This window comes from Rhizobium fabae (genome assembly GCF_003985135.1).
GTDB lineage: Bacteria > Pseudomonadota > Alphaproteobacteria > Rhizobiales > Rhizobiaceae > Rhizobium > Rhizobium pisi.
In genome coordinates this window covers 515,016-567,417 of record NZ_ML133647.1, presented here as the reverse complement: position 1 = coordinate 567,417, position 52,402 = coordinate 515,016, and the positions used below count along the sequence as shown (strand labels likewise).

The 52,402-nt window shown below is 62.5% G+C and carries 46 protein-coding genes and 2 pseudogenes (1 of these 48 running past the window's edge); 29 read left to right on the top strand and 19 right to left on the bottom strand.

Annotated elements, in window-relative coordinates; all coding sequences use genetic code 11:
* Positions 1-340: pseudogene (locus tag EFB14_RS08570) on the top strand (cobalamin biosynthesis bifunctional protein CbiET); the annotation flags it as partial.
* Positions 341-344: 4 nt separating this feature from the next.
* Positions 345-1,103: a precorrin-4 C(11)-methyltransferase gene (gene cobM / locus EFB14_RS08565; RefSeq protein WP_126823667.1), complete on the top strand. Its 759-nt coding sequence runs from the start codon at positions 345-347 to the stop codon at positions 1,101-1,103.
* Between the two features lie 69 nt (positions 1,104-1,172).
* Here the strand turns inward: cobM and EFB14_RS08560 are convergent, their stop codons facing one another.
* Complete coding sequence (locus EFB14_RS08560) at positions 1,173-1,985, bottom strand: TIM barrel protein (RefSeq protein ID WP_126823665.1); 813 nt, start codon at positions 1,983-1,985, stop codon at positions 1,173-1,175.
* Positions 1,986-2,146: 161 nt separating this feature from the next.
* The gene (locus tag EFB14_RS08555) at positions 2,147-3,175 is read right to left on the bottom strand and encodes a LacI family DNA-binding transcriptional regulator (protein WP_126823663.1); all 1,029 of its coding nucleotides are present in this window, start codon (positions 3,173-3,175) and stop codon (positions 2,147-2,149) included.
* 134 nt (positions 3,176-3,309) lie between these two features.
* Between EFB14_RS08555 and EFB14_RS08550 the strand changes: the two genes are divergently transcribed.
* The 13 genes from EFB14_RS08550 to EFB14_RS08495 all read left to right on the top strand — a co-directional run bounded on the left by EFB14_RS08550 (position 3,310) and on the right by EFB14_RS08495 (position 16,205).
* Positions 3,310-4,398, top strand: coding sequence for a fatty acid desaturase family protein (locus tag EFB14_RS08550; protein WP_126823661.1), 1,089 nt, complete (start codon positions 3,310-3,312; stop codon positions 4,396-4,398).
* 21 nt (positions 4,399-4,419) lie between these two features.
* A complete protein-coding gene (locus EFB14_RS08545) occupies positions 4,420-4,734 on the top strand; it encodes a MocE family 2Fe-2S type ferredoxin (protein WP_126823660.1) in 315 nt (104 codons plus the stop codon).
* Between the two features lie 12 nt (positions 4,735-4,746).
* Complete coding sequence (locus EFB14_RS08540; RefSeq protein ID WP_126823658.1) at positions 4,747-5,973, top strand: NAD(P)/FAD-dependent oxidoreductase; 1,227 nt, start codon at positions 4,747-4,749, stop codon at positions 5,971-5,973.
* A 31-nt stretch (positions 5,974-6,004) separates the two neighbouring features.
* Positions 6,005-6,811, top strand: coding sequence for a 3-methyl-2-oxobutanoate hydroxymethyltransferase (locus EFB14_RS08535; protein WP_126823656.1), 807 nt, complete (start codon positions 6,005-6,007; stop codon positions 6,809-6,811).
* 130 nt (positions 6,812-6,941) lie between these two features.
* Positions 6,942-7,838 carry an NUDIX hydrolase gene (locus EFB14_RS08530; RefSeq protein WP_126823654.1) on the top strand — a complete coding sequence of 299 codons (897 nt, stop codon included), beginning with the start codon at positions 6,942-6,944 and terminating at the stop codon, positions 7,836-7,838.
* Between the two features lie 69 nt (positions 7,839-7,907).
* Positions 7,908-8,879, top strand: coding sequence for a quinolinate synthase NadA (gene nadA, locus EFB14_RS08525; protein ID WP_126823652.1), 972 nt, complete (start codon positions 7,908-7,910; stop codon positions 8,877-8,879).
* The gene (locus tag EFB14_RS08520; RefSeq protein WP_126823650.1) at positions 8,876-10,417 is read left to right on the top strand and encodes an L-aspartate oxidase; all 1,542 of its coding nucleotides are present in this window, start codon (positions 8,876-8,878) and stop codon (positions 10,415-10,417) included. The genes nadA and EFB14_RS08520 overlap by 4 nt, the downstream gene beginning before the upstream one ends.
* A complete protein-coding gene (gene nadC, locus EFB14_RS08515) occupies positions 10,395-11,312 on the top strand; it encodes a carboxylating nicotinate-nucleotide diphosphorylase (RefSeq protein WP_126823648.1) in 918 nt (305 codons plus the stop codon). The genes EFB14_RS08520 and nadC overlap by 23 nt, the downstream gene beginning before the upstream one ends.
* 338 nt (positions 11,313-11,650) lie before the next feature.
* Positions 11,651-13,603, top strand: a complete 1,953-nt coding sequence (locus EFB14_RS08510) for a BTAD domain-containing putative transcriptional regulator (RefSeq protein ID WP_126823646.1) — start codon at positions 11,651-11,653, stop codon at positions 13,601-13,603.
* 107 nt (positions 13,604-13,710) lie between these two features.
* Positions 13,711-13,854, top strand: a complete 144-nt coding sequence (locus tag EFB14_RS32830) for a hypothetical protein (protein ID WP_164737489.1) — start codon at positions 13,711-13,713, stop codon at positions 13,852-13,854.
* Between the two features lie 13 nt (positions 13,855-13,867).
* A complete protein-coding gene (locus EFB14_RS08505) occupies positions 13,868-15,130 on the top strand; it encodes a YcaO-like family protein (protein ID WP_126823644.1) in 1,263 nt (420 codons plus the stop codon).
* On the top strand, positions 15,127-15,873 hold the full coding sequence (locus EFB14_RS08500; protein WP_126823642.1) for a TfuA-like protein: 747 nt from the start codon (positions 15,127-15,129) through the stop codon (positions 15,871-15,873). The genes EFB14_RS08505 and EFB14_RS08500 overlap by 4 nt, the downstream gene beginning before the upstream one ends.
* Before the next feature lie 65 nt (positions 15,874-15,938).
* Positions 15,939-16,205: a hypothetical protein gene (locus EFB14_RS08495; protein ID WP_125845475.1), complete on the top strand. Its 267-nt coding sequence runs from the start codon at positions 15,939-15,941 to the stop codon at positions 16,203-16,205.
* A gap of 81 nt (positions 16,206-16,286) precedes the next feature.
* On the opposite strand, the gene EFB14_RS08490 is transcribed toward EFB14_RS08495, so the two are convergent.
* From EFB14_RS08490 to EFB14_RS08480, 3 genes are all read right to left on the bottom strand, one after another.
* Entirely contained in the window at positions 16,287-16,691 is a 405-nt protein-coding gene (locus tag EFB14_RS08490) for a helix-turn-helix domain-containing protein (RefSeq protein ID WP_008531490.1), read from the bottom strand.
* Positions 16,692-16,952: 261 nt separating this feature from the next.
* A complete protein-coding gene (locus tag EFB14_RS08485; RefSeq protein WP_126823640.1) occupies positions 16,953-17,789 on the bottom strand; it encodes an amidohydrolase family protein in 837 nt (278 codons plus the stop codon).
* 70 nt (positions 17,790-17,859) lie between these two features.
* Entirely contained in the window at positions 17,860-18,651 is a 792-nt protein-coding gene (locus EFB14_RS08480) for an IclR family transcriptional regulator (protein WP_126823638.1), read from the bottom strand.
* A 471-nt stretch (positions 18,652-19,122) separates the two neighbouring features.
* Between EFB14_RS08480 and EFB14_RS08475 the strand changes: the two genes are divergently transcribed.
* The 4 genes from EFB14_RS08475 (at position 19,123) to EFB14_RS08460 (ending at position 24,747) form a co-directional block, all read left to right on the top strand.
* Positions 19,123-19,857, top strand: a complete 735-nt coding sequence (locus EFB14_RS08475; protein ID WP_126823636.1) for an SDR family oxidoreductase — start codon at positions 19,123-19,125, stop codon at positions 19,855-19,857.
* A 95-nt stretch (positions 19,858-19,952) separates the two neighbouring features.
* A complete protein-coding gene (locus EFB14_RS08470; RefSeq protein WP_126823634.1) occupies positions 19,953-21,230 on the top strand; it encodes an L-fuconate dehydratase in 1,278 nt (425 codons plus the stop codon).
* 244 nt (positions 21,231-21,474) lie between these two features.
* Complete coding sequence (locus tag EFB14_RS08465; protein WP_126823632.1) at positions 21,475-24,054, top strand: caspase family protein; 2,580 nt, start codon at positions 21,475-21,477, stop codon at positions 24,052-24,054.
* A gap of 24 nt (positions 24,055-24,078) precedes the next feature.
* Entirely contained in the window at positions 24,079-24,747 is a 669-nt protein-coding gene (locus EFB14_RS08460) for a tail fiber domain-containing protein (RefSeq protein WP_126823630.1), read from the top strand.
* Between the two features lie 70 nt (positions 24,748-24,817).
* Here the strand turns inward: EFB14_RS08460 and EFB14_RS08455 are convergent, their stop codons facing one another.
* Complete coding sequence (locus EFB14_RS08455; protein ID WP_126823628.1) at positions 24,818-26,422, bottom strand: NHL repeat-containing protein; 1,605 nt, start codon at positions 26,420-26,422, stop codon at positions 24,818-24,820.
* A gap of 151 nt (positions 26,423-26,573) precedes the next feature.
* Between EFB14_RS08455 and EFB14_RS08450 the strand changes: the two genes are divergently transcribed.
* From EFB14_RS08450 to EFB14_RS08415, 8 genes are all read left to right on the top strand, one after another.
* Positions 26,574-27,164, top strand: coding sequence for a hypothetical protein (locus EFB14_RS08450; protein ID WP_126823626.1), 591 nt, complete (start codon positions 26,574-26,576; stop codon positions 27,162-27,164).
* A 189-nt stretch (positions 27,165-27,353) separates the two neighbouring features.
* A complete protein-coding gene (locus EFB14_RS08445; protein WP_126823624.1) occupies positions 27,354-27,731 on the top strand; it encodes a hypothetical protein in 378 nt (125 codons plus the stop codon).
* 214 nt (positions 27,732-27,945) lie between these two features.
* Positions 27,946-29,886 carry a DUF4384 domain-containing protein gene (locus EFB14_RS08440; RefSeq protein WP_126823622.1) on the top strand — a complete coding sequence of 647 codons (1,941 nt, stop codon included), beginning with the start codon at positions 27,946-27,948 and terminating at the stop codon, positions 29,884-29,886.
* A gap of 22 nt (positions 29,887-29,908) precedes the next feature.
* Positions 29,909-31,528 carry a caspase family protein gene (locus tag EFB14_RS08435; RefSeq protein ID WP_126823620.1) on the top strand — a complete coding sequence of 540 codons (1,620 nt, stop codon included), beginning with the start codon at positions 29,909-29,911 and terminating at the stop codon, positions 31,526-31,528.
* Complete coding sequence (locus tag EFB14_RS08430) at positions 31,525-34,044, top strand: trypsin-like serine protease (protein WP_126823618.1); 2,520 nt, start codon at positions 31,525-31,527, stop codon at positions 34,042-34,044. Before EFB14_RS08435 ends, EFB14_RS08430 begins: the two co-directional genes overlap by 4 nt.
* A gap of 13 nt (positions 34,045-34,057) precedes the next feature.
* Positions 34,058-35,239 (top strand): serpin family protein, encoded by a 1,182-nt coding sequence (locus EFB14_RS08425; protein ID WP_126823617.1) that lies wholly within the window; start codon positions 34,058-34,060, stop codon positions 35,237-35,239.
* Positions 35,240-35,282: 43 nt separating this feature from the next.
* A complete protein-coding gene (locus tag EFB14_RS08420; RefSeq protein ID WP_126823615.1) occupies positions 35,283-37,688 on the top strand; it encodes a protein kinase domain-containing protein in 2,406 nt (801 codons plus the stop codon).
* A gap of 274 nt (positions 37,689-37,962) precedes the next feature.
* Positions 37,963-38,277 (top strand): DUF982 domain-containing protein, encoded by a 315-nt coding sequence (locus EFB14_RS08415; RefSeq protein WP_125845489.1) that lies wholly within the window; start codon positions 37,963-37,965, stop codon positions 38,275-38,277.
* Between the two features lie 69 nt (positions 38,278-38,346).
* Here EFB14_RS08415 and EFB14_RS08410 read toward each other — a convergent pair whose 3' ends face one another.
* Together EFB14_RS08410 and EFB14_RS08405 are read right to left on the bottom strand one after the other, a co-directional pair.
* Positions 38,347-38,973 carry a LysE family translocator gene (locus EFB14_RS08410; RefSeq protein WP_125845490.1) on the bottom strand — a complete coding sequence of 209 codons (627 nt, stop codon included), beginning with the start codon at positions 38,971-38,973 and terminating at the stop codon, positions 38,347-38,349.
* A 323-nt stretch (positions 38,974-39,296) separates the two neighbouring features.
* Positions 39,297-39,482, bottom strand: a complete 186-nt coding sequence (locus EFB14_RS08405) for a 4-oxalocrotonate tautomerase (protein WP_003594927.1) — start codon at positions 39,480-39,482, stop codon at positions 39,297-39,299.
* A 125-nt stretch (positions 39,483-39,607) separates the two neighbouring features.
* Here EFB14_RS08405 and EFB14_RS08400 point away from each other — a divergent pair, with 125 nt between their 5' ends.
* Entirely contained in the window at positions 39,608-40,492 is an 885-nt protein-coding gene (locus tag EFB14_RS08400; protein WP_126823613.1) for a LysR family transcriptional regulator, read from the top strand.
* Between the two features lie 74 nt (positions 40,493-40,566).
* On the opposite strand, the gene EFB14_RS08395 is transcribed toward EFB14_RS08400, so the two are convergent.
* From EFB14_RS08395 to EFB14_RS08345, 11 genes are read right to left on the bottom strand one after another with little or no spacing between them, the layout of a single operon-like run.
* Positions 40,567-41,442 (bottom strand): FHA domain-containing protein, encoded by an 876-nt coding sequence (locus tag EFB14_RS08395; RefSeq protein ID WP_126823611.1) that lies wholly within the window; start codon positions 41,440-41,442, stop codon positions 40,567-40,569.
* 2 nt (positions 41,443-41,444) lie between these two features.
* Positions 41,445-42,350: a type II secretion system F family protein gene (locus EFB14_RS08390; protein ID WP_126823609.1), complete on the bottom strand. Its 906-nt coding sequence runs from the start codon at positions 42,348-42,350 to the stop codon at positions 41,445-41,447.
* On the bottom strand, positions 42,347-43,210 hold the full coding sequence (locus EFB14_RS08385; protein ID WP_126823607.1) for a type II secretion system F family protein: 864 nt from the start codon (positions 43,208-43,210) through the stop codon (positions 42,347-42,349). The genes EFB14_RS08390 and EFB14_RS08385 overlap by 4 nt, the downstream gene beginning before the upstream one ends.
* A gap of 10 nt (positions 43,211-43,220) precedes the next feature.
* Positions 43,221-45,119 (bottom strand): TadA family conjugal transfer-associated ATPase, encoded by a 1,899-nt coding sequence (locus EFB14_RS08380; RefSeq protein WP_126823605.1) that lies wholly within the window; start codon positions 45,117-45,119, stop codon positions 43,221-43,223.
* A 21-nt stretch (positions 45,120-45,140) separates the two neighbouring features.
* Positions 45,141-46,076: a Flp pilus assembly protein CpaB gene (gene cpaB / locus EFB14_RS08375; RefSeq protein WP_126823603.1), complete on the bottom strand. Its 936-nt coding sequence runs from the start codon at positions 46,074-46,076 to the stop codon at positions 45,141-45,143.
* Positions 46,073-46,987 carry a hypothetical protein gene (locus tag EFB14_RS08370; protein WP_126823601.1) on the bottom strand — a complete coding sequence of 305 codons (915 nt, stop codon included), beginning with the start codon at positions 46,985-46,987 and terminating at the stop codon, positions 46,073-46,075. The genes cpaB and EFB14_RS08370 overlap by 4 nt, the downstream gene beginning before the upstream one ends.
* A gap of 1 nt (position 46,988) precedes the next feature.
* A complete protein-coding gene (locus EFB14_RS08365; protein ID WP_126823599.1) occupies positions 46,989-47,657 on the bottom strand; it encodes a TadE/TadG family type IV pilus assembly protein in 669 nt (222 codons plus the stop codon).
* Complete coding sequence (locus tag EFB14_RS08360) at positions 47,629-49,272, bottom strand: Tad domain-containing protein (RefSeq protein ID WP_126823597.1); 1,644 nt, start codon at positions 49,270-49,272, stop codon at positions 47,629-47,631. The genes EFB14_RS08365 and EFB14_RS08360 overlap by 29 nt, the downstream gene beginning before the upstream one ends.
* Positions 49,269-50,066 carry a TadE/TadG family type IV pilus assembly protein gene (locus EFB14_RS08355; RefSeq protein ID WP_126823595.1) on the bottom strand — a complete coding sequence of 266 codons (798 nt, stop codon included), beginning with the start codon at positions 50,064-50,066 and terminating at the stop codon, positions 49,269-49,271. Before EFB14_RS08355 ends, EFB14_RS08360 begins: the two co-directional genes overlap by 4 nt.
* 5 nt (positions 50,067-50,071) lie before the next feature.
* Entirely contained in the window at positions 50,072-50,635 is a 564-nt protein-coding gene (locus EFB14_RS08350) for an A24 family peptidase (RefSeq protein ID WP_126823593.1), read from the bottom strand.
* Between the two features lie 13 nt (positions 50,636-50,648).
* A complete protein-coding gene (locus EFB14_RS08345) occupies positions 50,649-50,852 on the bottom strand; it encodes a hypothetical protein (RefSeq protein ID WP_018246152.1) in 204 nt (67 codons plus the stop codon).
* 477 nt (positions 50,853-51,329) lie between these two features.
* Between EFB14_RS08345 and EFB14_RS08335 the strand changes: the two are divergent.
* A pseudogene (locus tag EFB14_RS08335) lies at positions 51,330-52,402 on the top strand (TadA family conjugal transfer-associated ATPase) (it continues 239 nt past the right edge of the window).

Sequence of the window (52,402 nt, the reverse complement as noted above, 5' to 3'; positions counted from 1 at the left end):
TGCTCGCAATGCATCCGCCTTCGGCGTGCCGCATCTCGCCATCGTCGAGGGTTCAGCGCCCGATGTACTGAAAGGCCTGCCGGAACCGGATGTGATCTTCCTCGGTGGCGGCGGCAGCGAAGCGGGTGTTATCGACGCTGCGATTGCCGCGCTGAAGCGGGGAGGGCGGCTCGTTGCCAACGCCGTGACACTGGAGATGGAAGCAATGCTGCTCGGCGAACATGCAAAACGCGGCGGCTTCCTCACGCGGATCGAAATATCGCGCGCACAACCCGTCGGCGGCATGAGCGGCTGGCGGCCGGCCATGCCCGTGACGCAGTGGCGCTGGACGAAAGGATAACGAGATGACTGTGCATTTCATCGGCGCAGGGCCAGGTGCTGCGGATCTGATCACCGTGCGCGGCCGCGATCTCATCGCCCAATGCCCGGTCTGTCTCTACGCCGGCTCGATCGTCTCGCCCGAACTGCTGCAATATTGCCCGCCGGGCGCGCGCATCGTCGATACCGCATCGATGTCGCTTGACGAGATAGAGGCGGAATATCTGAACGCCGCTGCAGCCGGCCAGGATGTCGCGCGGCTGCATTCCGGCGATCTCTCCGTCTGGAGTGCCGTGGCCGAGCAGGTCCGCCGTCTTCAGAAACACGGCATCGCCTATACGATGACGCCGGGCGTTCCGGCCTTTGCTGCTGCTGCCTCAGCCCTCGGGCGCGAGCTGACGATCCCCGCGGTAGCACAGAGCCTGGTTCTGACCCGCGTTTCCGGCCGCGCGTCACCGATGCCGAACGACGAGACGCTCGCCAAATTCGGTGCGACGGGGGCCACGCTGGCAATCCATCTGGCGATCCATGCGCTGAAGCAGGTGGTCGAGGAACTGACGCCCCTTTACGGCGCTGACTGCCCCGTCGCGATCGTCGTCAAGGCCTCCTGGCCGGACGAGCGCGTCCTGCGCGCCACGCTTGCCGATATCGAGGCAAAGGTTGCGGCCGAGCCGATCGAACGCACGGCAATCATCTTCGTCGGCCCTTCGCTCGCTGCGGAGGATTTCCGCGAGAGCTCGCTCTATGATCCGGCCTATCAGCGGCGGTTCAGAGGCCGGGAATAACTTCCGATGATTGGCCGCCGCGGGCGGCCAATCATCGCGACAATCGCTAAGCGGCGCTCCGCCCGGTTCTCAAACCCGCGCTGACAGGTAATCCATGCTGGTACGAAGCGCACCGGCAGGGTCCTTGACCGCATGCACTTCCGCTGCAAAGGGTTCGAAGGAGAACGGACCCTGATAGCCCGCCTGCAGCAACGCCCTGATCTGTCCAGCATTGTCGAGCCGGTCGTCGCCGTCCACGAGCACGCGATGGGAATCGCGCATATCGGCAACGGAGACGGAAGGATCGCTGACGCCGGAGATGTGCACGAGGCCGGCCAGCTCAGGGAAGGTCGCGGCTTCGCCGGCAAGGTGATGGTGGAAGGTGTCGTGAACGAGCTTGAAGGTCGATTGCGCGCCGAGCTCCCTGATTGCCTCGGCCGCCTCGGTCTTCGAGCGCAGCGAGCAGATTTCGAAACCGAGAGGCTCGACGAGACCGATAATGCCGGCTTCATCCAGCATTGGCTTCAGTGCCGACAGGGCTTGGCGCAGATTAGCCTGCCGTTCGCCATCGGCGCGGCCGGTGCCATCGTTCTTCGGAACGAGGACGAGCGCCTTGGCGCCAGATGCGCTGGCATAGTCGATCAGTTCCTGCGCTTCTCGTGCGCGGGTTTCATTCCATTCGTTGAAACGCTGCAAGGCGTTGATCGAAATGATCGTCAGGCCGTGACGGGATGCGGCGTCCTTGATCGTTTCCGGCTTGGTGCCGTCGACAATCGCATTACCGGAAAGATCGTTGCGGATCTCGACGGCGTCGATGCCGAGCGACTTTGCCAGTTTGAAGAAATCATCGATAGTAAGCGACGGGGCGGCCATATGGTTGAGCGCAAAGCGGATCGAAGTCATGACGGAAATATCCTCCTCGTCTCCGCGCCACGGCGGAGCGGTTCCTCGTGAATGGGCAAGCGAATCTCTATCCGAATTCGCCCGGCAAACCATCCGTCATCGCCGGCGCCTGCTTTCATTGCTGAGAGAATTTCAATCGAGATGATGGAATTCTATCATTCTCAGATGTTCTCGGAGATATAGATATCGAATGGCAGGAAGGACTGACCGGGAACGGCAGCCTCACCATGCTCGATCGCACCGACCATCAGCGATAAAAGCTCCTTGCAGAGAGCGGGCAGCGGAGTGGCGACCACCATGGTGACGATATCGTCGGCAAGGCCGGCCTTGCTCTCCGGCGTCAGCTCGTTGACCACGAGCACGATCCGACCGGCGACACCCTCTTCGCGGAAGGCGGAAATCGCCCCCTCCATGCCGCCGCCGCAGACATAGAGGCCAACGAGATCGGAATGTTTCTGCAGAAGCGTCAGCGTCGCCTCGTGGGTGATTTCGGCAGTCTCGAGGTTGATCAGCGTATCGACGACATCGAATTCCGGGGCATTCTCGCGAAAATAGGAGCGGAAGCCGATCTCCCGCAGCTCATGGCCGTGGAAGCGGTGGCTGCCGACGAAACACGCGACCTTGCCGGGCTTTTTCGCCGTCCGCGCAATCGTCCATGCGGCGGTGCGTCCGGCCTTGCGGTTGTTGACGCCGACATAGGCGTCGCGCACCCCTGTGGCGAGATCGGAGAGCAGCGAGAAGACCGGGATGCTGCGCTCCTTCAGCTCCTCGACCGCGGTCGTCACCGCCGGATAATCAGGACCGACGACAGCGACGGCCTGGTTGCGGGCGCCGAGTGCCTTGATCTTTTCGTTGATGGCGGCAGGCGTCGTCGCCGAGGGGTACTCGATCTGGATCTGGAGACGGGCGGTGGTGACCGCGCGCGCCGCCGCTTCGATTTCGCGAGCGAAGGTCTGGTAGAAGGATTGGGTCGGTTTCTGCAGTAAAAAGGCAAGCCGGTATTGCGGCAGATCCTCAAAGACCCGCTGCCTGATGAGGCCGACGGCATGATAGCCGATCGCCTGCGCCGCATCATAGACCCGTCGCGCCGTCTCCTCCCGCACGCGATGGCGAGCATTGAGAACGCGGTCGACGGTGGCGACGCTGACGCCGGAGGCACGGGCGAGATCGGATATGGTGGGGCGGCGCATGGACGTTCCTGATGGATTCAGTCATTGATGCAAGCCATTCATGATGGCTTTTGATAGATTATATCAAGCCTGCATTGAGCGCCTTTCAAAGTCAACCTATCCTCCTCGGCAATAGGCATAGCGGGAGGCGGATGATGGCGATCCAGACAAAGAAACGTGACTACGACCTGCTCGGCGAAAGCGGTCGCACCGCCGTCGAGACGGGGCTGGCGGCAGCCGAATGGTATCATACCGACATTCCGCGCAAGGAGATGAAGGCACTGATGCAGCGCTCCGATGCGCCGGCGATCCGGGACACGATCATCTGGCTCGGCAGCATGGCGGTGCTCGCCGGGCTCGGCATCTATTTCTGGGGCTCTTGGATCGCGATACCCTTCTTCCTCGCCTATGGCGTGCTCTACGGCTCAGCCTCCGACAGCCGCTGGCACGAATGCGGTCACGGCACCGCCTTCAAGACGCGCTGGTTGAACGATGTCGTCTACCAGATCGCCTGCTTCATGATCATGCGCAATCCGGTGACCTGGCGCTGGAGCCATGCCCGCCACCACACCGATACCGTCATCGTCGGCCGTGATCCCGAGATCGCCGTCATGCGGCCGCCGGATCTCTTCCGCCTGATCCTCAATTTCTTCGGCATCCTCGACGCCTGGCATGCGGTCATCGACATGCTGCGCAATGCCTTCGGCGGCGTCAGCGCGGCGGAAAAGACCTTCATTCCCGAGATGGAGCAGCCGAAGGCGATCCGTTTCGCCCGCATCTGGCTGGCGATCTATGTCGCGACGATTGCCACGGCGATCGCCATGGGCTCGATCCTGCCGCTGGTGCTGATCGGCCTGCCGCGCCTCTACGGCGCCTGGCACCATGTGCTGACCGGACTGCTGCAGCACGGCGGCCTTGCCGACAACGTCATCGACCACCGGCTGAACAGCCGCACCGTCTACATGAACCCGATCAGCCGCTTCATCTACTGGAACATGAACTACCACGTCGAACATCACATGTTTCCGATGGTGCCCTACCACGCGCTGCCCCAGTTGCACGAGATGATCAAGCATGACCTGCCGGCACCGAACCCGTCGATCTGGTCGGGCTATCGCGAGATGATTCCGGCCTTCCTGCGCCAGCTGCGCAACGAGGATTATTTCCTGAAGCGCGAGCTGCCGGCAACCGCGCGGCCTTATCGCGAGGAATTCCACAACGAACTGGCCCCGGCGGCACAATAATCACGATCAAGGGAGGACAAGATGAGCGGCAATTGGATTGAGGTTTGCGGCAAGGACGAAATCGACGAAGAGGATGTCATCCGCTTCGATCATGACGGGCGCACCTTCGCTGTCTATCGCAGCCCTGACGACGAATTCTTCGCCACCGACGGGCTCTGCACACATGAACATATCCACCTCGCCGACGGGCTTGTCATGGATGAGATCATCGAATGTCCGAAGCATAATGGCCGCTTCAACTACAAGACAGGCGAAGCCAAGGGTGCACCGGTCTGCGTCAATCTCAAGACCTATCCTGTGAAGGTCGAAGGCGACACCGTCTTCATCTCGGTCTGAAGGAGGCGGACGGTGGTTCATTTCGTCATCCTGGGTGCGGGCGAATGCGGTGCGCGCGCTGCTTTCGCCCTGCGCGAAAAAGGCTTTGCCAGCGAGATAACGCTTGTTGGAGCCGAACCCCTTCCGCCTTATGAGCGGCCACCTCTTTCGAAGGCCGGTCCCACCGATGCCGGCGATCCGAAATTCATCGCCGCGTTCGAAAAATATGCCGACAGCGGCATCCGGCTGCTGACCGGCCTGGAGGCGAGGGATCTCGATACCGTATCCAGGGCCATCACGCTTTCGGACGGTACCGTGCTCTCCTACGACAAGCTCCTGCTCGCAACGGGCGCAGCCGCGCGTTCGTTCCCTGGCGCTCCTTTGGGAAGCCCGCGTATTCGCGCGCTGAGAACGCATGACGATGCGGCGGCGCTGCGCGATGCCATGAAGCCGGGACGGCATATCGCCATCATCGGCGGCGGCTTTATCGGGCTGGAACTTGCGGCAACAGCTCGGCAGCTCGGCGCCGACGTCACCGTCATCGAGGGGCTGGAACGCGTATTGAAGCGCGGCGTGCCGGAGGCGATCGCCCATCTGCTCACGGAGCGTCATCGCGCCGAGGGCGTCGATATCCGGTGCGGAGTCTCCATCGAAGCGCTGACCGAGGAAAACGACAAAGCCCGGATCCGATTGTCGAGCGAAGAGGTCATAGAAGCCGATCTTGCCCTCGTCGGCATCGGCGCGCGGCCGAATGTCGAGATCGCCGAAAGGGCAGGGCTGACGATCGACAATGGCATTGCCGTCGACGCCTATCTGCAGACCTCCGCACCTGATGTCTTTGCCGCCGGCGACTGCTGCTCCTTTCCGCTGTCGATCTATGGCGGCCGCCGGGTGCGGCTCGAATCCTGGCGCAATGCTCAGGAACAGGGCACATTGGCCGCGGCCAATATGCTCGGCCTCGAGGAAGCCGCTTCATCAGTGCCGTGGTTCTGGTCCGATCAATACGACATGACGCTGCAGATATCAGGCCTTGCCGAAGGCGCCGTCACCCATCTGCGCCGTGATCTCGGCGCAGGCGCCTTCATTCTCTTCCATCTCGATGCAGACGGGCGTTTGATCGCCGCAAGCGGTATCGGTCCGGGCAATGCCGTGGCGCGCGACATCAGGCTCGCCGAAATGCTGATCGCGGCGCGCGCCCACCCAGACCCGGCCGCGCTGGCAGCCAGCGATATCAAACTGAAATCCCTGTTGGCCGCCTGAGCCACCCTCTATTTTTCAAAGGAATTTGACGATGAAGAAACATAAACGCGCGACGGTCGCCGATCTGCTTGCGGAAAAAGGCAAGCGCCAGCTCACCATGTTGCGCGTCACCACGCTGGAGGAGGCCGAAGCCGCCGAAAAAGCGGGGATCGACATGGTTTCCGTGCCGCCCTCGCTGCTTGGGCCGGTCTTTCGCGAGGTCGCCCCCACGCCTTTCGCCATTCCAGGGCTCGAATATGGCGACCATGTCTCGGCGGAAGACTATCTCCGCGCCGCCTTCGCGGCCTTGAAGGCGGGTGGCGATGCGGTCTATTGCGCCGCAAGCCTGCAGACGATCCGGCGCCTGCGGGACGAAGGCATTCCCGTCTGCGGTCATCTCGGGCTGATCCCTTCGAAGGCGACCTGGACGGGCGGCTTCCGCGCCGTCGGCAAGACGGCGGCGAGTTCGGCAGAGATCTGGCGCCAGACCAAGGCGCTGGAAGAGGCCGGCGCCTTCGCCGCCGAAATCGAAGTCGTGCCGGGAGAGGTCGCCGCCGCCATCAGCGCCAGCACCTCCATGCTGATGATCTCCATGGGAGCAGGCAGCGGCTGCGACGCCCAATATCTCTTCGCCGACGACGTGCTCGGTGCCAATCGCGACCACTATCCCCGCCATGCCAAGGTCTATCGCAACTTCGCCGCCGAACACGACCGGCTGCAGCGCGAGCGCATCGCCGCCTTTACGGAATTCGCCGACGACGTCAGAAGCGGCGCCTATCCGGAAAAGCGCCATCTCGTTGGCATCGATGAAGCGGAACTGAAAATTTTTCTGGACCAGTTGAAGACAGGCAATCGCTAAGCACAACCGCGTTCCGTGCCTGGATGATGTGGGAAGCGCCGCCAAGGCGCTTCTCCTCCATTGGCTTCGGCCATAGCCTGTGCCAGGAATGATCCGTTCGATTCATTCGGAACGGAGTATTCAGTCCCCTGTGACGATCGGCTTTGCGCATGCGGAATTGATTGCTGTGCTCGTCGCGGTGACGGGGGACGAGCCGCGCGTCATGACCATCCGCTCCGGCGACGCGCTGCCTTCAGGCCCCTTCGAGATGGGGCACCGCACCCTGCAATCCGGCCTGCGCGAATGGGTGCAGGAGCAGACGGCACACCCTGTCGGCTATCTCGAACAGCTCTATACCTTCGCCGATCGCGACCGGAACAACGACATCCCGGGCGGACGGACGATCTCGATCAGCTATCTCGGTCTCGTCAACGAGCAGTCGGGCGCCGGACGGCCGGGATGGCACGGCTGGTACGAATATTTCCCCTGGGAAGACCATCGGCACGGACGGCCGGCGGTGCTCGATGAGATCATGGGGCGCCTGAAGATCTGGGCCGATGCCGATCCGGCCAGACGCGACCATCGCCATCGCCGGGCGGATTTCACCTTCGGCCTCGACGGCGGCGGCTGGAACGAGGATCTGGCGTTGCAGCGCTATGAACTGCTTTACGAAGCAAGGCTCGTGGCGGAAGCCGGATGCGGGGCTGACGCTAATCTCGGCCGCGCGATGTTTGCCGATCACCGCCGCATTCTCGCGACCGGGATCGCCCGGCTGCGCGCCAAGATCAAATACCGCCCTGTCGTCTTCGAACTGATGCCTGACAGTTTCACACTGCTGAGGCTCCAGCGCACCATCGAGGCGCTCGCCGGGCTGACGCTGCACAAGCAGAACTTCCGCCGCCTCATCGAACAGCAGGAACTGGTCGAGGAAACCGGCGAGACGGAAAGCGAAACCGGCGGCCGGCCGGCCAAGCTTTTCCGCTTCCGCCACACGGTGCTCGAGGAACGGGCGCTGGCCGGAACGAAATTACCGCTCTCCCGCAATTGACATATGCTCACCGTGAGAATATCTCTTTGCCTATGATATGCTCAAAGAGAGCATAATTAGGAGCCGGTCATGAATCACCCTGTTTCCGCATCCTCGCTCTACGATCGCGTCAGCCGCGTCATTCCCAAAGCCGAATGGATGACGTTCGAAAACGACGTCGACGCGATCCTCGAGCTCAAGCGCCGCCGTAACGCCGTCATCCTCGCGCATAACTATCAGACGCCGGAGATCTTCCACGGCGTGGCCGATATCGTCGGCGACAGCCTGGCGCTCGCCCGCAAGGCGATCGAGGTCGATGCCGATATCATCGTGCTTGCCGGCGTGCATTTCATGGCCGAGACCGCCAAGCTCCTGAACCCAGAGAAAACCGTGCTGATCCCCGATCTCGGTGCCGGCTGTTCCCTAGCGGATTCGATCACGCCCGAGGATATCGCGCTGCTGCGCCATGCCCATCCCGGCGTGCCCATCGTCACCTATGTCAACACCTCGGCCGCGGTGAAGGCCGCCTCCGACATCTGCTGCACCTCGGGCAATGCAAGACAAGTGGTGGAATCGCTCGGCGTACCGAAGGTGCTGATGATCCCGGACGAATATCTGGCGCGCAACGTCGCCCGCGAGACGGATGTCGAGATCATCGCGTGGCACGGGCATTGCGAAGTGCATGAACTCTTCACCGCCGAGGATGTGCGCCAGCTGCGTGAAAACCATCCCGGCGTGACGGTGCTCGCACATCCTGAATGCCCGCCCGACGTGGTGGCGGAAGCCGATTTCGCCGGCTCGACCGCCGTGATGTCGGATTATGTCGGCAGGCAGAAGCCGGCGCGCGTCGTGCTGCTCACCGAATGCTCGATGAGCGACAATGTCGCCGTGCACCATCCCGACGTGGAGTTCATTCGCCCCTGCAATCTTTGCCCGCATATGAAGCGGATCACGCTCAGCAATATCCGTGCAGCACTGGAGGAAAACCGTCACGAAGTCACCGTCGATCCGGCGATTGCAGTGGCCGCGCGCCGTGCTGTCGAGAGGATGCTGGCGATATGACCGAGATCATCGAGCACCTTGCCGGGCGCACGGTCATCGTTGGCAGCGGGCTTGCGGGCTTGATGACCGCGCTGACGCTGGCGCCAGAACCCTCCGTCCTCGTCACCCGCGCATCCCTCGGTACCGAGACGTCAAGCGCCTGGGCACAGGGCGGCATTGCCGCCAGCATGGGCGCGGATGACAGCGCCGAACTACATCTTGCCGATACGCTTGCCGCCGGCGACGGCCTCTGCGATCCCGCGGTCGCCGGCGGCATTATTGCCGGGGCGCCGGCAGCGATTGCCGCGCTGGAACAAGCCGGCGTGCGCTTCGACAGGAATGCCGAGGGCGAGCTTTCGCTCGGGCTGGAGGCCGCGCATTGCCGCCGCCGCATCGTCCATGCCGAAGGCGACGGCTCCGGAGCGGCGATCATCGCCGCGCTGGTGCGGGCGGTGATGCAAACGCCTGCGATCACGGTGCTCGAGGGCTTCGAGGCTCGGCGGATATTGATGGACGGCGAGCGTGTGGCGGGCCTGCTCTGCGCCACCGCGAAAGGCGCCGCCATCCTGCCGACCTCCAAGGTGGTGCTCGCCACCGGCGGCATCGGCGGGCTTTATGACGCAACCACCAATCCGATGGGTAATTTCGGCCAGGGGATCGCGCTTGCGGCAAGAGCAGGCGCCGCGCTCGCCGATATGGAATTCGTCCAGTTCCACCCGACCGCGCTCGACTCGCGCCGCAGGCCACTGGCGCTCGTCAGCGAGGCGGTGCGCGGGGAGGGGGCCTTGCTCGTCAACGAACAAGGCGAACGTTTCATGGCCCGCACATCAGGCGCAGAGCTGGCGCCGCGCGATGTCGTCGCGCGCGCGATCAGCGCCGAAATCGCCCGCGGCGGCAGGGTCTTTCTCGATGCCCGCAATGCACTCGGCAGCCGGTTTGCCGCGCGCTTTCCCGTCATCGCAGCCCTTTGCGGCGAGGCCGGCATCGATCCGGCCAATGACCTTATTCCGGTGCGCCCGGCCGTTCACTATCACATGGGCGGCGTTGCAACGGATGCAAACGGCCGCAGCTCGGTTTCCGGTCTCTGGGTCGCCGGAGAGGCGGCTTCAACCGGCCTGCATGGCGCCAACCGGCTCGCCAGCAATTCGCTGCTGGAGGCTGTTGTCATGGGCATCCGGGTAGCACACGACATATCTGGCATGCCCGCAAGTGCCGCAGGCACCATCTTCGCCGAGAAACTGCCGGTGGCCGCCGATGCGTCGCTTATCCGGCCGATCGTCTCGCGCCATGTCGGCGTGCTGCGCAATGCCGGCGCCATTCAGGGAGCGATTGCAGCACTTCTGCCGCTTGCCGAAGGCAATGGCCCGGCCGCCGATCCAGCCACTGTCGCGTTGCTGATCGCCGTCTTCGCCAGCCTGCGGATGGAATCGCGCGGCGCCCATGCCCGCACCGATTTTCCGCTGAAGCTCGCCGACGCCAACCGGCGCCGCATGTGCCTTTTCGACGTTCTGGAGATCGCCCGCGCGACCCCGCCCTATGCCCTTGCAAGGAGTGCCTGAGATGAGCCTCGTTCCCCTTCCGCGCCTGATCGTCGAGCCGCTGGTGCGGACAGCCCTGCTCGAAGATCTCGGTCTTGCCGGCGATATCACCTCGGCATCGGTCATCCCCCAAGATCATCGCTCGACCGTGGTGATGGCCGCTCGCCAGCCGGGCGTCATCGCCGGCCTCGATGCTGCCGAACTCGCCTTCACCCTCGTCGATCCCGAGATCGTCATGCGGCGAAATCTCCGGGATGGCGACGCGGTCAAACCGGGCGACGTCATCGCCACCATCGAAGGCCCGTCGCGTGGCCTGCTGAGCGGTGAGCGCACCGCGCTGAATTTCCTCGGCCACCTCTCAGGCATTGCAACCGTCACGGCCGAGATTGCCGCCGCCATTCAGGACAGCAAGGCCTCCGTCGCCTGCACGCGCAAGACGACGCCGGGGCTGAGAGCGCTGGAGAAATATGCGGTGCGGGCGGGCGGCGGCATGAACCACCGTTTCGCGCTCTATGACGCGGTGCTGATCAAGGACAATCACGTCGCCATCGCCGGCGGCGTCACCGAGGCGATCCGCCGGGCGCGAGCCGGCGTCGGCCATATGGTGAAGATAGAGGTCGAGGTCGATACGCTCGATCAACTGCGTGAAGCGATGGAGACCGGCGTCGATGCCGTTCTGCTCGACAACATGACGCCGGATCAGCTGCGCGAAGCCGTCGCCATCGTCGACGGGCAGGCAATCACCGAGGCATCGGGCCGCGTCACGCCGGCAACGGCCGCAGCCATCGCGGCTTCCGGCGTCGATCTCATTTCTGTCGGCTGGCTGACACATAGCGCGCCGGTGCTCGATATCGGGCTCGATTTCGTCAAAGCGGCGACGGACGCGGTTCCGAGACGGATTGCGCAGGTACTCTGATCACTCTTCGCCGGACGAGGGTGCAATCCTCAGGCTTCACGGCAATCCTCCCGGCTGGCACTCTATCGACGGCCAGTAACTTAACGTCTCTATATGAACGATGACGTCCGCCTGGGGACCGCGGTGAGATAAATAGCGTGCCGAAATGGCACGCATTCGCATTCGACGGAAAGTGTCGGCAAAGCATTTCCTCGCAAGGCAGCTTGAGAATATGCAAATATTAGATGAAAATTCTTCTTTTTAAAGCAAAGCGGCTATGCGTAGCGGCATTATAGCTCTAACATGCTTTTGACCGCAGGTGCGTTCGCGCGCCTTGGCTTTCAGGGGTGAGAACCGAGATGCAACGGACATCCGGGCAAACGTCGACGAACAGGCTATGCCTGCTCGGAAGACCGCGATTGCTGGCAGCGGGGAGGGAACTTCCCTTGCCAGAGAAGTCGTATTTTCTCCTCGCCATGCTCGCCGCCGAAGCCAATCTCGAACTTGACCGCGAAACCATCAGGCGGCAGCTCTGGCAATCCGAATTGCCGGAAAAGCGGGCGGGCAGCCTGCGCCAGCTGCTCGCGCGCATCGAGCAGAGCATCCCAGCCGATCTTCCACCGCTGCTTGCCGCAACGCGAACCCATATCGGGCTTGCGGACGGCTGGGAGGTCGACGTCCATATTCTGAAACAGAAGGGGCCGCTTGCCCCTGGGGACAGCGAAATCCTCAACGGCGAGTTGCTCGAAGGCGCCAAATCGCCGACGCAGGGCGCCGAGGACTGGCTGACCTACGAACGCCAGCGTGTCGACGAACTGCGCTCTACCCACCTCACCCGGCTGGTCGAGGCCGCCGACGACAGATCTGACGAAGAGCAGGTCGCGCTTGCCAGGCGCCTCCTGGAACTCGACTCCGCCAGCGAGACGGCGTACCGCGCCTTGATGCGCCTCCACGTCGGGATGAACGATCCTGCGGCGGCGCGTCAGGCCTATCTCAAGTGCAAGAGCCAGCTGAAAGACGATTTCGATACCGAGCCGGAGGAGAGCACTACGGCGCTCGCTCGCGAGCTCGGCCTGATACCCCCAGCGCAGGCCGCCGCACCGGAGCGCCCGGCAGCGCCCGGCATGTTCGTCGATCCGGTCGGCCAACCGCGCATCATCATCCTGCCGCCGGAAAGCATCTTCACCGATCCGCTGATGGAGCGCGTCGGCAGGGCGCTTCTCGAAGACGTCACCATCGGCCTCAGCCAGCAGCGCGGCTTCAAGGTGATCGCCGCGCATACGAGCCTTGAGATCCTCAGCCGTGCGGTCGATCCTACGCGCGCCTTGCCCGGCCCGCTCGACCTCAGCTTCGACTACGCTGTTTACGTCAGCATCCAGGGCCGCGACGAGGATGTCTATGCCACTTGCCGCCTAACGCGGACGACGACATCGGAAGTGATCTGGGCCATCGAGCTGCCGCTCGTCATGCAGAAGATCAGCGAATCCTTCGCGCATCTGACGCGGAGGATCGTCTCTTCGCTTGCCGACACGATCGAGCGCCATGAACTGGCGATGCCGATCGGCGAGGCGCCGGCATCCGCTTACCGTCTCTACCTGGAAGGCAAGCGGCTGATCGCCCAGACCGACCTGCAGCATCTGCGCCAGGCTCGCAAATGGTTCAAATCCTCGCTCAACCGTTATGAACACTTCTCGGCCGCCCATGCCGGCGTCTCACGCGCGCTCGGCATGGAATGGCTGATCCGCGGCATGCAGGACACGGAACTGCTCGACGAGGCGAACAGTGCCGCCCGCCTCGCGCAGCAGTCCGACCCGAACAGCGGCCGGGCCTATCGCGAGCTCGGCTTCGTGGCGCTTTATCGTCGCCGGTTCGACGAAAGCCTGGAGCATTTCCAGCAGGCCCAGGATCTCAATCCCAACGACGCCGACATTCTTGCCGATTTCGCCGACGCGCTTTCTCATGACGGCGATTTCGATCGGGCGCTGGAACTCAGCCGCGCGGCCTTCAAGCTCAATCCGCTGCCGCCCGACTATTATTACTGGAACCTCGGCGGCATTCACTTCATGCGCGAAGAGTATGGAAAAGCGATCGAGGCGCTGGAACCGGTAAAGACGAAGCAGGCGACCGCCCGCCTGCTCGCCGCCTCGCATGCCATGGCGGGAGATACCGGCAAGGCTGGGAACTACGCCCGGGTGGTGCTGGAAAACTTCCCGGATTTCCGCAGCGAGGATATCCGCCATTTCGTTCCCGATCGCGATCCCGCCTATACGGAACCGTTGATAAAAGGCCTGCAACTTGCTGGTCTTCCCTAATTGCATGGCCTTTTAACGAAGCCTGTAACGCTTAAATGACGCAGGCAATGTTTCCCTCCGATGGTTAACGGCAGCAAGGCGCTGCCAGCACCAATCGGAGATGGACCATGAAGACGAATGCTGAAACCACCGCAGTTCAGACACAGTCGCTGCGCTTCTCTGCAGCTGCCAGGGCAGCCCTGAAACAGGACGAACTCAACGTTTCCGCCAATGCACTCGAGAGCCTGACGCATGCGCTAAGGTTCCGCTGAGGACCATATCAGCATGTCCGCTTTCACCGACCTTGAAACGCTTGCCGGTGACCTGGAACGATCATCGGCCGGTGTCAGCGACTATCACGACCGCGCGGTCACACCGGCCCAGACGCTCGCGGCGATCAGGCCGCACCTGCGCGAATTCGGCATCACGCGCGTCGGTCTCCTGACCGCGCTCGATGTCCTGAACATTCCCGTCGCCTTCGCGACGCGGCCGAACAGCCATACGCTCTCGGTCTTCCAGGGCAAGGGCATCGACAACGACGCCGCCATGACCTCAGCGGCCATGGAGGCCATCGAGACGCGGATCGCGGAAATTCCGCCGGCCGACCTGACGCAGGCGACGGTCGAGAGCATGCGGGCGGAGCGTGCCGCCATGATCGACCTCGACAATGTCGCCCGCTGCGCGCCCGACGAGATCGGCAGTCACCCCATTCCCTGGTGCTCCGGCCTCGATATCCTTTCGGGCAGCAGCGTTTTCGTGCCGTGGTGGCTAGTCGGCCTCGACCATCGCGGCGAAAGGCCGCCGGGCTTCGAGCAGTCGAGCGACGGGCTTGCCTCCGGCAACACGCCCGCAGAAGCGGTCCTTCACGGACTTTGCGAACTGGTGGAGCGCGACGCCTGGGCTCTGACCCAGCTCAAATCGCCGGAACGCCTGAAGGAGAGCCGCATCGACCCGGCCTCCTTCGGCGATGCGGTCATCGACATCATGACCGACCGGATCGCACGCGCCGGCATGCGGCTGCTGCTGCTCGACATGACGACCGATATCGGCGTTCCCGCCTTCCTGGCCGTCATCATGCCGGGCAATCTTTCCGACCGTGTCGATGCACGCTGGTCGCATGTCTGCGGCGGCTGCGGCTGCCATCCCGATCCCGTGCGCGCCGCGCTGCGCGCCATCACCGAAGCGGCGCAGAGCCGGCTGACCGCGATCGCCGGCAGCCGTGACGATTTCTCGCCCCGGATCTATCAAAGACTCGACCGCAGTGCAGCCATGCAGGAAGTGGTCGAACTCTGCGAGGGCGATGGCCGGATGCGCGCGTTCCAGACCCGTGATCGCCGCCCGGCAACGATCCAGGATACCATCCGCCATATCGCCGGCCGGCTGACGGCGACCGGCATCGAGCAGATCGTCGTCGTGCCATTTGCGCACCGGACCCTGCCGGTCTCGGTCGTCAGGGTGATCGTGCCCGGCCTGGAGGTCGATATTTCAGGCCAGTACATCCAGCTCGGGATGCGTGCGGTCAACACGTTGAGAGGAGCCCAATCATGAAGGTGATGTTCGTCGGTCCGAGCCTTGGCATCGATCTCGCCGCGGCAAGAGCGATGTCTCCCCGCATCGATTTCCGGCCGCCGGCCGCCTGCGGCGACATCCTGAAAGCGGTTGAAGATGGCGCGACCGCGATCGGCCTCGTCGACGGTTATTTCGGCGATCTGCCTTCGGTCTGGCACAAGGAAATCCTCTATGCCCTCGAACGCGACGTCGCGGTTGCCGGCGGCGCCAGCATGGGGGCGTTGCGGGCGGCCGAATGCGCTCCCTTCGGCATGGTCGGCCTCGGCGCGATCTTCGAGGATTACGAGGCCGGCCGGCTGATCGACGACGAGGCCGTCGCGCTGGTGCATGCGCCGCAGGAGCTCGGCTGGCTGCCGCTTTCCGTCCCCTGGGTCGATTTCGAGCCGACGATCGAAGCGCTTCACGCCCATGGCGAGATTTCGCCCGGCGAACGCAAGAAACTGCTGCTTGCCGGCCGTTTCCTGCATTTTTCGGAGCGAACCTATGCGAAGGTGGTCGACGAGTGCCACTTCGCCCGCAAACCACGCCGCGACCATATCCTCGCAGCCATCCGCAAGTACCGCGTCGAGCGTAAGCGCAACGACGCGCGGCTGGTGCTGGAGTGGCTACGCCGCGACGAATTCCTCCCCGTCAACCGTGACTGGCGCTTCGCCGCCACCTCCCACTGGGAGCTTCTGCACGCCGAAGTCACGCGCAGCGTGACTCCTGTAACGGTAGAATAACGGTCGCAGCGGAAAGATGCACTGATGATGGAATCGTAGGTTTCACGACCAAGAGGGCGGAAACGATGTTTGAACAATATGCCGAAGGTACAGGCAGTGAATACGCAAGGATCTTCCGGCTGCTGTCGGCAGCCAAGGAGGAGGCTGAAAAGCTTCAGCTGCGTAATCTGATGCACCTGACGAACATGGCGCTGCTGCAGGTCGTCATCGATTGGGACGGCATAGATCCCGACAGGGAGCTAGACGTCAATCTCGAGAAGCTGCTCGGCAGCAAGGCCAAGATCGCAATGAAGGACGCCAGCGAGAACCTGATCCTGATCGATCGTCATTGATCTCGATCGATAACAATTGATCCCGATCAGTCGCTATTGGTCCTTATGCGGTCCGTTGGAATCGCGTGACGGGTTGCCGGTCTATTCGGCCGCGTCAGCTTCCAACTGTTCGGTGTGGGCGATCGCCTGAACAAGCTTCAGGATCTTCTTGCGAAGAGCTTCGTTCTTGATCGAGAAGAAGGCAGCATTGAGAAGAACGCCTTCACGCGAAATGACGAATTCCTCGCTCGGAGCGGGGTTGTCGTTGGCCGTATCCGGCGTCGACAGATCGTCGAAAAACGTCCTGACATCGACCTTCAACGCGCCGGCGATTTCAACCAGCATGCTGGCGGAAACGCGATTGGAGCCCTTTTCATATTTCTGAATCTGCTGGAACGTCACGCCAACACGATCTCCCAATTCCGTCTGGGAAACTTTCCTCAGTAGACGCTGTATACGGATGGTCTTTCCGACGTGAACGTCCACTGCATGCGGTTCTTCTTTCATTTTATTTTCCCTCCTGAGGCCAGCGGACATGAGGTTATTCGTCATATCCCTGCCTGACAACTTTTACCCGAGATGTATAAAGCTCGCAATTGCTTGGTTGTAAGTCGTCTCAAACCGAAACACTGCAATGCTTCATTCAGTATCCAGCAAAAAACATGCCAAAGTAGCACTTTTGTAAGGCACATCACGTTTTTCGCGATGCCGGAGCGTTTGCGCGACAAATTGTGCGGCGGCTTCCTGTCAGGAATTGCGTAAACTAGATCAGAGTGACCAGAGGCGCTGCGCATTGGCGAAAAGCAGCTTGGAGCGCTCAGCCTCGCTGCTGGAGGAAAGCACGGCTTGGGTCGCGGCCACCCAGGTGGAAAGCCCGCCGCCGCGCGTGCAGACCGGCCAGTCGCTGCCCCAGACGACGCGATCCCAGCCGAAACTTGCAATCACATGTTCGATGTAAGGCCTCAGCGTCTCAGCCGTCCATGTCTCGGCATCGGCATAGGCGACGACGCCCGAGACCTTGCAGATGACGTTCGGCCGCCGGGCGATCTCCGATACACCGGCCTTCCAGGGCTCGAAGGCATCCGAGCGGATATCGGGCACGCCGCAATGATCGAGAACGAACTGCACATCCGGAGCAAAATCGACGAGGGCGGCCACGCGGCCCGCCTGATGCGGCAGCGTGCAGAGGTCGAAGGTCAGGCCGCTGCCGCCGATCCGCCTGATGTTTTCGCGAAACAGCGCCCCTTCGGACACATCGTCGGGCACAACATGCAGTACGCGGCGGAATCCCTTGACGAAGGGATCGGCCTTTTGCCGCTCGAGATAGGCGGCAAAGCCTTCGTCTTCCGGCCGGCAGGAAACGATGGCGCCGGCAATCATGCTGCCTGCCCGTTTAGCAATGCCGGCGACATGATCGGTCTCGGCCTGCATGACGGCGGGATCGACGTCGACTTCCATGTGCAGCACCGTCGTGATGCCACAGCGCCGGGCCTCGGCCGCATAAGTCTCGTAGAGGAAATCGTGATCGAGGTCAGGCTCGCCCGAAAGCCAGGGATAACGCAGCGCCGACCGGTCGATGATATGCAGATGGGTATCGATGAGCACGCTCTTTTCCTCCGGGGAGTGGCCTTCCGGCAACCTATCTTTGGTGAATGGATTGTTCAAATAGAAATTCTCAGCTGTCGGTGGGGTTGGCGACGTCGGCGCCGGCCAGCAGCGAAAGCTGGGCTGCGGTCTTCTGCACCAGCAGGATCGTCTGGCTGATATCGGGTGCCGAAGGCGCATTCACGAGAGCAATGAAGGGACAGGTGAGGGCGGCGATGCATCGCCGGTCCGGCCCGAGAACGGGAGCGGAAAGATTGTAGACGCCTGATGTCTGGGCGCTCGCCATCATCTCGTAACCGCGCTCGCGGATCTGGTTGAGACGGTCGTAGAATTCCGCGCCGAGTTCGACGTCCGAACGGCTGCGCACATGTTCCAAGATCATCATCTCCCGTTCCTCCTCGCTGCGGAAGGCGAGAAGCACATGGCCAGAGCCGGTGTCGAAGAGACTGATATGAGCGCCGACACGGATCGAAAATCCCCAGTAATCCGGCGCCTCCTGCTGGGCGATGACAACAGCCGCGCCGCGGTCGAAGACGGCAAGGTGATTGGCCTGGCGCGTACGCTGGGCAAGATCGCGCATCAGCGGCGTAGCATAGGAAGCAAGCCGGCGCACCGGCGCGTGCAACTGGGCAAGACCGAAGAGTTTCAAGGTCAGCGAATAACGGTCGCCGTCCAGCCGGGTGACGTAACCGCGGCGCACCAGACGGTCGAGCATGCGGTAGAATTCATTGGGGCTGCGGTCGAGCCGCTTGGCGATCTCCGCCTGGGTGAGGCCGCTGTCGACGCCGGCAAGCAGCTCCAGAATATCGAGGCCCTTGTCGAGGGCAGGAGCGCGGTAGCGGTCCGACTCGTCGATCTCCATTCCTTCCTCCTGTGAATATCGTCCTGCATATACGCAGAACCGCAGCCGGAAAAGGAAAACTTCGCACTTGACCCTTGGCCAATCGTCTGTTTGTCTATAAACAGACAAATCATAGCTGAAGACATGCTGGGAAGGCGAAAGCCTGGAGACGTCCAAACGGCGAGATCACGAACAAGCCGTGGACAGGGAGGAAGACCATGCAACGCATGGGAATGACCATCAGCCCCGGAGCCGGCCCGAACGCAAGGCGGCGTGCTGCGCTGACCTTGCCAGAATCCGGTCGAAGCGCGCAAAGAAAGCTGAAGCATGTCGCGCAAAACCAGGGACCTGAAGCGTGGCAAGCGAAATCTGAAAGATCGCGATACACTTTAGTGATAGACGGCGACGGGCGAGCTTCATGGCTGAGCCTTCGCCTGAGACGCATTGGCATACCATCGTCCAGCGTGGACAAACCAAGAAGAGGCCCGTGACATGACAAACAGACTTTCCGGCAAGACCGTTCTCATCACCGCCGCCGGTCAGGGCATCGGCCGGGCGACGGCAATCGCCTTTGCCGCGGTCGGCGCCAAGGTCCACGCGACCGACATTAACACTGATGCGCTGGCCGCCCTTGCCGCCGAAACCGGCATTTCCACCCACAAGCTCAACGTGCTCGAAGAGGACGCGGTCAACACCCTCGTTACCGAGATCGGCGCCGTCGACGTGCTGTTCAACTGTGCCGGCTTCGTCCATGCGGGCTCGATCCTCGAGATGAAGGATTCCGATCTCGAATTCGCCTTCGACCTCAACGTCAGGGCGATGATCCGCACGATCCGCGCGGTGCTGCCCGGCATGCTCGAGCGCAAGGACGGGGCGATCATCAACATGGCCTCCGTCGCCTCCAGCATCAAGGGCGTGCCGAACCGCTTCGCCTATGGCGTCACCAAGGCGGCGGTCATCGGCCTCACCAAATCCGTCGCCGCCGATTATGTCGCTCAAGGCATCCGCTGCAACGCCATCTGCCCCGGCACGGTGGAAAGCCCGTCGCTGCAGGACCGCATGCGCGCCCAAGGCGATTATGATGCAGCACGCGCCGCCTTCATCGCCCGCCAGCCGATGGGCCGGCTCGGCACGCCGGAGGAGATCGCCGATCTCGCTGTCTATCTCGCCGGCGCAACCTACACGTCGGGCCAGGCGATCGCCATCGACGGCGGCTGGACGATCTGATTTCAGCCGATCATGCCGCCGGCAGTCCTGCCGGCCGGCCACGGCCATCGGCCCATATGATCGGCCCTCCATAATTATAATCGGGAGGAACAACCATGACCCGCATCACCGACCTTCGCGTCTTCGACCTTCGCTTCCCCACATCGCAAAGCCTTGATGGCTCCGATGCGATGAACCCCGATCCGGATTATTCGGCCGCCTATGTCATTCTCGATACGGATGCGCCTGATCTTGCCGGCCACGGCCTGACCTTCACCATCGGCCGCGGCAACGATATCTGCTGCATGGCGATCGAGGCGATGCGCCACCTCATCGTCGGCGCCGACCTCGCCGAAATTCTCGCCCATCCCGGCAAGTTCTGGCGGCATCTGACGAGCGACAGCCAGCTGCGCTGGATCGGTCCGGAGAAGGGCGCCATTCATCTGGCGACCGGCGCGGTCGTCAACGCCGTCTGGGATCTGCTTGCCAAGCAGGCCGGCAAACCCGTCTGGCGGCTCGTCGCCGAGATGTCGCCGGAAGAGATCGCCGATATCGTCGATTACCGCTATCTCACCGACGTGCTGACGCGCGATGAGGCGATCGAGATCCTGAAGCGGGCGGAGGCGGGCAAGGCGGAACGCATCGCCACCCTCGAAAAGGAGGGCTATGCCTGCTACACGACCTCGGCCGGCTGGCTGGGTTATGAAGACGAGAAGCTGCGGCGCCTTTGCCAGGAGGCGATCGACGCCGGCTTCAACCATATCAAGATGAAGGTCGGCCGCGACCTGGAAGATGACATCCGCCGCCTCAGGATCGCCCGCGAGGTGATCGGTCCCGACCGTTACCTAATGATCGACGCCAACCAGGTCTGGGATGTCGACCAGGCGATCGACTGGGTCAAGGCGCTTTCCCCAGCCAAGCCCTTCTTCATCGAGGAACCCACTAGCCCCGATGACGTCGCCGGTCACCGCAAGATCCGCCAGGCGATCGCGCCGGTGAAGGTCGCGACGGGCGAAATGTGCCAGAACCGCATCATGTTCAAGCAGTTCATCGCCGAGGGCGCGATCGATATCGTGCAGATCGATTCCTGCCGTATGGGCGGGTTGAACGAGGTGCTCGCCGTGCTGCTGATCGCCGCCAAATTCGACCGACCGGTCTGGCCGCATGCCGGCGGCGTCGGCCTCTGCGAATATGTGCAACACCTGTCGATGATCGACTATATCGCGGTCTCGGGCACCAAGGACGGCCGCGTCATCGAATATGTCGATCATCTGCACGAACACTTCCTCGACCCCTGCCGGATCGAGAACGCGGCCTATATGCCGCCGACCCTGCCGGGCTTCTCCATCGAGATGAAACCGGCGTCGATCGGCAACTATACGTTTCGAGGCTAAGAAACCGCCATCGGAGCTGACGTATCCAATGCCGGCCGCATGATAATTTCTTGATTTTTACAGTCTTTCCTGCGGCCGGCGGGCTTCCAATCTGACGGGGCTGCTCCAATTCACTTGGGGGCGGCGAAGCTTGCTTTTTAGGGCGCCGAGGAATATTTTTGAAACGTGAATGCGGAGGGGGTCCGGCACCAGCGGGCCAGCAAATTTTATTGAGCAGAAACAATAGAATGTTTGCGATCCAGCCATGCCCAAGTTTCACGCCGTCAGGAGACTACACGCCTATCTGCTGATCGTCGCGGCAATACTGCTGTCGATCGGCACGGCTCATGCCGCCATGACCGAGGAGAGCGGACGCCGCGTTGCCCTCGTCATCGGCAATTCGGTCTACAAGACGCTGCCCTCGCTTCCCAATCCGGCCAATGATGTCGAAGAGGTCGCCAACACGCTGCGCGCGGCCGGTTTCGACGTGACGATCGGCGTCAATGTCGACCGCATCGGGCTCGAAGACACCGTGCGCCGCTTCCTGCGTTCGACCAACAATGCGGAAGCCGGCCTCATTTATTACTCGGGCCATGGCATCCAGGTGGGCGGGCAGAATTTCATCGTTCCGGTCGATGCGACGCTGGAGACGCCCTATGACGTCGAGACGCAGACCATGCCGCTCGACCTGATCCTGAACCATCTCAAGCAGAATTCGCGCGTGCAGCTGATCTTCCTCGACGCCTGCCGCAACAATCCCTTCAACGCGCAGAAATTCTGGATGGCGGAAAAGCTGGAACCGGTCGGCGCCACGCGAGGGCTTGCGCGCATCGACAGCGATCTCGGCAGCCTGATCGCCTTTTCCACAGAACCGGGCCAGGTGGCGCTCGACGGCACCGGGGCGCTGAGCCCCTATTCCGAATCCTTTATCAAGCGCGCCAGCGAGCCCAACAAGGAAATCCGCCAGGTCCTGACCGATGTGCGTCGCGATGTGATCGCCATGACCGACGGCAAGCAGATCCCCTGGGAAAATTCCTCGCTGACGGACAGCTTCTATTTCATTCCGGCGCCGCCGCCGCCGAGCGTCGAGCCGATGCAGCAGGCGAGCGTGCCGGAGGGAGCCGCGGCCACGAAGCTGACGATCGCCCCGCCGCATGACGAGACCGGCTCTGCCCTGCTCGTGACGATCAACCAGCTCCCGCAGACGGGCAAGCTCAGCTTCGACGGCAAGCCGATCGAGCAGGGCGCGAAGCTTCCCGCCGCGGCGCTGACGGCGCTGACCTATGATTCCACGGGCGTTGCCGCCGGGACCATCGGTCTGATCGGCTATACAGTCAGCGATCCTTACGGCCAGGCGACCCAGGGTGTGGTCGCGATCACAGTCTCGGCCGATGCCGGCGTCAAGCTCGCCCAACTCGAGCAGGAAAAGCAGGTGCGGCTCGCCGATGCCGGCGCTTATCTGAAGGAACTGCCGCGCGATATCGACGCAACGATCGGCGTCGGCCCCGTCAAGGCCGGTCTGCCGATCGTTCCGGCGTCGACCGCCGAAATGACCTTCAAGGTCGCCGCTCTGCCCGACAAGGGCACGCTGCGCGCCGGAGACCGGGTAATCGGCCTCGGACATGTGCTTGAGGCCGCCGATATTCCGGCCCTTTCCTATGAGCCACAGATCGGCACGGAAAACCAGGCCTTCGCCGTGACGCTGCAGGCCGCCAATGACGACCTGGCGCCCGCAACTGTCACTTTCAAACCGACGCTCGACGCCTGCGACACAGCAGCCGCAGCCCCCCTCGACCTGCAGGGCATGACCGCAGGCAAACTGCCGAACGAAATCGACCCGAACGTTGCGCTGCCGGCTTGCACGGAGGCGATAAAGGCCTACCCGGAAGTCGCGCGCTTCGTCTACCAGCTCGGCCGCGCCCAGCTTGCCAACCGTGACACGAAGACGGCTTTTGCGACGATCAAGAAGGCGATGGATGCCGGGCATGTGCGGGCGATTTCGGAGGTCTCTGCGCTCTATCTCGTCGGAGCGTCTGTACCGGCGAACCTCGAAAAATCTAGCGAGATAGCCGCCATGGGCGCGAAGAAGGGGGATCCCTATGCGCTCTATGCCTATGGGAAAAGCCTCTACTACGGCAGAGGTGCCAAAGCTGATATCCAAGAAGGCCTGAAGCTAATGCTTCAGGCGGCCGATTTGGGCCATACCTACGCAATGAACGAACTTGGCTACATCTTCTTCAATGGGGTCAACGTTCCTCCCGACATAGACCGTGGTATTCGCTTCTACGAGTCGGGTCTCAAGCGAGACGACATATATTCAATGAATAGCCTCGGGATGATTTATCGCGCGGGCAAAGCCGTGCCGCAGGATCTCGAGAAGGCACTCGAGCTTTTTAGAAAGGCGGCGGAAGGCGGCCAGCCTTATGCTCCGCGAAATATCGGCCTTATGTACAGAGACGGCTTAGGAGTGCCTAAAGACGAGGCCACTTCTATTACGTGGTTGGAAATGGGCGCCGAGCGCGGTGATTATTGGAGTGCGTTCGAGCGGGCCAAGATGGCCAAAGGCGACGGTTCAAACACAGAGAGCCTAGTCACCGCAGCTCATTATTTTGCTCTTGCAAGCGCGCTCAACAGACCTGGCACCGGCGACCCTAAGAAACAGTCGGACAAAGAGCTCGCATCCTTAGCTGATTCTGCAAAGAAGAAGGCAGCAGAGGCTTTTTCGAGCGAACTGACTCCGCAAGAACTCAAGGCCCTTCCGAAGACCAAATCGCTGAACGAGAGGCTGACGCTTCTTGCGAAGGCGACGTGGGTGAAGCGAAATCCGAGATACGATCTCTTCTAAAACGGCGATCTGGGGGCGCCCTACATGACCAGCAAACTCTTCATCCGTATACTCCTGTGCTCGACTTTCATCGCTGGTTCGGGCGTAGCCCTGCAGGGCTGCATCTTTAACCCGGGAGCCAAGACTTTATTCGCCGAACAAGAGCCGACTCGCGAAAAAACGCCAACTGTTAAAAAGGTGGCAGCAAAGAGTAATGAGACGACGTTCGCTCGTTCGGATAAAAGTTCGGGCTCAGGCAGCTCTTCGGGTATGGGTGGCAGTTCCAGCGGCAGCAGCTCTAGCAGCGGGAGTTCCAGTGGCGACACTGGCGGTAGTGATCCCGGCGGCAGCGATCCCGGGTGGAACTCAGATCGCCGTTTGAAGACGAATATTTGTCGTCTTGGTACTTCCCCTACCGGCATTCCGATTTATGCGTTTCGTTACATATGGGGCGGACCACTCTTCGTCGGCACAATGGCGCAGGATCTTCTGTTGATCAGACCCGACGCAGTAATTCAGGGCGCAACTGGATATTACAAGGTGGACTACGATATGCTGGACGTCAAAATGATATCCATATCGGAGGACATCTCGCTGGCTCCCGCAGAAGCACGCGCCATTGTCGTTGCATTGGCGGTGGATGCTGCAAAAGCACAACCTCTGACAAAACTTCCGACGACGATATCGCGAGAACTTGTCCGGCTGGCAATGTGATCGGAGAAGCTCATTACGTTCGATATTCACGCCGGTTGCGGCTGGCTCGCGACCCGTGGCGTGAGACCACTTACCCGTTGAGCCCCTTGAAACGCACCGGCTGGTAGCCGCGCATCAACAGGCTGCCGAGCGAATAGGTGTTGCGGCAGACGCGGCCCTTGCAGGCGTTCGGCGAGGCCTCCATCACCTCCACCTTGCGGTCGTCGGTGAAGCGCATGAACAGCAGGACGTGCGAGCCCGGCTTGTTCAGCGCGTCGCCCGGTTGCATCGACCAGGGGTCGGAGAGGCGCTTGGCGATGCCGGGAATGGCGCGGGTCGATACATGCATTTTCAGGCCCCAGGCATCGCTGACGAAACCGGAGCAGTCGACGCCGAGGATGTTGGATTGCGGCGCGCTCTTGGTGCAGACGTTGCCGGCGGTCTGGCCTTTTTCCACGCCGCCGACGAAATCCTCCAGCGGCGTCTTGCAGCCCCAGCAATAGGGAACGCCCTTCACCGTCTGCCCGCGCTTGCCGATCAGGTAGATCGGGCGGCGCAGCCGGTTCATGTTGGCGCAGCCCGGTCCGGGATCATTGCCGTAGGCGGCCGGCGTCACCAGCCAGTTCAGCGTCTCGAAGCCGATCGCCCGCTCGATGACGTCACCGCGTGATTTCGGCACGATCGCGACCTTCGGCGTCTTGCCCGGCTTGCCCATGTTCAACGGCTTGGCGGGCTTGGCGACGGCGAGCTTGCGGCCGGGCTCCCGTCCGTCGAGTTTCAGCACCTGTGCCCGGCTTTCCTGAGAGCGGAGATAGAGCACGTCGCCGCGCGGACCGATCGCCACGAAGCGTCTCGAGAACACCGTGCCAGGGTCGATCGGCAGGTCGTAGACGCGATCCACCGTCCCGTTCGGCGTGAAGCGAACCACCAGCATGCCGGTACGATCAGGTTGGTCGGCGGGCACGAGTTCGACCAGCGCATAGGGCCTGCCCGTGGTGTCGATGTCGAGAAGTTCGACGGTGCCGATGCGCCCTTCCGAAGTCAGCTGCAAAGAGAGGAAATTCTCCTCCGAGCTGCTGCGCCGCAACAGGATTTCCGCCTTGTCGTTTGTCGCCGAGACTTCCGCAACGATGTCGCCGAGCCCGCGGCTCGGCACGTACTGGACGACCGGCGGGCGAGCTTCGGGCCGGCTGGTGCTGCGGCCGATCTCGTCGATGATGCTGTTCAGCGGACCCGGCGGTGCCGAGCCCATGGAGGCGAAGACAGAGCGGGTATAGTCGTCGGCATCGCCGCCGTCGACTGCGCGCAGCGTCTGCGACCGGCCGTCGGCGTCGGTGGAGCGTTCGAGCGGCACAACACCGTCCGACCAGAGGTAGAGTTCGTTGTGAACGACAGCGAGGTCCTCCGGCGCGGCATTGTCAGGCAGCGGCAGAACCTCGGGATCGGCCTGCGAGCGTTCGGCGTCGACGGCAAGCACGCGGCCGTTGTTCTGGTCGAGGATGTAGATGGTGCCGTCGTCACCGACGGTGATCGCCGCAGGCCCTGATGCCTCCACTTCCTCGCTGGACGAGATGATGCCGACCGAGCGCGCGCCGTCGCCACCGCGAAGCTCTATGATCGTCGTGTCTTTGGCGAGAACCGGCGAAGCGACCGCAAGTGTCGCGGCAAACAGAATATGCGACCCCAAACCACGCATTGCCTCGACCCTCAAAGAGACCGTCAAGTCTTTAAAAATGGTAGGATAGATGCGCCCTGTCAGCAAGCTATTGCTTTCCAAACGATTTGGAGATCTGCGCGGTCAATAGTACAAGATCATCGTCTCGAAGCTTTGCGGGCAGGGAATGCTTATGCTGGAATGGAACGGTGATGAACTGGCGCTTGATATAAGCTTGCTGGAGCAGGTTCGCGCAGCGAGGATAAACTTCTCCGATCGTGTCTGCGCGGCCTCGGCTAGCGCGGACGAAAAGCACCTGGCGCAGTTGCGCTCCGAGCCGACCTATCTGATGGCCGAGTTCCTTTATTCGATGAAGGTCTTCGGCATCAACACCGCCGAGGATATCGAACGCTTCGCCGATCTGCATAATGACTATGTGGTGTCGCTTACCCGCGATCCCGCCAAGCTGCAGCGCCTCGGGCTTTCACAGGACCGCGCGCTCGCCTCGATGTTCACCGCCGACACCAAGCCGCGGCTGATCCAGAACTGGGCTGATAAATCCGGCGCGATCGACCAGTCCAACCTTGCCCGTTTCCTTGTCGCCGTCATGTCGAGCGAGACCTGCCGCAAGACGCTGATCGATTTCGAGATGGCGGGCTTCATGCAGCGCACACGCTCGCCCTACGGCACGATGGTCGTCTGGTCGACCGGCAAGATCGAGGAAATCTTCGGTGAAATGCTGCGCAATCTCCGCCTCAGCCTGCAGGAATTGAAGATCCTCTAATGCATGTCACCCGGAAGTGTGCAGCGGGGGGTCAACGACATACATAAAACAAAGAGCTAAAGCGCCGCTGCCAATCGATTTCAACCCTCCCAATCGATTGGCGCCGATCGCCGTTGCCTTCCTTCCGGCCCCTCCCTATTGTCGGGGCGCTTGTCGCGTAATGGTGCCAATAGGACGGACTTGACGACGATGACGAAATCCTGGCTCACATCCCTGTCGATCGGCCTTCTGCTGGCGCTGCAGGTCGCGGAACCTGGTTATGCCGGCCCGGCCGAGGATGCGCTGGCGGCGCGAAACCCGTCGCTGGCGGCGCTGCGCCAACACGATGAAAAGGCCTTTGCCGCCGCAGCCGCGATCATCACAGAACACGAAAGCGCCAACGGTCTGACACCAGGCGAGAGCAAGCTTCCCGATACGACTTCGCCCGGGCGCGACATGGGCTCGGCGCCCGGCAAGGAATTCACGGTCGACAATCCGGATATTCTCTGGCTCTACAATTCCTCGCCTGAGGGAATGAGCGATCTGATCTCGATTTTGAAATCGGCCGGGCAGAAACCCAAGAACTGACAGCATCCTCCGCGCAGTCGAACGGACTATATCAGCCGGTGGATATTACCGAGCCTGAGTCTTGCTCACGTCTTTGCCTAGGTGGTTTCTTCGTGGCTCCAAATAATTTGTAACCCTCCCTCCGGCAAGACAGGCGCGGCCATCCCAATTTCGCCGGTCAGTGCTATTCTCATCTTCAAGACAGTGTGAGATTGTTCGAAGAGGAGGTTTTCCAATGCCAAACCGTAAAGCCATCCTAGCCGCAGCCACATTCCTTTCGCTTTTCCCGATGGCTCCCGTCGTCGAGGCGCAGAACGAACGCACACTGACCGAAGCGCCGACGCAGACCGGACCCGTGAGCATCACCTTCGATCGCGCGGAGGCCAAATACGCCATTGGCGAAGTCGTCGGCCTCTTCATCCAATCGACCGAGAACGCCTATGTCACGGTCTTGAACGTCTCGCCGAACGGCTCCGTGGTGAAGCTTTTTCCGAACAAATATCAGACCGATGCGCTCGTTAGCGCCGGCAAGCGCGTGCAGGTGCCGGACCCGGCAAGCGGCGCCAGGCTGCAGGTTTCCGGCCCGGTCGGCCAGGAGCAGATCAAGGTCTTCTATTCCTCCAAGCCGCTGACCATCTTCGCCGATCTCGGCAGCAGTGGCGGCGGCATGTTCCGCTCGATCGACGGCGGCATGGAGGCCGTTTCCCGTAGTCTCGAAGAAGCCCGCAGCCTCGGCACCAAGATCAGCAGCAAGACGGTGATGCTGACGACGGTCGACAGCCCGGCGGCCCTGCCGCCCTCCGCCGTCCCGCCCGTCGCTGCCGCCCCTGCGGCAAAACCCGCACCGGTCGAACAGGCTGCAAAGCCGCCCGTTGCGTCGCCGAAACCTCCGGCCGCTCCGAAGCCGAAGCCTGTCGTGAAACAGGAGGTCGCCAAGGAGCCGGAACCGGTGATCGAAAAGCCGAAGAAGCCCGCTCCGAAGCCCGTCGAGCAGGCGACGTCGCAACCGCCGAAGAAATACAAGATCGTCACCAATCTAGCGCCCGGCCAGGAGCTTGCCGCCGATGAGCTGGAGTTGATCGGCCCTGCCACCGGCACCTCGTCCAACCGGCCGACGCAGTCGTCCCAATCCTATCAGGCGTCCCAGCCGAAGATGCCGAAACTGCCGATGCCGCAGCTCAAGATGCCGCAATTCAAGCTCCCCGGCGGTTTCAGCATCAAGATGCCGCAGCTGAACCTCGGCCGTTCGGCCGAACCTGACCAGGCCGGCGAGGAGATCGAGACGGCCAATGCCGATACGCCCGCTTGCAACGCTCTTCTCGACAAGCTGAACACCGCCGTTGCCGCCAAGGATATTCCTGCTGCCGCGACGGAAGCCGATGCAATCGCCGTCAGCGCCGACTGCGGTCAGTTCCAGGTGAATGCCCAGCGCCGTGTCGCCGCCCTCAGGCTTGCCAGCGCCCAGGAGATGATGGCCGCCAACAAGCCGGTCGCCGATTACGAGCCGCTGCTTATCGCCGCCGACGGCCCGCAGGTGCTCTGGCAGGCCTCGGCCACGCTCGGCGAGATCTATTTCTCCGCCCGCCGCTTCGCCGATGCCGCCGCCGACTATCAGCAGGCAATCGAGATCATCAAGAACGAGACCCGCACGCCGAAGGCGCCGCCGGCCGACACGATTTCCGATCTCATCCAGCGCGCCGCCCAGGCTCGTATCCTTGCCGCCAACCCGACGACCGACAACCCGCAAGGCAGCTTCGTGCCGGCCGAGAAGGATCACCGCAGCGGCGTGCTCGGCGGCATCTATTCTGAGAATGTGCGCGGCATCGTGCCGGTTTCCATCCCGGTGCCGATCACCTTCGACTTCGACAAGTCGAGCTTCACCTCGATCGGCACGGAGGCCGCCCAGGAATTGCTGGAAGCGCTGAAGGAGCAGAAGCCCGGCCGCATCATCCTGATCGGTCATACCGACCGACGGGGCGCCGACGACTATAACCAGAAGCTCTCGGAGCGCCGCGCCCGGGCCGTCGCCGATTTCCTGAAGAGCAACGGCATCGACGCCACGATCGACGCCGAAGGCCGCGGGGCTTCCGAGCCGGTGGATGTCACCGCAACCGCAAACCTTACCGAAGACGATATCGACGCGCTGAACCGCCGCGTCGAATGGCGGCGCGAATAGCTGGGCGAGGGGAGGTTTGGCCATGTCCGCATCCGTTTCCATGGCCGCAACACTCGCCTTCCTTGCTCTGGCGACCACCGACTGCCTGGCCAGGACTATCGAGGCACCGGAGCGCGGCACAGTGAGGGCGGTCCTGATCGGAATCGATCTCTACCGTAACGTTCCGCCGCTGCACGGCGCCGTCGCCGATGCCGAGGACCTCTCGCTGTCGCTGCGCTCGGTCGGCGTCGAAGACATGACGCTCTTGAAAAACGGCGCGGCCGACCGCGAAGGCATCTTCCATGCGATCGAGGCCGTCACGGAAAGGGCCGGCTCCGGCGATCTCGTCGTGCTCGGCATTGCCGGCCACGGGTCGAGCGAGCCGGAACGCGTCAGGGGCTCGAAACCCAGCGGCCGCGACGAGGTCTATGTGCTCGCCGGCTTCGATACCCGGCTGCCCGGATCGCGCGAGCGCATCTTCGGCGACGAATTCAAGGTGCTGATCCACAAGCTGGAGGCCAAGGGAGCCGATGTTCTCTTCATCGCCGATACCTGCCATGCCGGCGGCATGACCCGCGACGTCGATCCGCGCGGCGCCGGGATCACCTGGCGCCAGGCGCCTTCCTATACGATCGAGGAGGATGACCTCGCGCCGATTTCGACAACGGCGGACGCGCTCTCCACCGGCTTTGATTACAAACGGCTGACCTTCCTCGCCGCCGTCGACGAGAACACCAAATCGCCTGAGATATCAATTCCCGGCATTCCGCAGAAGCGCGGCGCGCTGAGCTATGCGACGGCTCGTGCCTTCGAAGGGGCCGCCGACCGCAACGGCGACGGCGCCGTCAGCCGCCGCGAACTCTTCGAATATGTGCGCCAGTCGGTCTATCAGTTCACCGATCAGCGGCAGAATATCTTCACGCAGAGCCCGCCCGGAACCGATCTCGACCGTGCCGTCGTCTATGACTACGACGGAGCGGGCACGACGACGGACGTCGAAAAATCCAGCTCTCCACCGCCACCGGCCGAGCCAGCGCCGATCACCGTCGGCGCCCTCGGTTCCGATCCCGTGCTGCAGGGGATCGAGCCGGCCGTCACGCCGTTCAAGCTGTCGGGAGGCGCGGATGCCGAACTCGTCTTCGATCCCGAAAAGCACGAGGCGATTGCCGGTGGCGATGTCGTCGCCTCCAGCATCGGCGCCGGCGACATGCCTTTCGTCGTCGACCGGATGGCCGCGCTCGACACGCTGAAGCGGCTGTCGGAGACGAACCCGCAGACCGTGCGCGTAACGCCTTCCGACACCGTCCATCGCGAAGGCGAGCGCGTCGGCGTCACCGTTTCGGATATATCGGGCCGCAAGCTCGTGCTTTTCGACATCACCGGCGATGGAACCGTGCAGTTCCTCTATCCCGGCGAAAAAGACGCGGATGCGCCGATGCCGGCGGCCTTCGATCTCGATCTTTCCGTCGTCGCACCGTTCGGCACGGACCTGCTCGTCGCCGTCACCTCCGAAACCCCGATGCCTGATCTGGTGGAATTCCTGAAGCAGAACGACAGGCGCCGCACCGCCGGCAACATCGCCAAGCGCCTCGGCGAAGTCCTGCCCAAGGGCGCGCGTGTCGGATTCACGGTCCTCTATACCTCCGCCGGAGCCAAGCTATGAGCACGTCGATCAGCAGGATCCTCAACGTTGCGGCCGTCATGGTTCTTCTCGCCTCTCCGGCGCTCGCGCAGCAGGATACGGATTTTGCCGGCGAGGATGGCGGGCGCGTCATCGGCGGCCAAGCGGCGAAAAAGGGTGAGTGGCCCTGGCAGGTGAAGATCCTGGCGCCCGATCCCGAGCAGCGCGGCCGCTTCGGCGGCCATTGCGGCGGTTCGCTGATCTCGCCGCGCTGGATATTGACGGCCGCCCATTGCGTCACCAGCGGCCGCTCAGGCAAACAGGATCTCTTCGCCCGCGACCTCCTGATCGTCGAGGGCAAGTCGAAGATCGACAAGGTGATATCAGTCGACGGGCCCGACAAGCCGGGCCTTGAGGTGGAAGACGTTGTTATCCATGAGGATTTTGACCGCAAGGTCTTCGCCAACGACATCGCCCTCATCAAGCTTGCAGAACCCGCGGTTTCGAAACCTGTAATCCTCGCCTCTACCTCGGATGACGCAGTCGAAGCCGCCGGCCACACGGCCGTCGTCACCGGCTGGGGCTACACCAAGGCCGATCACGGTTGGGACGACAAGTACCTGCCGACGGAATTGCAGGAGGTCGAGCTGCCGATCGTCTCGCGCGAGGATTGCCGCGCCGCCTATCGCGAGAGCTCGATGCGCATGAACCCGATCGACGAGCGCAATGTCTGCGCCGGTTATGCCGAAGGCGGCAAGGACGCCTGCCAGGGCGACAGCGGCGGGCCGCTGGTCGCCCAGCGCCCCGACAAGAGATGGATCCAGCTCGGCATCGTCAGCTGGGGTGCGGGCTGCGCCGAGGCGGAACATTACGGCGTCTATACCCGCGTCGCCGCCTTCCGCGACTGGATCGCCGCAAAGACCGACGGCGACGTGCCGAACGCCTCGATATCGGCCGACGGCGACCAGGTGGCGGCGGTTGATACGAAGCGCAAGTCTCCTGGAAGCGACATCGCGGCGGGGACGAAGCAGAAACAGACGCCGGCCGGTCAGCTTGAGGCCAATCTTGCGATCACCACGCCGCCCGGAAACACCACGGAGGCGCCGGCCGCCAACACGCCCGCCGGCAATCAGCCAGAGGTGCAGGCACCGGTCGTCCAGACGCCCGCCGTCGAGAGCTCTCCCGGCGACCGCGCGCTCCTGATTGGTATCGACGACTACGAAATGCGCGAGGCGAAACTGACCGGCTCCGCCAGCGATGTGAAGGCGATGCAGCTCTTCCTCGTCAAGACGCTCGGCTACCGCCCGGAGCAGATCCACACCCTGACCAACCGCAGAGCGACCCGCGAGGCGATTCTTGGCGAAATCGACGACTGGCTTGTGCGCCAATCGCAATCGGGCAGCCGCGTTTTCCTCTATTTCAGCGGCCAAGGCTCGGAAGAAATGGGCGCCGAGGCGACGACGAGCCCGACGCTTGTGGCAGCCGATGCCAAGCTGGTGCGCGATGGCGGCAAGGTGACCGTCACCAACCAGATCCGTGAAACCGAAATCGCCGCACGACTGAACAGCCTCAAGGATCGCCGCGTCACGCTGCTGATCGACGCCTGCCATGTCGGCCCCGGCAGCCGCAGTGCCGTCGCGGCCCCTGCGGGCGGCACCGTGCGTTGCCTCGGCCCTGCATTGGCATCGCTTGAGCCGCCGAACCGATCGGGCAAGGAAGCGAAATTTTCCTTCGGCGGCGAAACGGCGATGGTCTGGTCGGCCGTCAATTCAGGGCAATGGGCGCTCGTCGACCAGGAAGCCAAACCGCCGCTCGGCGTCTTCACCCGCCGCTTCATCGAAGGCGTAGAGGAAGGGGTGGCGCGCGCCGCCGACAAGCCTGTTGTCAGCAATGCGGCCCTCCTCGATTACGTCCGGCGCAAATCGGACGAATATTGCCAGGCGCATGCGGGAGATTGCCGCTTCACGCCGGTGCCGCAATTCTACGGCCTGCCGGATGCGCTCGGCCGTGACGTCGTCACCGGCGAGGAGGCAAAGACGCCGGCCGCCGCCGTCGAGAACACGCTGAAGAGCGACAACGAAGCGGGTGTGGCGGTCGACGTGCTGCCCGGCACCTCGGTCAGCATCGGCGACAAGGTGGCGATGCGCGTCTCCACCAAGAAGCCCGGCTACCTGATCCTGGTCGATATCGACGCCTCGGGCAAGCTGACGCAGCTTTACCCGAACAAGCGCTCGATGGGCCTGAAACCATCAGCCAAGGGCGGCGACAACCGGCTCGATCCGGCGAGGCCGGTGGTCGTGCCGGACGCGCGCAATCCCTATATCGGCTTCGAATATGTGGTGGAGGGGCCGGTCGGCGTCGGCATGGTCGTCGCCATCCTCAGCGACAAGCCGATCGAAGTCCTCGACTTGCCCGATGTCCCTACGCCACTCGTCGGCCAGCGCGCCGCCTTCAACTATGTCTACGACCTAGCCCGAAGCCTCAGGATCGTCGGCGACGACGAGACCGGCGCACAAGGCAAATGGTCGTTCGATTCCAAATTCTATCGCATCCGCTGAACAGGAGCGAACCATGTCGAAATCCATTCTGCTGGCGGGCCTTGCCGCTTCCCTGATGGCGGCTGCGCCGGCCCGTGCCGGCGATGTCGCCGACAGCAAGGCGATCCTTGCCGCGCAGGCCGGGCTTGCCGTCGACCTCATCGATCGCACGCTGGCGACGGAGAGGGCGGCAAACATCGTGGTCTCGCCGGCAAGCCTTACCGCGGCCCTCGGTCTGGCAAGCCTCGGCGCGTCGGACGAACGCAAGGCGACGATCGCCAAAGGCCTCGGCTTCGGCAACGCGGCGAAGGGACCGGAGAAGGTGCTCGACGAGATGACGCCGGAGAAGCCGCAGGCAGCGGATGCGCCGCTGGCGACCGGCGTGGCGATCGTCTTCGACGACAAGCTGGTGCTTGTCCCCGATGCCCTCTCCATGCTCGCCAGCCACCGCATCAAACCCACGATCGAGGATCTGGACGGACCGAAATCGGTCGAGCACATCAACGGCTGGGTCAAGGACGCCACGAGAGGCGCCATTCCGGCAATCCTCGACGCACCGCCCGGCGGCGGCTTCGTCAGTCTCTGCGCGCTCTCCTTCAAGGCCCGGTGGAAGGCCTCGTTCGAGAAGGAAAGTCCGGCCGCCCCCTTCCGGCGGCCTGATGGTTCGACGATCTCGGTGCCGATGATGCATCTCGCCGGCGACGAGCAGAAATTCCGCTTCGATGACAATTTCGTCGCCGTCGACCTCCCCTATAGCGGCGAGACCTACCGCATGGTGGTGATCGCGGCGCGCTCCAGCGGGGGCATCGGCGCCCCCGACCTGAAGGCGCTTGCCTCCTGGCTTCAGGGCGAGAAATTCGAAGCCGCCAAGGGCGAAATCTTCCTTCCCCGCTTTTCGCTGAACGACGGGCGTGATTTGATGCCGGTGCTCAACGCGATGGGGCTGGCGCCTGAAAAGGCCAAGGATGCGGCCTTTCCGGGTTTCACGCGGGAAAACATCAGCTTGTCGCGCGTCCTGCAGAAGACGATGATCAAGATCGATGAAAACGGCACGGAAGCGGCGGCAACAACGGCTGCTATCACCGAGCGGAGCATCGATCCCAATCTGGTGCGTGTGACCGCCGATGCCCGCTTCGTCTTCGCGCTCCGGGATACCAAGACCGGCCTTCTCTTGGCCGCAGGCCTTATCGGGGATCCGCTTCTGGCGGGCGAATAGAATTCGGTTTTTATAAGTACAGCAATCGCAGGGGGATAAGTGCATGAGAAGTGATCTGATCGCCCGCTACACGATCGGCGAGCCGATCTACGAGAACGAGTTCATCGTCTATCCCGCCGAGGACAAGCGGATGGATCGTTCGGTCTTCATCGTCGCGCCCGATGTCGCGCTGAAACTTGATAAAGCCCGCTTCGAGCGGGTCTGGACCTCTGTCAACGAAGCGAAATCGCTGACCGCGCGGCGTTTCGTCGAAATCGAGGACCTCATCCCGCCGTCCCCGGAAGACGACAATTTCTATATCGTCGAGAAACGGCCGTCGAAAACGCTGCACCAATATCTCGACGAAACGGAAATGGTGGCTTACGAGCGCGCGGTTGAGATCGGCCGCCACATCCTCGAGGGGCTGGCGACGCTGCATGGCGCGGGTTACGCCCACAATGCTCTGACGGATCAGTGCATCTACGTGTCGGAGGACTATTCCGGCCTTTCGGTCAGGATCGGCAACCTGCATCTGATCTCGAAAATCGGCGAGCACATCATCCCGCCCTATGCGCCGGAATTCGGCGCGCCGGAGATTTATGCCAGTGGCACCTTCTCTGCCTCCTCAGCCCTCGACATCTATGCGATGGGCATGATCGCTTACAAGCTTTTCCTGCCGCGACAGACCTATGCCAGCGTCTTCGACAGCGTCATGGTCTGGGAGGACGAACACCAGCGCGAGCAGAGCTGGAAGAACATTCATCTCGACCCTTCCAATATCTTCCCGCGGCTCGACGTGCTGATCCCCGGTTTTCCCGAAGGGCTTGCAAGCCTGATCGAAAGGATGCTGAGCCGCGACCCGGCCCAGCGCCCGCGCATGGGCGCCGATGCGCTGGGCGAATTCACCCGCGTGACGACGGGTATCCAGCCGATGTCGTGGGATCCGCGCGGCGGCATGCCGCAGCAACCGGAACCGCCGAAACCGAAGAAATGGACACTTGCCAGGCTCTCGATGATCGGCGCGCTTGTCCTGATCTGCATCGGTGTGGGCGTCGTCACCATCCCGAAAATCCTCCTCCCGGATCCGAAGCTCGTCGCCGACGTCGGCGTCTGGAAGAAAGAGGCCGAAAGCCGCAGGGAGAAAGCGATCGCCGCCAAGGCACCGGAGCGCCCTTCCGGCGACGAGGCGAAGCTTTCCTATGATGTCGGCGCCTCGGCGCTGACCGAGGCCAATGCGCTGCTCAAGGACGAAGATTATAAAAAGGCTCTTCCAGGTTTCCAGAAAGCCGCCATCAGCCTCGGCAAGACGCTGATCGCCATTTCGAAGGAAAATGCGGAGAAGGCCAAGGCCGCGGCTTCCGCCGCCGGCGGCGACAAGGCGCCCGGTTTTGCCGAAGCTGACACGAAGATGAAGGCGGCCGCCGACAGCGCCGCCGCTCAGCAGATGCACGGCGCGGTCGAAAACTATGACGCTGCGAAGGCGGCTTACGACGATCTCTCCAAGTCTCTGAGCGCGCTGACCGCAGCCGAAAAGGACGCGGCGGCGAAGCGCGATACCGCCAATCGCGTCGGCGCCGGCGACAGCCCCGACTTCACCAAGGCGAACGGTCTGATGGCCGATGCCAAAACCAAGGCCGAGCAATGGCAGATGCCGGCGGCCATGACGGGTTACGGCGACGCAACCAAGTTGTTCGATGCCCTGATCGCCAATGTCATGGCGGCGAAGGGCGAGGCGACGGCGCTGAAGCAAAAGGTCACCGATCTCTATGCCTCGATTACGACTCGCGCCGGCGCCGCCGATCCGACCCTTGCGGCAATCCAACCGAAGCTCGGCGAGGCCGATGGCCGCTACACCGCGGAGGCCTACAAGCTTGCGATCGCAGCCTACCAGCCGATCCTCGCCGATCTCGAGGCGCTGTCAGCGCGCGGCTTCTGCCCGGTTTCGCAAACTCTCGCCTTCGAGACCGTCCCGGCGGGAAGCTATTCGCTGGAGAATGTCCGACTGATGACCTCCTCGATGAAGGAGCTCGGCGGCATGCTCGGCGTTGCCAATGGCGCAGTGAAGATCGACAAATCCTTCTGCATGCAGACGAAGGCCGTCACCCGTGCCGAGATGGCGGAATATTACACCGCCAATTCCGATCCCGCCGCAGCACAGACCTATGCCGACAATCCGCAGCAGCCGGCCGACGACGTGCCGCTTGCCGTGGCGCAGAACTATACGGCCTGGCTGTCAAAGCAGTTGAACGCGCCCGTCCATCTGCCGTCGGCGACCGAATGGATGGCAAGTGCAGCGAAGATCCCCACGGAAAAATTGCCCGATAACGGCGATATCATCCTGCAGTGGAGCGCCACCCCCTGCGAAGCCGGCGGCAACGTCGCCTTCATGGCGCAGGAAGGCTCGACCTTCGTCGTCTGCTCCGATGCGTCGGCCGGCGGCATCTTCCGCGTCACCGCCGAATTGCGTTGAGCGATCTGAAGTGTGGAGACGGAATAGGGGAGCGGTGTGCCGCTTACACCGGCGCGGGGTAATCTGTCGCTAACCCGTAATGCGTCCATCAGTGCAACACTTGTCGACGCAGCGCAGGGCGCCTCGACATAAGGTTCTAGAGCACCCTTTATTCTTCATCCGGCAGTTCGCGCTCAAGCGGTGCGGCTCGATAGTTTTCAATTCCAAATTACAGAATACGCGCGTATATTGAACGTGGGGACTGCGGTACCCGTGCCTTGAGGGGTCGAGGACAATGTGCTGGAATACATCATCAGCATTCACGCCGGTCGGATTTGCTTTGCGAGGGCGGCCGGCATCTCGCAAGATCGTATGGACGCTGGGCGACGCGGCGCGTCTCCTGATCAACGATTGGCCTTGCGATGACGGCGAGGAATATGTGGCTGCAGTGAAAGCCTGCGTCGACGCGTTGAGCGGGAAAATCGCTCCGGAACAATTCCGGGAAGCGCTCCTGCGTGCGGCCGATGAGGCGGGTATCGCTGCTCTATCGCTCGTCCCGCAGGGAATTGGAGAACGGCGGCCGGACCTTCCCCCAATGATGCAAACATAGGCCTATTTCCAGGGGCCATCCGCTTTTCGACGTCAGGTTTGCACCAATAGCGGACGGCTATCCGATTCTTCAGCGCTGCTGGAGAGCCAGCCTGACGCCCAGAGCGCAATAAATGCCCCCTACGACTTTACCTTGCCACTTCGCCACTGCCGGGTAACGGCGCAGGAGGCGCCCGAGGCTTCCCGCGCTACACGCGAAAACAATCGTGCTCAGGAACCCGATGAACGCGAAAAGTACACCCAGGATGCTCAATTGCAGGAACACGGCCCCATTCTCCGGGCGAACGAATTGCGGAAGAAACGCAAGAAAAAACAGCGCGGTTTTTGGATTTAGAACCTCAGCCAGAACCCCGTGCTGGAAAGCTTGGCTGGCAGTCAGCCGACGTTCGATCGGACCAAGCAAAGATGCATCTTTTGTCAGAATAGCTTTGGTTCCCAGATACACCAGATAACCTGCGCCGACGAATTTGATCACAGTAAACAGGGTCGCTGACGCGGCAATGATTGCAGAAATACCGACAACGGCAAACGCCGTATGGATGATGTCGCCCGCCGTGATACCCGCTCCGGTGGCAAGTCCAACTCTGGTTCCCGAAGTCGTAGCTCGCGCCACCGTCAGGAGCGTAGCTGGCCCCGGAATGAAAACGAAGCCGAGAACGATTGCGCAATAGGTCAGTAGGGTTCCATGGTCGATCATTCAGGTTCTCCTTGAGGCGCTTGCTTACATACAAATCAAGACGCTGTGGGTTTGCAAGAGCCTAATTAGCGCGATGAACCTTCAGCGCGGCCAGTTCTGAGTATGTTTAAAGACCGCTTAGGGCCAAACTCCGCCATGGCTCAGATACAGGAAAAGGCAAATTCCGCGCGAAGTTTGCTGCCCCCAGGCCTGCACGCAGGGTGATACAGCCAGTGAAGTCAACCGGCCGCCTGCCCGGCCAGCACGGGAGCCGAGTGCCGGCTCCCTACCCAATACCATGACGGCGTCCCGCAGCTCGAGCCTTCGACACTGCGGCTCGTCTCTCAAGCCTCGGATTTCAGCTTGCCGCCGACCGCCCAGGAGTCCTTTGCGATCTCCGTTATCAGGATTTCCACCGACTCGGGCGGGCACGCCAGGGTTTCGACGGCGGCCTTGGTCGCTTCGCGGGCGAAGGCGCGCTTCTGATCGTCGGTGCGGCCGGGATGCATCTGCAGGTGAAGAATGGGCATGTTTTCTCCTTGGTCACGTTGGCAATGCCCGTCGCCTTGGCGCGGGCATGACGACTATGTTGTAAATGTTCAGGTTGATAAATAAGCTTTGGGTTTCGTCATTCGAAACCTGCAGGTAGGTAATTATGGACAAGCTGGCCGGCATGGCGATGTTCGTCAGGGTCATCGACAATGGTAGTTTCGCGGCCGCCGCAGAGATCGCGCAGGTATCGCCGGCCATGGTTGCCAAGCACATCAAGACGATCGAGACCCGGCTCGGGGCGAAGCTGATCCATCGCACGACGCGACGCCATCAGCTCACAGAGGTCGGCCAGCTCTATTACGAGCGCTGCAAGCGCGCGCTTTCCGAAGTGGCGCTGGCCGAAGCTTCGGCGAGCGAACTGCAATCAGCGCCCCGCGGCCGCCTTCGACTGGTGGCACCCGTCAGCTTCGGCACCCAAGTCCTGGTGCCGACGCTGATCGATTATCAGAACGCCTATCCCGACGTCAGCATCGAGTTGTCACTCGATAACAATGTCCATGACCTCATCGGCGAGGGTTTCGAGCTCGGCATCCACATCGGCCCGCTCTCGGACAGTAGCCTTGTCGCCCGCCCGCTCACGCCCTACCGGCGGATTCTCGCTGCCTCGCCGGACTATCTTGCCCGCCATGGCCGGCCGGTCTCGCCGGAGGCTCTGGCGAACCATCTCTGCCTCGGCCACTCCTATTGGCGCTTGCAGGATCGCTGGCACCTGGTCGGGCCGGGAGGCGAAATGCGCGATGTGTTGATTTCCGGAAAATTCTCGACCAACCAGGGGGCGGCGCTGCGCATGGCAGCGCTCAGCGGCGCGGGTATCGTGCTTCAGCCGGAACTGCTGCTCGCCGCCGATATCGCCGAAGGACGGCTCGAGCAGGTGCTGCCGGAATGGTCCTACAAGCCTGTACCGATGTCCCTCATCTATGCCCCGAACCGGCGGCCGACAGCGATGTTGCGGACGGTGATAGATTTCCTGGTGGAACGGTTTGGCTGACGATGCCTGAGCTCTGTCCCCACCTCAGGTCTGATTCCGCGGCGGTTAGGTGGGCGCTCAGGCAAAAGCGGCGATCAACGACGGGCGGGGGGCTTCGTGGCGGCTCGCCGCTGCAGGGCAAAACGTGCGGCCGAGCAGTTGACGTCGGGAACGAGATCGTAGGTCTGCTGGTAGAGACTCTGCGCCAATGAGTTATTGCCGCGATTTTCCGAGGCGAGGGCTGCGAGCGCCGTGCGCTTGTAAGCCTCGATAATCGGCTCGGCGGCCTTTGCGAGCGCCGCGTCGTCGGAGGGTTCGGACGCAAGGGAAAGAGCGGCATAGGTTGCATCGCCATCCCTGCCGACACGGCCGCCGACGGCGCCGTTGAAACTGGCTTCCGAGACTTGGCGCATGCGCCGGGCATTCTTGATGCATGTCGGGATGCGGCCGGCTTCCGCATTGATGCGCTCTGCCGTCGGACCGCTCTCAGCGCTACCGCCACCGGAGAGGATCACGTAGCCGATGATGCCGACGATGGCGAGGTATGCCACGCCCATGCCGGCGAGGAAGGCCGGCTGCTTGAGCAGTGGCTTTTTCGGCTTGCCGTCGCTCGCCTTGGACACCACCTTCTTCGGCGCCTCCTTGGCGGGCGCCTTTTCGACGAACTGGAATTCGACGTCCTTGCCGAGACGGAAGCTGTCGCCTGCTTTCAGCGAGGCCGTCTGCAACAGCGCTTCGCCGCGCAGCATAATCGGGTTCAGACCCATGCGGCGGATGATGAAGCCGCCGTCGCTCTGCTTTTCGATGCGTGCATGGATCGGCGCCAGAAAGGGATCGTCGACGACGATATCGGCATTGGCCGCCCGCCCGATCGACATTTCGGGCCGGTCGAGCACATGGCTGCGGCTCTGGCCACCAGGACCGGTCTGCAAAAGGCTTGGTTTGTTTCCGCGAAAGAAGGAAAAGGCCATGATCAGAACATCCCACTCGACATCATCTCGACAATTGCCGGCGCCAGAACCAGAAGAAGGATCGATACGACGATCATCATCGCCGGCATGACGATCTTGGCTTTCAGCTTTTCACTGGCCCTGTCGGCCTTCTCCCAGCGGCGGAAGCGCAGGTCGCGCGCATGTTCGCGCAGCAGCTCGACTCGGTTGCTGCCTTCGACTTCGCCCTGGATGACGGCGCGGATGACGCGCACGACCTCCTCGGCGGTCATGCGGCGCTCCAGCCGTTGCAGCGCCTCGATCATGCCGGTGCCGAGCGCCACATCCTTCAGCGTCTGTTCGATCTCCTCGCTCATGACCGTGCCGGGTGCGGCTTCGGCATAGAGCCTAAGGCTTTCCGGCAGGGTCGCCTGCGCCTGCTGCGTCATCACGACGAGATCGAGAAAGTAAGGAAATTCGCGTGAGATGCGCTCCTTGCGATCCTGCGCCTTGTCGTCGGCGACGACCCAGAAATAGATAGCGGGGACGAGGCCGAGTATCAGGCCGGCCACCAGACCACCGATCACGCTGCCGCTGGCGATGCCGAACAGCAGGCCGAGCACGATGAAGCCGAACAGGCTGAGAACGACGAGAAGCGCGATATATTCCCGCCCGGTCACACCGCCGAAAGGCCGGCCGCCATAGATCAGCTTCTGCTCGAGCTGCGCGCCGTAATCGGCCAGGAGCGGCTCGAAATGCTTCAGCACGAATTCGACCGGCGTGCGCATGCCGATGCTGTCGACGATATTCGGCGGCGGACCGTCACCTCCATGGGAGCGGCGCACGACCTGGATGCTGCCGAGCATGTCGCCGATCCACCAGACGAAGAGGGCAGCCGTAATGCCGGCAAGGAGGATGACGATGGGGCCAAGAGGTATATGCGACATCATACCGACACCTTCATCATCGCGCGCATCCAGAAGAAGCCGGTGGCATAGAGAATGGCGCCGACGATGGCGATGACGATGCCGATCGCGTTGCCGAACACCTTATCGATCAGTTCCGGCTGGCCGAAGAAGATCATCAGGATCATGAACAGCGCGCCGCCGTTGACGACGCGGAAATTCATGCGCGCCTGCGACGACGAGGTCGTGATCTTCTGATCGAGCTTCCAGATTTCCTTGAAGGATTTCGACATTTCCGTCAGCGGCTCGGAAATGTCGCCGCCCTGGCGGGCAAAGAGGCCGAGCGCCGCATCGACCATCTTGAAATGCAGGCTCGGCACATTGCGGCCGTGGCGGTCGAGTGCCTCGACCAGGCCGATGCCGAGCTTCTGTTCGCGGGCGATGCGCTCGAACTCGCGCGAGGCCGGCATCTGGCCTGTATCGGCCACCGCATTGACGGCGATGGCGAGCGGCTTGCCGGTGCGCACCGCCGAGACGATCTGGTCGACGGCGTAGGGAAGCTGCGATTCGATCTGCAGCCAGCGACGCTGGAGGAAATAACGGATCACGCCCTTGGGCAGGAAGAAGGCGACCGGGATCGCGATGACGAGGCCGAAGATCGGCCCGAAGATCAGCGAAACCACTGTGAAAACGACGACCGCCGTGATGATGTAGGCGAGGATCATCGTATAGGGCGGAACGGCGTCGCGCCCGAAGACCTGCGCCGCCTCGCTGGCGAGCGCGATGTCGCGTTCGGTTGCGCGCAGCAGCGGCGCTGGCCAGCGCACCGGCGCGCCCCAGACGAGCAGCCCCGCCGTTATGGCGCCGAGGGCGACCGTAAAAATCTGCAGAATGCTGATATTCATGGTTTTCCCCTCAGACGAACATGTCCAATTTTTCGATTTCGCCGTCGTCGTTGAACTCGACGAGTTCGGCGACGAAGCTCGGCAGATAGCCGGTGAAGGCATGCACGGCCTGCCCGCCGGCGCGGCCGACGAGATTGAAGATCGGTTCGACGATGATGAGGCCGGTGTCGGGATCGATGCCGATCACCTCCGATATCTCGGTGACGGCACGCCGGCCGTTCGCCAGGCGGTTCAGCTGCACGACGAGCTCGACGGCAGCAACGATCTGCTGGCGGATCGCCATGACCGGCAGCGAGCTCTGGCCCTGCAGCACCATCACCTCCAGGCGGGTCATCATGTCTTGCGGCGTATTGGCATGCGCCGTCGTCATCGAACCGGCATGGCCTGTGTTCATCGCCTGCAGCATGTCGATCGCCTCGGCGCCGCGGCACTCACCGACGATGATGCGGTCAGGGCGCATGCGCAACGCGTTGCGCACGAGGTCGCGGATGGTGACGCTGGTTTCGGACTCCGCCGTCTTCGGCCGCGATTGCAGGTAGACGACATGAATGCCGTCGAGCTGGAGTTCGGACGTGTCTTCGACAGCGACGACGCGTTCGCCCACAGGGATGAACTGCGACAGGCTGTTCAGCAGCGTCGTTTTGCCGGAGCCGGTGCCGCCTGAGACGACGATGTTCTTGCGGGCGCGGACGGCGGCTTCGAGGAAGGCGCGCATCGGCTCGCTCAGCGCACCAGCGGTGACCAGCTTGCTGATATCGAGCCGCGACTTACCGCCGAATTTGCGGATGGTGAGGCAGGCGCCCTTAACCGCAAGCGGCGGAATGACGGCGTTGACGCGCGAACCATCCGGCATGCGGAAGTCGGCCATCGCCTCGCTCTCGTTGATCGAGCGGTTGGAATCGACGGCGATGCGCTCGATCACCTTCATCAGCTGCCGCTCATTGGCGAAGGCGAAGGGATAGCGTTCCAGCAGGCCGAATTTTTCGACGTAGATCTCATCATAGCGCGTCACCATGATTTCCGAGATGACGTCGAGATCCATCAGCTCCGAAATCGTACCCCAGCGATACATCAGCTCCTCGATATTGGAGCGCAGGTGCATATGGGCGATCTCGTAACGGTCGCCGGCGTTGAAAAGGGCCTGCCTGGCCTGGAAGGCGGCACTGAAACGGGTGTCGAGCTGGGCGAAATCCGAGCGGGTGGATTCGAAGTTCAACTTGAGCTGCAAGGTTGAAATCAAAGCCTTGCCGACATCGAAGAGGCGGCGATTGTCCTGGTCCTCGCGCGCGAGGCTTGCGGTATTCGACGAGGCGTCCCGCCGCCCGGTGCGGGCGATGCGTTTTGCCAGCCACCGATAGACGGCGTTCTTGATGACGAGGACGACGAGGTCCTGGGGGGCCGCGTCAAGCGCCTCCTTGATGAACATGTCGAGGCGCTCGCGGATGCGGGTTCGCGTTTCCTCGCGGCCGAAATCGGAGGATTTTACCAGCCGGTCATACTGCGTGTCCTTCAGCAGGCGCTCGTGGATTCCCATCTGCAAAGCGAGCACGCGCTCCTGATCGGGAAACTGCGTGACCGCTTCCGGGGCCGCGGCGGGCTCGACCAACTCGATCGTGACGTTCGGCACCCAGATCGACATGCCGGCCGACACCGCAACCGGCGTGCCGGCTCGAAGCGGCTGATCATCGACGCGCGTCGGATTGCGGCCGTGATGCTGCACCGACCAGCCCTGGCCAGACTTCCGCAGCACGAATTGCGGCGAGGAGACATGGCTGCCGCGCAGACGGACGACGCCCGCGCCGGCGGGCAGCGTCAGCGTGCTGCTTTCGCCGACGAAATAGGTCTCGTTCGCCGAAAGCGGGATCACTTCCCGGCCGCTGCCGTCCTCATAGGAAATCTTCAACAGCATGGCTCATTCCCCCCGCGACGGTCACATGCGCGTCCAGTTGATGCTCGGCAGTTCCTCGACACTATTATCTGTCGGATTGCGCAGAACGAGGTTCAGGCTGCCGTTCGACTGACCCAGGGCGAAGATCAGCATTTCGGCTTCCGAGGGCGTCACTTCGACAGTCACGTTGTTGTAAGTGCTATTGGCCTTGGTGACGGCGCCTTCGGCAGTCGTCGCCGCGCCAACGGCCAGAACCTTGACGTTTTGCAGGAAGGTGCGGGTAACGACGCGGGTGCGTGAGCTGATGCCGAGTTTATAGTCCTGCGCCTGCTTGCGGTAGGCGTTGACGTCATTCTCGTCGGCGCCGGGATATTGGGTGAGATAGTTCTTCAGCATCTGCTCGACCGGCGATGCGGGCTGAGCCGGAGCGGCCGGCTGCGCGGTCGCGGCAGGCTGCCCCGGAACGGCGGGAGCCTGGCCGGGGGCTCCCGGCTGGGTCGCGGCGGCCGGCGCCACGGGCTCGACCGGTTCATCCACAGTGCCGAGGATATCGACATAGCTGCCGGGCTCGACGAAGTGGCCGACGGCCGCGGTCGCGTTGACGGGAAGGGTAAGCGCACGCTTGCCGGGTGCGATCATCGTTGTCAGGCGTCCGCCGTCGGTATCGTCGAAATACTGGAAGAGCAGCACCGAGCCGGCCGGAATGTCGGCTGCCGCCGTCCTGTCCTTCAGCCACTCCCTGTAGGCGCTGGCAGCGGGAACCGCGAGCTTGGCCAGCGGCCCGAAGCTTTCCGGCAGCATGACCGGTTCGGCGAGCATGTCGGGCGTGATCGCCTGACCTCTCGTCACCTTCCTGTCGGGCTGGAGGCGCATGAAGGCATAGGCCACCTGCTCATTCTTGACGCTCTCCGTCCAGAAGTACAGCAGAACGCCCGTGATGAGCCCGACGATGACAGCCGCGATGAGCTTCCAGTTCATGGTGTTATTCCTTCGACGAAGGGTTGCCTGATTTGAACGACCTCGACGGTTCTGCCGTCGGTCCTGCTCCTGGTGTAGAGAACATTGGCCTCGACGCTGCCGCGCCGGCCGTAGAGGGCGGTGACCCCGCCGCGCTCAGCCGGCGGTGCCTCGATGGTGAAGCCGTCACGGGCAAGAAGATCGGCGCGCTGATCGGACCAGCGCACGGCGGACAGCGTGCCTTTCGATACGACCGTGCGCGACATGTGGCCCTTGTCATGATCGCCGATATCGCTCAGCACCTCGACACCGGCCGGCGGACGCAGCGACTGAGGCAGCTTGCTGACATCGGCCGGAGCCGCAAAGGCCGGCAGCGTCGAGCCGACATCCTCGAAGCGGCTCATCAGCACCTCGGTCATCGGAGCATCGGCGGGACGACGGATCAAGATCGAGACACCAGGTATCGGCGGCTTTGCCGAGGGGTTTGCCGGGTCCTGCCGTCTGAGATAGTCGAGTGCCGCCTCGCCGTCGCCGTCGAAGAAGCGCACCACCACCGCGAGATCATCGCGGATGCGGCTGGTCTTCGGCACGATCAGCATGTTGGCGGCGATGACGGCTGTCAGCTCTTCCTTGCTGTTGCTCTTCGGAAGGGCAGGCCGGGTATTGGCGGCCAGCACCCGCAGCCATTCATCGGTGATATCGGAGATGCTGCGGTCGCTCTGGTAGGGCGTGAACTCCAGCGGCTGGCCGTTGATGACGAGATCGCGCGGCGAGCGTTCCGGCGCGCCGAGAATGCTTGCCAGCATCGAATTCAGCGTCACCCTGAAATCCTTGTAGATCTCGGCGCGGCCCGGTGTGGCCACCGCGACGGCGAGCCCGATGACGAGCGCCATGCCGGTCAAATGAACGAAGATGCGCGAACCCTGTCTCATCTCACTTCGCTCCCGGAAAGACGCCGTCGAAGAGATCGCCGGAATCGCTCGCCACATCGCGGATTTCCCGGCGCAGCGTCGGATCGTAGCCGCGGCTCGTCGTATCGTTGTTGTGGGAGGCAAACAGCGTGGAATCGTCCACCGTGAACGCATCCTTCCAGCGGATGCTCCTGATCGTATCGAGATCGTCGGAATCCCTGAACTTGTAGATGCGGTCGGCGGTCGCGGTGACGAGCTGCGGCTTTTCATTGGCGAGGTCGCCGACGATATCGCCGAAATCGCGGCCGTCGCTCTTGATGGTATTCTGCACGTCGTCCCAGACAAAGGTGCGCTGAGGATCGCCGTCGCCTTCATGAGACGGCGTGCGCGAGCAGTTCATGGCGTCCCCTCCGGGGAGCGCCGGCAACGCCGGGATCGGAAAGACGTTCGAGAAATCGGAGGTGCAATCCAGCCCGTTCGCCTCGGCAAAGGCCGCATTGCGCATGGCGAGCATGGTTCCGACTTTCTTGGTGGAAATCCTGTTTGCATGAATCATGAAAATCACGATCAGCAGAATGACCGGCGCGGCGAGCACGAATTCGATCGAAGCGAGACCGCGCCTGTCGCGATGCAGCCTCATCAAGAGGCCGCCACCCGTAGGCTCAGTGGGTGTTGACGGCAGCCCAGGCATTGGCTCCTCCCTTGTCGAAGACGCGCGTCAGGCCGGTATAACTGTCGGCGGCCGGGCTCTGCTTGATAGTGTTCGAGACCTCACCGATGTCGTCGGCGAGCGTGGCGGGCGCTAGTGATGCGAGCCAGTCCTGCGTGTAGAGGTCGAAGGCCGTGTAATTGTGCACCCAGCTCTGCGCCAAGGCATAGGCGGAGGGCGTCTTGTCCTTGAAGATACGGACCTGGAGCCTGGCGCGGGGCGCGCGTGAAACGATCGCCAACGTCTGGTAGTCGGTGAGCTGGTCGCCGCCAAAGGGCGTGAAGTTGAAGGGCGCGCGTCCCTTCAGCCAGTAAGGCTTCGGGAAGGAGACGACCGGCAGGCTCGCACCAGCCACGGAGATCGCGCCACCGGCCGGGCCGCAGACCTGGTTCCAGATCATGTCGAACTTGCGGGTGAAGTCGTTCTCGTCCTTCGTCTGCGAGTCGGAATAGCGCGGCGGCACGTCGATCGGCAGCTGGAAGGGGTTGGTGATGCCGAAGCCGACACCGAAGACCTTGTCGGCGATCCAGAAGCTGGCATCGAGCGCCAGTTCCTGCCACCAGCTGAGATCGCCTGCATATTGCTCGACAATCGCCTTGAACGGGACCTTGCTCAGATAGGCCGGGCCGAAGGCTTCATAGAAGATGTAGAATTCCACCAGTTGATTGTCGATGCCGCTTTCGTGGTTGACCCAGTCGCGGATATGGCTGCCGTCGACACCGCCCGCCGTCAGCGGACCCTTGCCGTTGGGGAAGCCGCGATTGGCGAACTCGCCGCGCATGAGGAGCGGATCCTGCCCCTGGGTGCCATAAGACATGGCAAGGCACATTTCGGTATAGGCAGCGGCTGGATTGACGCCATCACGGTCCACCGGCAGGTTGCCGCCGGCACCTTCTCCAGCCTGGCCGCAGTTTTCGCACGGCGGATGAAACACGACATGGTCAGATTTGTTGAGGCGCACCAGATGCAGGGCCTCGTTGCCGACGCGTTGCGGGAAGCTTTCCACGAGGTAATCGTTCAGGTCGTTCATCGCATCGATGATGTCACTGGACTTGTTGATGAGGCCCCAGGGATCGTATTTGACCTGCGCCGCGACCGTATATGCGATCGCTTTGGTGGCTTCAGTCGCCCGGAACCCCTGAAACGCCAGGCAAGCGCCGTAGATGATGCCGCCGACGATCGGGACTTTTTGCCAGCCGGGGCAATAGGGCATCGGCGGAAGCGGCGGCAGAAGCGATGCCGGCCCGAAGCCCTCCGTGAAGGAGTATTCGGCCAGTTTCGCCAGAATGACACCCGAGCGCAGCGCCAGTTCCGCCGTCGTGAGCTGGAAGGCGACCGAGGTCGCCATGACGACGGTTGCCTGCGAGGAAGCGACGTTGTTCATCGCCATGATGTTGAGATAGCGCGCTTCCCAGTCGGCGTGGACGAGAGCGGCGGCATCGGCGGTATCCTGCGTGCGCTGCTTGTCGTAGATGACCTGCCCGGTGTTGAGGATCCAGACGATCATCAGGGCGAGCGCGATCGTCATGTAAAGGATGATCGGTGACAGGAAGCCGCGTTCGTCGCGGTGCAAACGTTTGATGAAGGTCGGGGTCATAGCAGGTTCACCTCCGCCGTCGAAATCGTGTAGTAGCGGCCGTCCTTCCTCTGGCCGCGGGCAAATACCCAGCCGGCATATTCGAGCAGCAGGAAGCGCGCTTCCACCCTGGCGGTAACAGGTACGTGCGGCGAGCGATTGATGGCGGCATAGAGCGCCATCGGCGCGCGGTCGACGGTCACGGTGACGTTCTGCGGATCGAACATGTAGCGGGCCTGGTTGCGCATCGCGCGCCAGTTCTTCGAAAGGCCCGAGGCATCGGCAAGGTTTTTCAGCGCATCCTCCGGCGGCTGGCAGGCGCCGACGCATTTCAGCTGGTCGTAAGGAGCAGCCGGGATCAGCGCCAGGCGGGCGGCGAGATCGGCCTTGCCGGCGGCGGCATCGTCGTCACAGGTCTTGACGTCGATTATGCTCCGGATGGTGATCGGCAGGGCCGGGCAGAAATAGACGCGGGCGCTGCGGGCCGCCGCATAGGCGGCATAATGGGTGAAGAGGTGGTTTTTTGCGAGGATCGCGAACTGGAAGACCACGAACATGAAGAAGACGAAGACCGGCGTGACGAGCACGAAATCCATCATCGTCGTGCTGCCCGAGATATCGCCGTGCAGCTCCGATATCCGGCGCCGGCGGGCGGAAAGCCGCGGCAGCAGCAGCATCGAGGCAAGCAATATCATAGCGATCGATAAGGTGCCGAGAAGCGCGCCGTGATCCTGCGGAATCCAGAAGGTGCGGGAGTGCAGGATAGAACTCCAGAAGGCACCGTCGAAGATGGGGCGTTCGAGTTCGGGGCGCATTGCCGTTACCTCACGAGTGAAAGAGGGGTGAAACCAGGCATGAAAAGGCACCAGAGAAGACCGAGGGCAGCGGCAACGCCGAAGCGGACAGTATGATGTGTCTCGCGCGGCTTCAGCACCGAAGCGGCATCGCGGAAACCTGCGGGCAGGAGCAACGCGAACAGTCCGACCGTCCGCAACAACACGCCCCACTGAACACGCCGCGCCATGGAGAAAACGGCGATCACGCCGCCGACCATCAGCGATGCGAGGGTGACGTCGATGGCGGGCCAGAGGCCGAGAATGGCGCCGAGCGCCGCCATCAGCTTGACATCGCCGCCGCCGCAGCTTCCGGCTGCGAAGGCGACGAAGAAGATCATGCCGGCCGCAAGCAGGCCGGCAAAGGCAAGGCCGATCCCTGCCAGACCGCCGCTGACGGCTGCCAGCATGAAGCCGGCAAGCAGGCAGGGATAGGTCACGGCGTTCGGGATGTGACCATGGCGGTGATCGAGCACCGCCGCGGTCATGGTGCAGGCGACGGCAAGAGCCGCCGCTGCAGGCATCAGGGTCAGATCATAGGTGGTATCCATGATCCCGGCCCACTTATTGGCCCGGCTCAGGAATTCTCTCGGCATCCGAGAGGGCCGTGTTCTTTTCGTTGAACCATTCGCCGATCTGTTTGCCGAATGCCAGCAGAAGCAGCATCAGCGGAATGACGATCAGGGCGACGGCAAGAACGATCTGGGCCATATCGCCGCGCTCGTCCTTGTGAAGTGCAATTGCGAGAGTCTTGAGTTTGCCGAACATGTGAGTACTCCTCGTTCTCAGGTTTGTTTCGGATCAAATCCCTGGTGAAGATGAACCAAGCATGCGCTATCGCTCCGAACGAGCACGTTGCTCGTTCCAATGATATTTTCTGCTTCAGCTTAACTTCCCCGGCGGCCAACGTTTGTTGAGCAACACCATTAAGACCCAAGAGTGCGCCCAAGGCCAGCCCTCCGTCAAGCAAACGAAACGAAGGGTTCCAATTGTCTTGGAGGCATCGTTTGACAAAACCGAGTTGACGCCGGATTTTTTCAACTAAACACCTGAATCGTCTACAGTTTTACCTGCGGATATGAAGTTTTGGACGACCTCCCGAGTCCTCGTCTACTGCTCCATAATTGGTCAATTCTTTCAAAGCGATAGAAGAAACGGCGCATTGCGGTCAGAATGGCCGTCCGCGCGGGACGCGGCCATGGCGTTGTTTGATGATCTGGATTAAGCTTTCCTGAAATCGTGGGTATGGTCCCGCCAGTCGATCCGGAGAGAAAACGATGGAAACGATGAGCAGCATCTTGATACTTGCACTGGTCCTCATTCCACTGATGATGTTCTTTCCGACCGCGGTTCAGATGATGGCGACACTGTTCGGCATGAGCTCGGTCCTGGTCGGGATGCCGCTCTGATGAAAGCCGTTTCCGACGACGCTGCCGAACAGGCAACCTTCCAGGTCCTGACCCGGGCGCTGGACAAGCTGCTCGGGCCGATCCGTTTCCTCCTCGAAGATCCGAGCGTTTCCGAAATCCTGATCAACGGCACATCCGACATCTTCGTCGAAAGGCGAGGCAAGCTCGAACGCGCCGATACGCGTTTCGCCAGCCGCGAGGATCTGGAATCGGCCGCGCGCAGCATCGCGCAATTCTCCGGCAAGCGGCTGACCCCGGAGGAACCGAGCATCGAGGCCCGTCTGCCGGATGGCTCACGCGTGCAGATGATCCAGCCGCCGGCCGCCCGTACCGGGCTCTGCATCTCCATTCGCCGCTTTCTGAAGGAACATCGCAGCATCCGCGATCTCGTCACCCAGGGCAGCCTGACCGAGGAGTCGCTGTCGCTGTTACAGGCGGCTGTCGGCCTGCAGAAGAACGTCATCATCTCCGGCGGCACCGGCACCGGCAAGACGACGATGCTGAACGCGCTGTCGGAAGCCTTTGCCGACCACGAGCGCATCATCGTCATCGAGGACACGTCGGAACTGCAGATCCGCAAGGAACACGTGGTCTATCTTGAAGTGACGAAGCCCGACCGTTTCGGCCGCGGCGGCGCCAGCATCCGCGACCTGTTCCGTTCGTCGCTGCGCATGCGGCCCGACCGGATCATCGTCGGCGAATGCCGCGGCGGCGAGGCGCTCGACATGATCCAGGCGATGACCTCAGGCCATAGCGGCAGCCTTTCGACGGTGCATGCGAACACGCCCTACGACGCCCTGCATCGGCTGGAGACGCTTGCGCTGATGTCTGACATCGACATGCCGCTCCGGCCGCTGCGCGCCCAGATCGCCTCGGCGGTCGACGTCGTCGTGCAGATCGCCCGCTTCA

Bases quoted from the DNA above. Each gene is read 5' to 3' on its own strand.
- cobM (WP_126823667.1), top strand. From the start codon at position 345: ATGACTGTGCATTTCATCGGCGCAGGGCCAGGTGCTGCGGATCTGATC.
- EFB14_RS08560 (WP_126823665.1), bottom strand. From the start codon at position 1,985: ATGACTTCGATCCGCTTTGCGCTCAACCATATGGCCGCCCCGTCGCTT.
- EFB14_RS08555 (WP_126823663.1), bottom strand. From the start codon at position 3,175: ATGCGCCGCCCCACCATATCCGATCTCGCCCGTGCCTCCGGCGTCAGC.
- EFB14_RS08550 (WP_126823661.1), top strand. From the start codon at position 3,310: ATGGCGATCCAGACAAAGAAACGTGACTACGACCTGCTCGGCGAAAGC.
- EFB14_RS08545 (WP_126823660.1), top strand. From the start codon at position 4,420: ATGAGCGGCAATTGGATTGAGGTTTGCGGCAAGGACGAAATCGACGAA.
- EFB14_RS08535 (WP_126823656.1), top strand. From the start codon at position 6,005: ATGAAGAAACATAAACGCGCGACGGTCGCCGATCTGCTTGCGGAAAAA.
- nadA (WP_126823652.1), top strand. From the start codon at position 7,908: ATGAATCACCCTGTTTCCGCATCCTCGCTCTACGATCGCGTCAGCCGC.
- EFB14_RS08520 (WP_126823650.1), top strand. From the start codon at position 8,876: ATGACCGAGATCATCGAGCACCTTGCCGGGCGCACGGTCATCGTTGGC.
- nadC (WP_126823648.1), top strand. From the start codon at position 10,395: ATGCCCTTGCAAGGAGTGCCTGAGATGAGCCTCGTTCCCCTTCCGCGC.
- EFB14_RS08510 (WP_126823646.1), top strand. From the start codon at position 11,651: ATGCAACGGACATCCGGGCAAACGTCGACGAACAGGCTATGCCTGCTC.
- EFB14_RS32830 (WP_164737489.1), top strand. From the start codon at position 13,711: ATGAAGACGAATGCTGAAACCACCGCAGTTCAGACACAGTCGCTGCGC.
- EFB14_RS08505 (WP_126823644.1), top strand. From the start codon at position 13,868: ATGTCCGCTTTCACCGACCTTGAAACGCTTGCCGGTGACCTGGAACGA.
- EFB14_RS08500 (WP_126823642.1), top strand. From the start codon at position 15,127: ATGAAGGTGATGTTCGTCGGTCCGAGCCTTGGCATCGATCTCGCCGCG.
- EFB14_RS08495 (WP_125845475.1), top strand. From the start codon at position 15,939: ATGTTTGAACAATATGCCGAAGGTACAGGCAGTGAATACGCAAGGATC.
- EFB14_RS08490 (WP_008531490.1), bottom strand. From the start codon at position 16,691: ATGAAAGAAGAACCGCATGCAGTGGACGTTCACGTCGGAAAGACCATC.
- EFB14_RS08480 (WP_126823638.1), bottom strand. From the start codon at position 18,651: ATGGAGATCGACGAGTCGGACCGCTACCGCGCTCCTGCCCTCGACAAG.
- EFB14_RS08475 (WP_126823636.1), top strand. From the start codon at position 19,123: ATGACAAACAGACTTTCCGGCAAGACCGTTCTCATCACCGCCGCCGGT.
- EFB14_RS08470 (WP_126823634.1), top strand. From the start codon at position 19,953: ATGACCCGCATCACCGACCTTCGCGTCTTCGACCTTCGCTTCCCCACA.
- EFB14_RS08465 (WP_126823632.1), top strand. From the start codon at position 21,475: ATGCCCAAGTTTCACGCCGTCAGGAGACTACACGCCTATCTGCTGATC.
- EFB14_RS08460 (WP_126823630.1), top strand. From the start codon at position 24,079: ATGACCAGCAAACTCTTCATCCGTATACTCCTGTGCTCGACTTTCATC.
- EFB14_RS08455 (WP_126823628.1), bottom strand. From the start codon at position 26,422: ATGCGTGGTTTGGGGTCGCATATTCTGTTTGCCGCGACACTTGCGGTC.
- EFB14_RS08450 (WP_126823626.1), top strand. From the start codon at position 26,574: ATGCTGGAATGGAACGGTGATGAACTGGCGCTTGATATAAGCTTGCTG.
- EFB14_RS08445 (WP_126823624.1), top strand. From the start codon at position 27,354: ATGACGAAATCCTGGCTCACATCCCTGTCGATCGGCCTTCTGCTGGCG.
- EFB14_RS08440 (WP_126823622.1), top strand. From the start codon at position 27,946: ATGCCAAACCGTAAAGCCATCCTAGCCGCAGCCACATTCCTTTCGCTT.
- EFB14_RS08435 (WP_126823620.1), top strand. From the start codon at position 29,909: ATGTCCGCATCCGTTTCCATGGCCGCAACACTCGCCTTCCTTGCTCTG.
- EFB14_RS08430 (WP_126823618.1), top strand. From the start codon at position 31,525: ATGAGCACGTCGATCAGCAGGATCCTCAACGTTGCGGCCGTCATGGTT.
- EFB14_RS08425 (WP_126823617.1), top strand. From the start codon at position 34,058: ATGTCGAAATCCATTCTGCTGGCGGGCCTTGCCGCTTCCCTGATGGCG.
- EFB14_RS08420 (WP_126823615.1), top strand. From the start codon at position 35,283: ATGAGAAGTGATCTGATCGCCCGCTACACGATCGGCGAGCCGATCTAC.
- EFB14_RS08415 (WP_125845489.1), top strand. From the start codon at position 37,963: ATGTGCTGGAATACATCATCAGCATTCACGCCGGTCGGATTTGCTTTG.
- EFB14_RS08410 (WP_125845490.1), bottom strand. From the start codon at position 38,973: ATGATCGACCATGGAACCCTACTGACCTATTGCGCAATCGTTCTCGGC.
- EFB14_RS08405 (WP_003594927.1), bottom strand. From the start codon at position 39,482: ATGCCCATTCTTCACCTGCAGATGCATCCCGGCCGCACCGACGATCAG.
- EFB14_RS08400 (WP_126823613.1), top strand. From the start codon at position 39,608: ATGGACAAGCTGGCCGGCATGGCGATGTTCGTCAGGGTCATCGACAAT.
- EFB14_RS08395 (WP_126823611.1), bottom strand. From the start codon at position 41,442: ATGGCCTTTTCCTTCTTTCGCGGAAACAAACCAAGCCTTTTGCAGACC.
- EFB14_RS08390 (WP_126823609.1), bottom strand. From the start codon at position 42,350: ATGATGTCGCATATACCTCTTGGCCCCATCGTCATCCTCCTTGCCGGC.
- EFB14_RS08385 (WP_126823607.1), bottom strand. From the start codon at position 43,210: ATGAATATCAGCATTCTGCAGATTTTTACGGTCGCCCTCGGCGCCATA.
- EFB14_RS08380 (WP_126823605.1), bottom strand. From the start codon at position 45,119: ATGCTGTTGAAGATTTCCTATGAGGACGGCAGCGGCCGGGAAGTGATC.
- cpaB (WP_126823603.1), bottom strand. From the start codon at position 46,076: ATGAACTGGAAGCTCATCGCGGCTGTCATCGTCGGGCTCATCACGGGC.
- EFB14_RS08370 (WP_126823601.1), bottom strand. From the start codon at position 46,987: ATGAGACAGGGTTCGCGCATCTTCGTTCATTTGACCGGCATGGCGCTC.
- EFB14_RS08365 (WP_126823599.1), bottom strand. From the start codon at position 47,657: ATGCCTGGGCTGCCGTCAACACCCACTGAGCCTACGGGTGGCGGCCTC.
- EFB14_RS08360 (WP_126823597.1), bottom strand. From the start codon at position 49,272: ATGACCCCGACCTTCATCAAACGTTTGCACCGCGACGAACGCGGCTTC.
- EFB14_RS08355 (WP_126823595.1), bottom strand. From the start codon at position 50,066: ATGCGCCCCGAACTCGAACGCCCCATCTTCGACGGTGCCTTCTGGAGT.
- EFB14_RS08350 (WP_126823593.1), bottom strand. From the start codon at position 50,635: ATGGATACCACCTATGATCTGACCCTGATGCCTGCAGCGGCGGCTCTT.
- EFB14_RS08345 (WP_018246152.1), bottom strand. From the start codon at position 50,852: ATGTTCGGCAAACTCAAGACTCTCGCAATTGCACTTCACAAGGACGAG.